Consider the following 51,337-nt stretch of genomic DNA (forward strand, 5'->3'; position numbering starts at 1 on the left):
AAAAAGCCATTTTAGATAAGCTGGAACAAAGGCTGGGTCTTGAAGAAAACGAACTGATCAAGGCAGAGAATGACAACAGTAAAAAGAATGAGCTTCAGGATGTTAAGAAGAACATCAGGCAGTACTCTTTAAATAGAGACTACAAAACGATAGAATTACTGCTTGATCATCACAAGCTATTAATTAATAGCTCTCGTGATGTTAACGATAAGGTGTTTTTTGCTATGATTGATGCCTCATTAGAATACCAGTTATATAATCGAAGTGACAAAGCCTTGGAGATATTGAATGGTATTTATCTCGATGATGTTGAAACTGAACTAGCTGTAGAGGTTTACAATGCTCGCGGAATCATATACTATAAAAGAGACGATTTTGAACAAGCAAGACAATCGTACAAAAAAGGAATAGATATCCTAGATGAATCAGTCAGCATTGAAATACGCGCTAAAATTACATTAAATTATGCATTAGCTTTAGAACAATTAGATAACAACAAGGAAGCTCTCTCATATGTGTCTGAGGGAATTGACATGTTAGTACAAAATAATTCTCTATACTCGTTAGGGGATTATCACCACACAAAAGGACATATTTTTTATAAATTAGGTAATCTAGAGGATTCAAAAGAGTGCTTTGAGCTCTCTTCCAGTATTTTCAGGCTTCAAAACAACAAAAAACTTTTATCTTTTTCTCAGCTGGCGCTGACGGAAATTAACAATAAACTATCGCAGAAATAAGGAGGATTTTCATGAAAAAACATAAAAAAGCTTTTGCATTAGTCTTAGCTGGTTTCATGGCTTTAACCTTTATTGTATCTCCACTAACTGTCCCAAGAATTCCACCTCTGCTTGAACGTGCAGCAGTAGAAGTAGAACATAACGTAGCGTAACTTTACCCTGTCATCTGAGAAAGATAAAAGCTTCTCGTTACGAATACGATTGAACTGCCAGCTAAGGTCCCTCTTGGCTGGTTTTTTTAAGGAGCATATTATTACAGTTTGCTGCATGATTATGATAATCTTACTATATCAAACAAAAGGAGTGGTATAGTTGGCAGACAGAAATAACGATCCGCATAGACGTGAAGAGAATCGACGCACCGGTCTCTTTGCCCTGTTTCTCATTGCCCTTGTCATAATTGTAGGAGTAATCGTCGTCATGTTCTTCATGGGAGATGGAGAAACCCCTACTGACACTGATACTGGTGATCAGACTGAAGAGCAGATTGATGATGGTGGCGATGATGCAGATCTGGACGTCGATATTGACATCGATGGCGATGACGGGACCGATGGCGAAACAGACACTGAAAACGATGCTGAATCAGGCGACGGGACAGAGACTGAAGAGGAAGAATAAGGTCCAGACTCCAGGAAGTGGGTATCCTGAATTTGTCTTTATAAAGAAGTAATTTTTATATTAAGGCACCTTTCTGCTATTAGCACGTCTATTCTGTGCTCAAGCAGACTGCGTGCTTTTTTCCTGCTCTTCTATAGCCAGCCTTTGAAAAGGGTTCTTGTCATTCTTTTATAGTTGAGAGATAATCGTACCACGCATACAGATATTTAATAAGCAGGACAGTCGATCTATTTAAAGAAAGGCAGGATCTCACATGAGTAAACAAGTCAAAACAAATGTCATCAGACAATTGGAACAGCAGAACATTGATTACAAAGAACACCACTACTTCGGCTCAGATGTCTCCAGTGGAACAGACGTTGCAAGAAAAATGGGCAATGATCCTGCAAAACAGTTCAAAACTCTAGTCACTCGAGGAAAATCTAATGAAGTCTATGTCTTTGTCATTCCAGTCAATGAAGAACTGGATCTGAAAAAAGCAGCACAATCTGTCGATGAAAAAAGCGTAAGCATGATCAAGGAGAAAGAACTTCTGCCTCTGACTGGTTATGTACACGGGGGATGCTCCCCCATCGGAATGAAAAAAACTTTCCAAACCGTCCTTCACTCCTCTGCAGAACAGTTTGAAACTATTATTTTCAGTGCTGGCAAGGTCGGCGTATCCGTTGAAATCAATGCCGAGGATTTGATGAGACTCATCGATGGTCATATCGCTAATGTTGTAAAGAGCTAGCTGGGTAAAAAATGCCGGATCAGAGACATTCAATCTCTTGATACCGGCATTCTTTATGCGCCCCATTATTTTATATATTCATTTATTTACATCATAGCTTTTTCAGCTTTCATCGCTGCTTTAGGGTGTTTCCACATAGCCTTCTCAGCCTTAAAAGCGGCTTTCGGATGCTTAACCATCGCTTTAGCCTTTTTCTTATGCATCATTTTTTTAGCTTTGTGCATGTTTTTCTTCTTGTAGCTTGAAGGAAGCAGAAGCGTAAAGATTGTCAGGAACAGGCCGATTATCGGCAGCCAGAAAAGCAGCGGGTGTTTTTTAGCTTTGACCATCCAGCTTCCTTTTCTATGCCAGCCGCTGTTAGTACCTCTTTCTTTCAACTCTTCCGCATTTCCATGAAGGGTACTCTCTTTGGGCGAACCGGCTTCTCTTGATTCATCATAGTTTGTCTTGTACACAGATTTCTCAAGGAAGTGATCAGTGAATCGAGGCATGATAGCTGCCATGAGACTAATCATTTTAGACTGTCCACCAACGAACATGTCTCGAGTCGGATTCTGAGCCACATGCAGAATAGCTTCAGCTACGCTCTCGGGTGGGTACATCATTGCATCATGAGACGGTGCTTTGTCAATATAACTTGCAGCATGGTCTCCATATGGCGTGTCGACGCGTGCAGGATGGATCTGGGATACAACGACAGGGATGTGATCTTTTTCAGCTTCCATGCGAAGCGCATCAGTCAGACTGTGCACAGCAAATTTGGAAGAAGAATAGGTTCCCTGAATAGGAAATGTGCGGTTACCTACTACACTGCCCAGGTTGATCAATGCACCTGCTGTTTCTTTGTCTTTAAAATGATTCAGTGCTGCCAGCGATCCATACAAGGTTCCCCAGTAGTTGACTTCAAAGAGCTGTCTGGCGTCTTCAATCGGAACATCTGTAATGTGTCCATAGATTGCCACGGCTGCGTTATTGACCCATGTGTCAAAGCCACCATACTCTTTTACTGTTTCCTCAGCGAGTCGATCGACATCTTCTTTTTTAGACACGTCAGTGACGACATAAACCACTTCGGTTCCCTGATTCTTCAATTCATCTGTCAGAGTTTTCAGTGCATCTTCTTCTGTTCCTGCAAGAACAAGCTTGGCCTCTTTTTCAGCTGCCATACGAGCTGTCACAAGTCCAATTCCGCTAGTTGCGCCTGTGATGACCATTACCTGATCATTTAGATTCTTCAGTTTCAGTGTCAGACTGTTCAACGGTTTAGTGTCAGTTACTTTTCTTTGTGTCATAAAATAATCCTCCTTATAGAATTCACGTTCTATGCATCTATTGTTAATTTTAAAGGATAGATGGTCGTATACCAACTGATACGGCTAGAAAAGGCGATTGGACCAGGCTTTTTTAATTATTCAGGTTCAGCTTCCCATTCAGACTTGAGCATACCGTATATAATCATATTGTGATAAGTATCGTCCAGGATTTCATTCTGTCTGCGCATGCCTTCCTGCACGAAGCCCAGTCTTTCAGGTATACTCCTGCTTCTCGTGTTTCCTTCAGCAGCCCAGACCTCAAGTTTATCCAGACCAACATAGTCGAATCCGTATTCCATCAACGCATTCACTGCTCGAGTCATGATGCCTTTCCCTTGAAAGTCAGGTCCCAGCCAGTAGCCGATCTCAGCACTCTTAACATCCCAGTTGAAGCCTTTCAAACCGACAGTACCCGCAATTTCCCCTTTGTAAATAATTAGATAATTCATAGCCTTCTGATCTGCGAATTGTTGAAGATTCCTTTTTGTGCCCTCTCTGATATCTTCCTCGCTGTTTACATTATGTATCCAGTTCATCCACACTTTCAAATGTTCTCTTGATGCTTCTATCAGGGCATACAGGTCTTCCGTGTCCTGATAATCTTTCAGTTTAAGACTCAACTCATCATCGATTTTATAATAAAACATAGCTCTCCCCTTTTTACTTTACTATCCTTTTCATAATAAGATACTATCGGTTCTTTTCATTATACTATACTGCTTGATCTAAAATGCATCAAATGATTTCCCCATATCTTGACCCGATTGATGTTAAATTTTTACTAGCATTTTAAAGCAGGTTTCAACAGCATATGGTACAACAGCGACAATTAGAATGAATACGTTCACATTTAATACGATGAGTCAGCCTATTTCTATATTATATATTATATTTAAAGGAGACCAGACAATGAGAGTATACAACCTTGTATTACTGAGCGGATTGAGCCTCGCCTTACTAGCTGCATGTGACAATACGGATAACGGGACAGAAGCGGAAAGTGCCTTTATAGATGAACAGGAAGAAGGGATTTACGATTCGAGCGGGAGTGGAGCAACTCATTATCTTAGAGAAGTAGAACGAGCTGATCCAACATGGGCTCGAATCTCCTATTCTTCCCGTTTCGCCAGCAACCTGGATCTGGAATATATAGCAGAACTGACTGATCCAGACGACCTCACCTTTATAATCGATGAGATGATAGAAGGGTCAAATCGCGAGCCAGGAATCGTTGCTATGTCTGCTCCTTTATATGGGCTGGAAATAGAGTACGTGGACGGTTCTACTGAAGCTTTTCACCTTTGGATCTCACCTGATGGGACACGAGGTACGGTAATGGATGCAGCTGAAACACATTATATCTATACCTTTTCTCCAGAAGTATCTGAGCAATTCCTGTCTTTTATTCCTGATGAAGATATTGTTGACTCGCCTGTCCAGGCTGATTGGATCGATGACAATGCTTTCGGCATGACAGAAGTTATTGTTCCATACTCCGGTCAGACGGTTGACCAGATGATCATGTATTCAGATTATATCGTCAAAGGCAGTTATGTCAGTGAAGAACCAGCTGATGTTCCCGAGTCCTGGGGAGATGAGAGCATAGCCTACTATTCATTCAAGGTGAACGAGATATTAAAAGGAGAGCTTGATTCCGAAGAGATTACCATTGGTTACCCGAGGTATTTTGTTCATTGGGTTTGGGATCCGGAAACTGGCGAAGAAATAGGGATGATCCCAATGGTCGACCCGACCAGGCCGCAACCTGCTCCTGAAGAAGAAATTATCATTTTTTTCAATGAAGGGTTTGAACCTGGTGAGTACTTGTATTTCTCTGATGAATCAATCGTTTTTGTCCAGAGTGACGACACTCTTGAAGGTGCCAGTCGGTACTACGATGAAACGTTCGACTCCACTCATACAGTCGAACGTTTTGAAGTAAACAATGACTGGGAAGTTGAGATCACTTTAGTCATTGAAAATGAAGATCTGCCATTGGATGATCCATACGCGGGGATGACACTAGATGAACTGAAGACGATGATTCCTTAATATCTAACTCTGATAGGAAGCTGATCTGTTAAAAAGCTGCAGATCAGCTTTTTTTATTTAAAAATCTGAAGGATTTTTTTCCTTTCAGCCCTAGAGGTGTTTTTTAGATGGTGATTGCCTCATAACTGACTTTTGTGGGGTATTCGTCTGATTATTTAGAGTGCAAATTCCTCATAAGTACAGGTTACACGGCATCCGTATCTTCTAATCATTACCCCATACCTGATATATCGTACTAATAAGGTATTCGCCAGTTCAGTCTTAACTTAGATGGTTCACCAATGAACCATAAAAGAGTTTATGGTTCATTCCCATTGTTTTTTTGACTGAGAATGTACCATATATTTTTATATAAACCATTCGTGTCTTCAATCGATCGCCTAATGGTTCATAAACTGACATATGGACTATTCGCCCAAACTTTCCGCCACGACTATCTTCACTCACTCAGTTCCAGCCTACTAAAAAAGCCGAACACTACTAATAACAGTGTCCGACCTCCTCTTATCGTTTCTTGTTCTTCAATTCAGAAGCAGCTAAATCATAATTCTTCCGATGATTCTCTTTCATTCCTTCAAAAAATTGATAACGGGCTCTGCACTCATCTTCCAGTTTCTCAAAATCTGTTGATAAGTGGCTTAAGTAGTAATCTGAAAAGTTCAAGCGGTCCATAATCTCTTCTTTAGAGTCAGTCACATTTCCATGTCCGGGCACATGGTAGCTGATGTCGTAATTATCCATGATCGATTGGGCTTTCTTCACTGTCCTCTTATAATCTTTGTAGCTACTATAGATGAATGGAAACTCGACATCAGAAAGATAGTCTCCTGATAAAAAGAAACAGTAGGGTTCAACTATCGTAAACAAGCCATCTTCCGTGTGGCCTGGGGCAAGATAAAATTTAAGCGTCACCTCACCCAGCTTCAATAGATCATTATCTGTCGTTATCAGACGGTCGACTGTTGGGTAGCAATGATTGTAGTCTCTTTCAATGTAATAGCTCCGATCGAATGCCTTCATCTCATCAACGATCTGGTCTTTTCGTTTATTATGATGAAAAGCTCTCGAGGCAATAACAAACGCATCCGGAAAAGCACCGGCACCTAACAGATGATCATAATCACTATGTGTATAAATGATATAAAGTTTTCTGTCGCCTAGGCGCTCATCGATATAACTTCTGATTTCCTTCACTTCTTCAGGAAGCCAGTTTGGATCAGTCATGATTATCGCCTGTTTTGTTTCTATGATCACTGTGGTCGTTTGAAATAATGTACTTTTGAATACCGTAAGATTTCCATTCTGAAAATGAAGCATTTCCACTCCTCCAATTGTCCATCATGATTATCTTAACTATATCACAATAGACCCTTCGCTGTTACTGTTCTTTGCTGAATGTGGTCCGTTTCATATCGCCCCACACCTTGCTTTTCTTTCTGTAAGTCAAAAATGCACTGAATCGCCACCAGGCAGTCAGTTGTCTGTACCCCACATTTTCAATAATGCTGTAAAGCATCAGCAGCAAGTATTCCTTAATTTCCGAATACTTTGAAAAATTGTACTCATCCAGAAGAATGGCACTCGATGAAAGAAAAATGCCATATAATACGGATACACCAAGGAAAAGCATAAAGAATTCAAAATTTATCAGACCCAGCCAGAAAGAAGCGACGAATGTCAGATAACCTAAGGTTTCTACTATTGCTCCGAGCATTTCAACAAAAAAGTAGTAAGGCATAGCCAGCATACCGACTATACCGTATTTTGGATTGAACATCATTTTCTTGTGTTTGATCATACTGTCCATAAGCCCAATGTGCCATCGTTTCCTCTGGCTTTTAAGAACTGCAGTATCTTCAGGTACCTGTGTCCAGCAGACCGGATCAGGAACAAAGACAATCTGATAGGCTTTCCCTTTATCGCGCATCATTCGGTGAATTTTCACAATCAGTTCCATATCTTCTCCGATCGTATCCTCCGTGTATCCTTCGGCATCAATAACCGTAGTCTTTTTAAAGACGCCAAAGGCCCCTGAGACGATGAGAAGAGCATTGAGACTACCTAATCCCAGACGTCCGAAGAGAAACGCTCTTAAGTATTCTACTGTCTGGAACCGTGCAAGATTACTTTTGGCCAATCTTACTTTTTCAATGAATCCTTTGTCCACGGTACAATCGTTGACCGGTCTGACGACACCGCCCGAAACAACGACAGTCGGATCTTCAACAAATGGTCGGATTACTTTGATGAGCGAATCTCTTTCAATAATGGAATCTGCATCAATCGAAGTAATGATCGGGTATTTTGACATATTGATACCTGCATTAAGAGCATCTGCCTTTCCTCCATTAGCTTTATCTACAACAACGATATTTTCAAATAAGGCGGACAGGTACAGTCCATTCACTTCTTTTGTCTTAATTTCCTTTCTATAGGGCATGTCCATTTTAACCATATCGAATTCCCTTATCAGCTGGCCAAGGGTATCATCTTTTGATCCGTCGTTTACTATAATGAGTTCAAATTCATTATATTCCAGACTCAAGAGGGCTTTAACATTATCAACAATCGTCTCCTCTTCATTGTAACTTGGCACAACGATTGACAAAGGAGGCGTATATGATGATCCGGCCATATCTGCATAGGACCAGTAACGTTTCTTTTTGCGGTCAATATACAACGCTCTGATGGCCACAATAAACAGAATGGCGTAGAACGTATTGATGCTGACCATATAGTATAGAACAAAATAATTGAATCTTATTATAAAAGCACTTAAAAATTCTGCAATAGCGTACATATAAGTCTCCTAACCTTGTCTTCTGCCTCTACTTGAGCAGCTGTCCCAATTGCCTTTTACAATGAACGGGACAGTGCGTCTTTATCCAGAACTGCACGAGCTGTTTCTCTGGCAAAAGTATCTTCCGAATCCAGCAGCCTGACAAGTGCTGTCCGTCCCATTTCATCATGGTGCAGAAGCGACTCAGCTGCGTTGCGTCGCACATGCCAGCTGGAGTCCTGCATATATTCAACAAGAACATCTACTGATTTTTCCGACGCTACTTTTCTCAAAAAACGTGCCAGAAAAGCCCTGACCTCCCAATAGTCATCTCTGACTGCAGAAAACACTGCCTTCAGAAATTCTTCGTCCTCTATGTGACCGATACTATAACTGGCCTTTAAAGCAGAAATTCTAAGTTCTTTATCTCCGTTTTGTAGCATTTCTCTGATCCACTCAACACTTTCGCTGTACTGTCTCTTTCCAGCTTCTTCAACAGCGATCGCTTTTAGTTCCTCATGACCAGTTTCAACAACTTCTTTAAGAACCCCACGAATGTCTCCTCTTATCCCCTCCAGCAGAGACAGAATCTGATTTCTCGTCAGGCTATCTGTTGATGTAACTGCATTAAGAATATCCTTAAGGTATGTGTCATCGGCCAGACTGATCAATGCCTTTGATGTGATGAACAGGAGGTCATGGTCACTTTTATTCAGTTGTTTTCTAATTACAGGAGTGAGTGACGTCAACTTGTATTCACCAGCCAGATATATTCCGATCTTCCTGTTCCACACGTTTCTGCTTTTAATTAGTTTCTCAATATCTTTTTCAAGGGCCTTCCCTTCTTCTAAATCCAGCACCTTTTTCAACCGATTTTGTTCAATATACATATTGTATTGAAGAAGAAGTGACCGAAAGACTTTCTTTTCAACTACCGTCTGTGGATTTATCGAAAGAGAATCATCCTGACCGGCAATAAATCGAACGAAGGCCTCTTCATATTCTTTTCTCACAGGTTCTTTTAAATGATTGAGTCGATTCATAATCATCTTCTTGATCAATACAAAAAGAAACAGAAGGACATTGACTGAAATCAGTACTGTCAGCAGTAGCCATACGATGGATGCTGTCATTTTGAGACCTCCTTTACGACGTCAGTAATTTCTTGATTTTATGTTCCAGAACATCCAGAGAAAAAGGCTTCTCAAAGAAGTCGTGTGCGCCTAATCTTAAACTCTCAAGAACAGATGATTCACTGTGTCTACCCGAAATCATCATAATTTTCGCCGTCCGGTTCAGCTCTTTTCCTTTAATTCGTTTAAGCACTTCTGTCCCCGTCACTTTGGGAAGCATGATATCAAGAAGGATCAGATCATACTCATTTGCCTCAAGTTTCAGCAAGGCTTCCTGTCCGTCTTTTGCGTGATCGACATCATAGCCGAGGTAGCCCAGTCTAGTCTGTATAATGCTGACCAGCAGCTGCTCATCATCAACAACGAGTATTCTGTTCTTTTCAAGTTCCTTCACTTCATTCTGCATGACCGTCAGGTTCTTCCCTTGTTCCTTGGCTGCATATAAGGCTTTATCGGCCTTTTCGAGCAGTGTAGTTTTCGTCTGTTCTTCTGAAGTATACTCAGCGACTCCTGCACTGAAAGATATTCTGATTGACTCCCCAGTCTGCTTGTCAGTCATATTCAAATCATTGACATCTTCCCTCAAATTCTCAATAATCTGTTTCGCCCGGTCCCCTTCACTTTCCGGTATAAGAAGAAGGAATTCGTCTCCTCCAAATCTGAATACAGATCCATCTGGTTCAACGTGCGCACGCATGACCTCAGAGAACTTTACAAGAACATCGTCACCTGCTAGATGCCCATATGTGTCGTTGATCCTTTTAAAATCGTCAAGATCCATAAATGCCACAGCAAATGGCAGTCTGTTCTCAAGAAACAAATTGCGGTACTTTTCGAATTCATCTAAAAAGTGCTTGCGGGTGTAAACACCTGTAAGTTCATCTCTGTTATTCCTGCTGGCATTCAGTTTACTCTTGCGTATCAGTCCATTGATTCGTGCTATCAGTTCATCTGAATCAATCGGTTTCTGCAGATAATAGTCTGCACCTTCTCTAAATGCTTCGCTTCTAAACTCTTTACTGCTGAGTCCGGTCATGAAGATAATTGGTAGCCGACTGTTGACCGCCATGATTTCCTTATAGATATCAAGTCCGGATTTTTCAGGCATCACCATATCGAGAATAGCCAAGTCGACTGACGAGACTTTAATATGTTCGAGCGCCTCGTCCGGTTTATCTGTAATTATCGCTTCGTAACCCTGACTAGTCAGAACCTGATCAAGATAATTGAGCAACGTCACGTCATCATCCAGTACGAGTACTTTTCCATTGAAGAGTGCACTCTCTTCTTCTTTTTCAGTACTCACAGCATACTCATTTCCTTCCATCAGGATCTGCTCGAGATGCATCTCTACTAAATGTAAAAGATGGCCGGTTCCTTTTACCAGTTTCTCCATCACATTCTGAAAATTGGTCTGATGGATCTCACGGTCAGTCATCAGTTCTTCAAGTTCTCCTGCAGTTTCCGATATTTCCATCAGCTGGATTGTGCCGGCCGTCCCTTTAACTCTGTGGAAAAACTGGTACAATGACTGGAAGTCGTTTTCGTGTCGGTTATTCAGAAACGCAATCAGATTACGGGAGATATGAGTGAGCTGTTCATTGTGTTCAATCAGAAACTTTCTCTGACTTTTCTTTATCATTTGTTCAAATTTTTCGTTATTCAAAATATCCCTCCTGTCTGGTTAGTCCCGACATGCTTTTCAGTTGATATGTCCAGACTGTTTCTCCCACAAATCAAGGACAATGACAGACAGATCATTAGGTGAGTATGGCTTGACAAGGTAGTCTGTCAGATTGAATGTGCCTGCTGTTTCTGCCGTCTTGTCCACTGCAGATGATACGATTATCGGCAAGTCTTTCGTCTTGTCATTTTCTCTGATTTCACTGATCAGATGCCATCCGGAAACACCATCTTCCAGAATGAGATCCATCACTATACCTATTAGAGGCTGCTGACTGGCAATAGAAACGATATTCTGACTGCTAAGATAATGGATTACTCGGAACCCATTGGCTTTTAACGTTTCAGACAACATGGAAGCGAAACTAATATCATCTTCTACGATAAGTACTGTTCCTTTTGTTTCAGTCTGCTGATCCATATGAGCACCCATGTCAAGGGTAGAATACTCTGGACTTAATGGAAGACTAATGTAGACGGTAGTCCCTTCATTTTCTTCAGACTCCAGTCTAATCGTCCCATCATGAGCCTCGATGATGCCTTTGCTTATGGCAAGGCCAAGACCTGTGCCTCCAATTTTTTTGCTGGCGCTATTGTCTATCCGCTTAAATTTCGTAAACATGTGAGGCAGCTCAGATGATGGAATACCAATACCGCTGTCTGTAATACTGATACTCAGTTCATTTCGTCTGTTTTCAAGTTTGATGGCTATCTTACCTCCATCTGGTGAGAACTTAACAGCATTACTGATCAGATTGGTCAGTACCTGAACCATCCGGTCGGGATCGGCCTGTATGGCAGTAATGTAAGCAGCATCCTGAAGGTAGATGGAATGACTGGTCTTATGTCTGAAACTCTCAATCACTTGCATGATCAGTTCACTCATGTTGACTTCTGTCTTCTCGTAATCCTGCTTACCTGATTCAATTCTCTGTATATCAAGGAAATCGTTGATCAGGTTAGTCAGTCTTTTCGCTTCTTTGTAAATAGTCTCAAGATAGCGTTTCTGCTTCTCCGGTTTGAGTTCTTTCATCATCAGCATCTCAGTAAATCCGAGAACGGACGAAAGAGGAGTTCTCAGCTCATGACTGACCGTACTGACCAGTTCAGATTTCATCCTGTCGATTTCAAATTCTTTTGTAATGTCACGGTACATAAAGATCGTTCCAGTCTTTTCACCGGCAGTCATGACGGGTGAAGCATAGATTTGTATCTGTCTTTCCTGTCCGTCCTCAATCTGACATCTTATCGAGCTCAGTCTTTTCTGTTCCGGCGCCATCGACTGATGGTAGAATGCTTTAAGTTCTTCAGGTTCATTGCTTCGGCTGGTAAACAGGCTGATCCAGTCGGATTCGTTAACAGATTCCTTGTCAAGCAGACCTTCTGCCCCAGTCAAACGGATAAGAGTATCATTAGCCTGTAGAAGCTCTCCATCTGAAGAGACAAGCTGCAGTCCTTCTCTGACATTCTGGACAATGCTCTCATTGAGACTACGTTCCTTAAGCACTGCTTCGTACATGGTGATTCTGCTCCATGCTACATTAAGCTGACTAGTCAAAACAGACAGTTCCTTGAGTTCTTCATCCTCAAATGGCTCTCCTTTTCTAGTCACTGCCAGTACCAGATCAAGGTCATCTGTTCCTCCAGATACGGAAATATACAGATCCCAGCAGTTGAAGTCAGTATCAGCAACGCCCTTTTCAGAACTTGACGCTTGACGCTTAATGATAAACAACTGTTCAGATTTGAGCCTTTCAGCCATTTCTCCATGACCATCTTCTGCCATGAACCTATCAATCAGGTCTGGTGTCATGTTGACTGATTGATAGTCCTTCTCCTTCAAACTGATCAGCAGGCCTTTATCAAATGTTACTGCGCCTCTGATATAGGCTAGTACCTGGTCCAGGAATTCCTGTCTGTCGACTGTTGCCGTCAGCTCTTCATTCAGCTGACTGTACCGTTCGATTTGCTCATTGGATTCCTGCATCTCTATCAGCATATGCTCCAGCTTGAGTTCATTTTCAATGTTATCAGAAATATCGATGCCAATAAGAATGTATCGGTAAGGTATACCTTTCGAATCAAGAAACGGTACGATTGTTGCATTGATCCAGTAGTATGACCCATCCTTCTTCTCGTTCTTCATTTTTCCAGTCCAGATTTTTCCTTTAGTGATTGTATGCCATAGATTTTTGAAGAACCCTTCGTTCTGCTGGTCTGTCTTAAGTATCCGAGTCGTGTTTCCTATCAGTTCATCTTCACCATATTGAGAAATTTTACAGAACAAGTCGTTCACACTGACGATCATGCCATTTTCATCTGTAATACACAAAAGTGCAGAGTCATTCAGTGCTTTATTGATTGCTTCAATCTCCACAACGTACTCCTGCATCTTCTGCTGACTGAATTCCAGTTCGTCCTGCTGAGCCAGCAGTTCTTCATTCTGACTAGTCAGTTCCTCTTCCTTTTCCTGAACTTCCAAAGCCAGTTCATTGAACGAGTCAGCCAGCATGTGCAGCTCTTTAAATCTATACTGGGACTTCATTAACCATTCTCTATTCTGTCTAAATCCTGATGTCGCATAGATAAAATCATTGATCGGCTGAGTTATATCATTCAGAAGTTTGCGTGTAATATAGACAACAGTCAGAAGGCTGATCAGACCTAAAATCACAAAGCCAGTAATGAACTGATTCGTCAAGTCGATGGCCTGTTCATACAAGGCATCTCTTTCATCCTGACTTTCCTGAAGATAGGTCTCTGTGAAGGATAAAAACTCATTAACTTGAGCATTCGCCCCGCTTCCAGCTAACTCTCTAAGTGATGCATAGTCATCGTCTTCAACATACCCGATTGCTTCAGGGAGAATCGACTGGGTATAAATATCATAGAACTCCGCCAACCCTTCTCCTAAAACCACTTCTTCCGCAGTCAATGGTAGAGACTGAAACCTATCGATACTTTCAGACAATTCATCGATGGTCTGATTCAACAGATTCAGTTCCTGCTCTTCTTGAAAAGCATAATACCCTCGTGCACGGAAAAAGACTTCGTTAAGATTTCCTTCAAGCTCTCCGATCACGTTATATTTTTTTGTGCTTTCTGCATATTGATTGTCTATCCGGTTCTGAGCTCTGTTCATTAAAAGAATGCCTACAGTGGTTATAAGATAGAGGATCAAAGCAAGAATCCCTGCCTGTCTGTAGATTTTCTGTTTTATCTTCAGCTGCTTTTCCCTATTGTCAGCCATTTAGCTGCTCCTCCACGACCGTGTACAGCTCCATAGGACTGAACGGTTTTTTCATAAAAATGTCTACTCCCGCTGAAGCCGCATTTTCCTGATCTTTTTCCTGGGTTTTTGCAGTCAGCATGATTATAGTTGTCTCATCAATTACGTCCTGATCCAGCCTCTGAAGCAACTCAATACCCGTCAGTTCAGGCATCATGTAATCCAGGACCAGAACATCGTAAACAGTATCTTTTATCATCTTTAATGCCTCTGTTCCATTCTCTGCTTCATCGATTTCACAGTATAGATCTTCCAGACTGTCCACAATCAGCATTCTCAATACAGCTTCATCATCTACTACCAACACTTTTTTCATACGTCATCTCCTGTCTTTCAAATAGTCCTGAAGTATATAATAGGACTGTTTCAGTCGCTCTCTGTATTCGGGGGCTTCCCAGTTCTCCCACGAGTACACAAGCGATTCGTTATCAGTGGGCAATTGCTGGATGATACTTTTATTTTTTACAGCCAATAGTTTTAATCCGATCCCATCAATCCATTCAGAACTTTCAAAACCATTAGTATAAAAATCGCCCATCACTTCTTTGTGACTGGGATCCTTAAAGTTAAGTAGCAGCCACGGAATTCTCACTTCATAAACGCCTCGTTCTTCGTCGTAGTAATAATCACTTAGTGAATCATAGTCAATATGTGATGGGTCTCCGATACCTTCTCTTAGCAAGCCAGTTTCATAGTAATCAAATGCTACCTCTTCTCCAGTCGATGGAATTGTCATCGGTTTAGACAAGACATAATGGACAGGGGTAAAGGCTCCACTGTTTCGTTCAGGTGCATCGTTACTTTCAAGATCGTTTCGTTCGACCCCATACTGGAAATAAAAGGGATCATAATAGCGGTCTATCCAGATTCTGCTCTGGTTTACCTGACTAAGCTCAATCATAAAATCTATACCTGTTTCAAACGAGGCAGATGAAAATCTGTCGATTGTCTGATTCCCCTGCTCAGGTATAGTATCCAGTAAAATTGCCAGGCTGTGTGCCGATGTCCATTTATCAGTATCCACTTCTGCTTTAAAATACAAATACGCTTCATCATGATCAACGCTTAATGTTCTGATTAGCCCCGACTCGTCCGTAAGCAAACTATCTGTGTCTGCCCACGTATCATCCGACCCATTCAATACGTGCTTGAATGTCTCGAATCCCAGTAAGCCAAATCGCTGCTCATTCGTCTGAACATTGGACCAGTATGGTCTCTGATCAGGGTTGTCGAGCTCCATGGTATTCCAGGTACGCTTGAACCATTCATCCTGCCAGGTGAAAACAAGTCCTCCTGCAGCGCCCTGTTCAAATAAATCATCAAATAGGCGGACGACTGTCTCTCCCTGTTCCTTTTCCGACATGAATCCCTGATTCCAGCCGAAAGGGTTTCTATGAGTCTGTCCCCTTGAAGCAGGGATACCGAACTCTGCAACGATGAGCGGCATTCTATGCGCAGTAATCAGATCGTTCAAGTAGCCGGCGTAGCTGTTTTCTTCTCCACGGTGATCAATAAAGGACAGGTACTCCGGATCGTGATTCAGAAAATCTGGATAGTAAGGGTACACATGATAGCTGGCAAAATAGCCGGCTTCCATTTCTTCTGTTTCGTAAATATGATTCGGATCCACACTAACCAGATCTTCCTCTACTGAGGGTTCTGACGGGTGATCAAGCAGATCCGTCGTCGGCCAGTTGGTAAAACTGACAGGCCTCATAGCCTGATAGGTCTGAGCTTCGTATGTGACCGTATAGTCCATCCGGGCAGCCAGCCATTTCTCAAATGGATTAGCTTCCTGAGTTTTGAAGTACTCTCCTTCAAATTCAGGCGTGTCTTCGTGATGATCATTCGTCTGCTCGACCATCCTCGGGTACCACTCTACACCTAAAATGTATCCGGCGACGTATGGTGAAATGTCATACGTAAAATTCCCTGATGCATGTCCTCGTCTTTCAGGAATTTCAGCCTGACCGTGAATCACATCCACGACATCTCTTATTTCAGCTTCAAATGTATCAATAATTTCAGGAGTATAAGCGTCCAGCTCTGTTTCCAGCTGCTCTTCTTCCACCCACACCCCATGCATGATGTAAATCGGTGTATCGCTGTTCTGATTATGCTGCCAGACAGCCTGGTAGAATTCGGGTGGGTGTATGGTATAGACTCGAATGACGTTGGCCCCCATGTCGTGAATCTGTCTGATCCATCGGGTGTACTCATCCAGGCTGATCGCCGCTTCTCCTGGCCAGGAACCAGGTCTGGCCATTCCCATATTGACGCCTGCAACATCCAGTATCTGCCAGTCGTCTTCTTTCAGAATTTCAAAGTCCTTTCCGTTAATGCGGGTAGTAACAGCAAGTTCGTTCGTTTCTGAGGCAATAACGTCTCCTGCTTCAGCATCAGTTTCTTCATTATCATTAGTGTATGTATCCTCTAGTATCTGACTGATCATTGGGAGATAGGCCCGATAGTAAAAGGCTTGGGTGCCTCTAAACTGAAGTCGGCTGATCAGTCTGTTCAATGCATCGAATCCCCTGTACTGGTAAACTGATGGTGTCTGTTCAAGATCCGCATAGTCACCAGCAAAATAGTAGCGTGGCGTTTCTATGCTTCCAGTTCGAGTCACCGCTGGCAGAATCTGATCGAATCCATATCCTTCCATCACTTCCACTCCTTTATCTGTCAGTCCAAGATCATATTCAGCAAGCACCTCTGCCTCTTCAGCAACTATGACATCAAACCAGTAGGCGTAAGTTGATATGAGGGTTTCATTAAAATAGTCGCGACCACTGTCAGTAAATCGGAACGTCACGCCTTCTCCTTCAAAATCCTCGCCAGCTGTCAGTACGATAACCTCATCTTCTTCACTGACGAATACGAGACCAGAATCCTTAAACGCCCATTCATTACCGGAGCGTGTTTCATAACTCGAGATGAGCCAGTCTGGAAGCTCATCCGTTTCAGTGGGATCTAGTTCTGTAAAGTACCTTCCGATCCATCCTGACCAGCTGATTCCAAGTAAAGATGTGAACTGCGTTCTGATTTCCGATTCTGTCGGGCTGGCGAAACTGTTAAATTCAGCTATCAGCGGTGTCTGAAGCTCCAGAACACGTCGTGAGATTTCCGATACGTCCTTCTGAGTCAACCCACCAGCTATCAGATCAGATCGTGACCCATCGACATGCCCGGTATTAAAGTCATTTTCATATACCCCGTATGTATCTGCAATATAAAGTAAGTCAGCCGGTTCATCCGCAGCACTTTCCAAATCCGTCAGACTGTAAGATCCATCATCTTGAGGGTGAAAGCCTATATAATCTTCGGATAAATCATAAGTATTTCCTTCACTAGTCAGATACTTGTAATGGTTCAGTGCCCATGTGATGCCGCTGTGTTCTCTGTAGCTCATATCAGGCACCGTTTTATCCACAATGAGTACATCCAGATGTTTTCCCGAGTCCACGTGCCAGAGCAGATACGGTAAAGCAGCTAATAGCACGGCAAGAAAAAGGAAAGAGTATAACAGTTTTCTTTTCATATATAAGTTCCCTTCATACTTCAGACCTTTCCTGCTGCTAAGATATGACGGTCGGGCTATCACTACGTTTTATACATCGGCACAGCTGTTCCAGTCTTAGAATAGTTTAAATTCGTAACGCTTTGGAGCAATTGTATCATATATACAGCACTATACTCGTATATTTATGTACATTATCTTACAGTTATTGACCTGATTTAACTATTTGAACCTCTTTGTATATTTTGAGTTAAAAATGTATAATAACAAGGCGCCTTTCTATATTATTTCTATCTACAAGATTATATTGAGAAAAAATTTATAGTTGGTATTAGTTTAACTTATATATTGCTCTTTAATTACGAAGTCATTCTTGACCTCCTGATCTGCCTGCAGACCTAATTAAGATGAAAAAAGACGGCTACCCTAAGGTCCGTCTTTTTTGCCTATTCAATTAGAACGCTACAGGAATGCTCTCGTCATCTTTCTTAAGTTTCAGTGTTACTTTTTGTGGCGTCAGTTTAAGAACCAGGATATTCGGATCGTCTTTCCCCTTATATGTGTCATCCATATAATCATTCCATGCCTGGTCAATAAGATCCTGATCCTGTGTCAGAGAAACGGTTGCTTCTATTTCAAGGTAATCCTTGTCGAATACGCCCTCTTCGTAGCCGATAAGTACGAAAGCATGATTGTTCGCTTCAATATCTTCTACTTTTTCAGTACGCTTATCCGTAACGGTATACAATACAAAATCATCACTTTTAAAGTCCATATAGCGTGCTACAGGTTTGTTTCCTGATACAGTCGCTAAAACGCCTACTTCATTCTTGTCCAAAATTTTCAATGCTTTTTCTTTTGCTTCTGTCATGTCTCACATCTCCTTCAAGGTTTGTTTATACTATGACAGGAATCAGGATGACAAGCAAAAAATCTGCCTGAACCCCTCTGTGGTCGAACGAGGTGTTCAGGCAGATTTTTATTATCCGTCTATATTTATCAACTGACTTTTTTCATAAAGTATTCAAGTACAGCAAAGTCATCAGTGAGTTCAGGATGGTGGGCCGTCACCAGCACATTGTTCTGTTCGGCCGCAACGATTCTTCCTTCCACTTCAGCAAGGACGGAGACGCCTGGTCCGACTTTCTCTATAAATGGGGCACGAATAAATACGGCTTCCACTGGTCGCTCGATCCCTTTAAAATCCAGCTTTGTTTCAAAACTGGCTACTTGTCTACCAAAGCCGTTGCGTTCAACTTCCATGTTTATGAAGCCCAGACGGAGATCCTGTGTTTGGTGACTGTCATCCGTGCTGCAGAGAATCAGTCCGGCACATGTACCAAAAATTGCATGTCCAGCTTGATGAAATTGTCTGAGTCTATCTTCCAGATGATGTTCGCGAATCAGACGCCCGATAGCTGTCGATTCGCCTCCAGGTATGATCAGTCCATCGATCATGTCAAAATCTTCTTCTTTCTTTACTGAAACAGCTTTGACTCCAATCTTTTCCAGCGCTCGAATGTGTTCTCGCACGGCCCCTTGAAGGTTCAGTACTCCAATCGTTTTAGTCATGGTTACCACCCACGGTCCTGCATGCGTTCGGATTCAGCCAAGTTACTGATTTCAATGCCGGTCATAGCTTCACCTAAGTCTTTGGAAAGTTCAGCCAGCAAGGTGTAGTCTTCATAATTTGTTGTTGCTCGAACAATCGAACGGGCGAATTTTTCTGGAGATTCAGACTTAAAGATTCCAGATCCCACAAACACGCCGTCAGCACCAAGGCTCATCATCAACGCCGCATCTGCTGGTGTAGCGACACCTCCAGCCGCAAAATTGACCACAGGCAGTTTTCCTAATTCTTTGACTTCTTTAACTAGGGTGTATGGTGCACCAATATCTCTGGCAAAGGTCATTAGTTCGTCATCTGACTTTGTCTGAAGGGTACGAATCTGACTGTTGACTTTACGCATGTGACGGACCGCCTCTACAATATTACCGGTTCCAGGCTCTCCTTTTGTTCTAAGCATGGACGCCCCTTCACCGATTCGCCTCAAGGCTTCACCGAGATCACGGCAGCCGCAGACGAACGGGACAACGTAGTCCGACTTCAGCAAATGAAATTCTTCATCTGCCGGTGTCAGCACTTCACTTTCGTCAATGTAATCCACACCCATGGCTTCAAGGATTCTAGCTTCAGAGATGTGTCCGATGCGGGCTTTGGCCATGACCGGTATACTGACAGCGTTCATAACTGCTTCTATAATTGTCGGATCAGCCATACGGGCGACTCCGCCTGCTTTTCGAATATCAGAAGGTACACGTTCCAAGGCCATGACCGCTACGGCACCAGCCGCTTCCGCAATCTTTGCCTGCTCAGCGTTGACCACATCCATGATCACCCCGCCCTTCTGCATTTCTGCCATTCCACGTTTGACTCGTTCAGTTCCAACTACTCGTTCGCTCATTTAAAGTCCTCCTGTATGCAATAGGTTTTTTACCATTGATAGTAGTATATTTTTTTTGGCTTCATATGAACACATCCAATTGGACTATATTTAACCCATCCAATTTATGCTATACTATTTTAAATAGGTAAAGGGGGATTCAAATGTGGGCACTGGATAGGACTGGCGATATGCCTTTGTATCAGAGCATCATGCAACTGATTGAACGTAAGATGAAGGAAGGTGTGCTGCTGCCCGGGGAACGTCTGCCTTCTGAACGAAAGCTGGCGGAATCCATGGGAGTCAATCGCTCAACCGTCATACGAGCTCTTGAGGAATTGACTGCTCAAGGTGTCCTTGTTCGTAGAAAAGGCAGTGGAACATTTATCAATGCGGATAAATGGAATCTTCAGACCAAGCCGCTTGTCAACTGGGGGGTATCTCCTGAGAATGATATTTTGAATAAACCGACTGCTTATGAAACTGCCGCAGCCAGTCGACGTGCTGATGGGTCTGGCTCTGTTCTCGATTTGTCAAAAGGCGTTCTGCCTCCAGATCTATTGCCTGATCTAGAGATTCCCAGTCTCCACTGGAGTGAGCTCGTCGAACAGGAAATCAGACAGTCGTCTTCTCATACAGGGATACATTCATTGAAGGAAAGCGTCCAGACGTATCTGAAGAAATCCTATCAGATGAGCGTTCCTTTAGAAGAAATCATGATCACTTCAGGCACACAGAATGCTCTTTTCCTGATTACTCAAGGTCTACTCAAACCAGGTGACGCTGTCGGAATCGAGGCTCCTTCCTACTTTTATTCACTCCGGCTCTTTCAGGCAGCGGGACTTCGAATCGTCCCCATTCAAATGGATGCAGAAGGCATGACGGTCAAAGGGCTTCAGGAAGCTTCACTGAAGTATCCTTTAAAAATGGTTTTTCTGAACCCGATTTTTCAGAATCCGACGGGTCTCGTCATGTCTCCACGACGAAAAGCTGAGATTCTTGATTACTGCCTGTTGAAACGTATCCCTGTAGTAGAAGATGACGCATACGGCACATTGAGTTTTGACCCTGATTTGGATAACCGTCCACTTAAAATGCTGGATCAGAATCAGCAGGTTATTTACCTCGGTACCTTGTCAAAACTTGCCGGACGTCACCTGCGAATTGGATGGATGGTAGGTCCTGAGGCTATATTGAAGAATTTGTCTTCAATCCGCGCTCAAATCGATTCAGATTTGAGTTTCCTTCCTCAGTTTATGGCGGATCACTTTTTACGTCATCAGATGGATCAGTATCAGGAAAAGATTATTCTTGAATTGCGTTTACGCAGTAGTGAAATGGAGAATTGGCTGAAAGAAACATACGGGGATAAGCTGATTTTTACACGAGCGAAAGGCGGGTTTCATTTGTATTGCCGCCTGAAAGATCCTGAACCTGGAGTGACCGATTCGTTTCTTACTAAGCTCTTGAACCAAGGGGTAATCGCCACAGAAGGGCGTCGATTCGGTAGCCAGACGGATGGCTTCCGACTAAGTTTTGTTAATTATCCAGTGGAAAAATCTGACTGATCAGATTTTTTCTTAATTTAGTTTGAAGTTTGGATGCGAATGTACCATAAATAAATATATGGTACATTCGTCTGTTCTTTTGATTGCCGAACGGTTCATAAATTTATTTATGGTACATTCACCACTTTTAATTCATCCGCAATAGACCATATATAGTTTTATGGTACATTCATCTGCCTGATTTATCATTCTATGCCTGCTTATACAGAAAAAAAGGTTATTTTGCCGAACATTCACTGCAAAACAACCTCTTTTTTAATTGTACAGAAGGATCAGTAAGATAATTAAAAGCGTCAGGAGTGCCGCAACAGGCATTCCCAGCTTAAACAAGGGTTTCTGGGTTTTGTGTCTGAACCGGTACATTGCTGTAAACGATCCGATACCTCCTCCTATGAAGGATGAGAGGATCAGGTGCTTTTCAGATATACGATATTTTCTCTTTTCCGCCCTCTGCTTATCTATATAGAATAACCCAAACGTGTATAAGTTGATCACAAATATAAAAGTCAATGTAATCATCTGGAAGTACGATAACTGCTGAAACATGGGTTCCTCCTAAAAGATTAGTCTTTTAAACTTTTTCAAGCCTACCGATTATCTTCTCATGATTTTGTCTCACTTTCAACAATTCGATTCATCAACGTTTTTGAAAATACTAAGATAACTGATTAGTACTCCGCTACTGATTCGTTTAATTTAACCAGAAAAATACGACTCGTCAAACTTTACAGACTTATCTTCCGTGTCCAACGTTGTTTCGATTCCGTAAGGCAACAGACACCTTGGGTAAGCATGCCCGAATGGCAGATTATACAGAATTGGAATGGTCTTGTCTTGCAAAATTTCTACAAGAACAGATTTATACTCCTCGTAGTGCACTTCGTTTTGAGGTTTTCCTACCAGAATACCATTAATGACTTCAAACAGTCCGTACTTTTTCAGGACGTTTAACATCTCTTTAAATTTATCCGGTGTCGGTCGTTCTTCACTTGTTTCGATAAAGAGAAGCGCGTTCTTCCATTCGTCAAGTGATGGGAAGACGTTAAATGTTTTAATGACATCAGCTTGCTCCTTGTAGCGCTCGCCTGTCAGACATTCAACTAAACTTTCGAGACAGCCTCCAAGCAGTTTTCCCGTGACATGGCCTTCTCCCTGAAGCACTTCAAACCCATTCTCTTCGACATGTGATTTACGGTCTTTTCCTAAGGCTCCTTCTGAAAAATCAATCCTCTCTTCGTACCACGTGTCGCTTTTTGGCACGCCGTCAAGTTCATGGCCTGCAAACAATCCCTTTACAATAGTTCTCGTGTAGGGGAGCAGTTCACTGCCCAATTCAGCGAAATCATTCAAGAAATTCGGTCCGTAAAAAGAAGTCATGCCTAAGCGATGAAACATCAGATGATTCACAGTGGTATCTGAGAAGCCGGTAAACAGTTTTGGTGAGGATTTGACATTTTCAATAAACTCATCGTCTTCCATCAGATAAGGAAGAAGGCGGTACGTATCGTCTCCACCGATTGCACAGATGATTCCTTTTATGGAGGTATCCCTGAACGCCTCTTTTAAATCCTCTGCTCTCCATTCAGGATATTTGTCCAGTGCATCCATCCCCTTGAGTGCATGAGGCATGAATACTGGAACAAGACCCAACTCTGTCAGACGATCAGATCCTAATTTTAACTGGTGCTCAGCAAATGATTCTCCTAGAATCCCACTAGATAAACTTACAACAGCGACCTTGTCTCCCATTTGCAATCCTTTAGGCTTTTTCATATTGCCCAGACTCCTTTACAATTTAATTAAAGAAAAGCCCTGCACAGACTAGCCGTGCAGAGATCTTTTATAGTTTAAACTGCTGATTATACAGATTGTAGTATGGCCCTGTATTCTTAATCAGCACATCATGTGTGCCTTCTTCGACAATGCTTCCGTTTTCAAGAACAATAATACGTTCTGCATTCTTTATAGTAGACAATCTGTGAGCGATAACTAAAGTGGTTCGTCCTTTTGCCAGCGTCTCCATTGATGCCTTGACGATGTACTCACTTTCATTATCAAGAGAACTCGTCGCTTCATCCAGAATAAGAATCGGCGGGTTTTTAAGAAAGACTCGGGCGATACTGATCCGCTGCTTCTGACCCCCGGAGAGTCTGACCCCGCGCTGGCCGACTTCTGAATCGTACCCATTTGGCAAAGCTAAAATAAAGTCGTGCGCATTGGCTTTTCTGGCCGCTTCAATCACTTCTTCTTCTGTTGCATCAGGTTTTCCGTAGCGGATGTTGTCTTTGATCGATCCTGAAAATAAATAGACATCCTGCTGGACAATGCCGATCTGCTCTCTTACAAATGGGAGAGACAGATGTCTGACGTCATGCCCATCAAGAGTGACACTACCATGGGTCACATCGTAAAACCGAGGAATCAGCTTGCTGATCGTTGATTTCCCGGCACCCGAAGCGCCAACTAAAGCAACGTATTCTCCAGGATTTATTTTCAATGTCAATTTTTCAAATACGGGCTGATCCGAGTGAGGATAAGTGAAGCCTACTTGTCTGAAAGATATGCTTCCTTCTAAGCTTGTCAAATCAGCTGGCTTATTCGGACTCTTAATGTCGGACTGAGTATGCATCAGTTCGCTGAAGCGCTGGAATCCCGTGAACGCATCCTGCATCATGGCACTGAATACAAGCATTCGTCTGATTGGCGCAACCAAAAAATCTATATAAAGCATGAAGGCCAGTAAATCAGCTAGATTCAAGGTTTCACCGATGATTAATGTCGCACCGTACAGCACGACAGCGATTGTAATAAACCGAATGAATCCTTCAACACCATTGTAAAGAGCCGTTTCGACTTTATACGTCTCTTTCCGGCTGTTTAAAAAGCGTTCGTTCTGCCTGCGAAACTTGTCGATTTCAAGTGTTTCATTAGTAAAAGACTGGACTTCCCGTACTCCGGACAAGCTGTCTTCTACCTGCGTGTGAATTTCTGCCATTTCCTTCTTGTTATCCATAAAGGTCTTGTTCATCTGCTTGTTGCAGAAATAAGTGAAGACAGCCATGAATGGAAGAAAAGCGACAATAACGAGTGTCAGTCTAGCATTGATGACCAGCAGAACAGTCACTGCCCCAATGAATCTGAGACCGAACAGAATCAGGTCCTCAATGCCATGATGGTACACTTCAGAAATTGAATAAAGATCATTGCCGATGCGACTCATCAGCTCCCCTGTCTTGACTTTATCAAAGTAGCTGAATGACAGGCGCTGAATGTGCTCGAAAAGATCGTTTCTCAAGTCTCGTTCCATCCGGGCACCCAGCATATGGCCTTTAAAGTCGAGCAGAAATGTAAAAATCTGCTGGAGAACAGCCAGACCAATCATCATGAGGCCGAACTGTATGACCTGGTCTTGAGCGTTCGTCAGATCGCCGGACAGCACATCTCCAGTAACGTGGCGGACAAGCAATGGAAAAATGAGTGCCAGTGCTGTGGACATGAAGGCATAAGTCAGTACAAAGCAGAGTTGCTTGAGGTAAGGTCTGTAATAAGAAACAAAATGTTTTATCGGAAAATTCATAAATGTGTTAATCCCTTTCAGTATGTGGTTTAGTGTTCACATACGAAGGGCGATGAGCCGTCTAGTTAAAACGTAGAAAGGTCCTCCCCTTCGTATCCTGCGGCGTTCATCTGAGTCTTTTGCATTGCGATCAATCCTCTCTTATGTAATGTTCTAATCATATCCTAATGAAATGAAACAGTCAATACAGTGTTAATAGGATATATTTTCATCATGCCTTAATCTAAAGAGACCGACTTTTCCCTTAAGCCGTTTTCTCCATTATTACCTTTTCCATTTCTTTATATGATGAGACTTCAAAATCGGGAATGATGTCTGATTTGTTCTTCAGATGTGAAGGGTTATACCAAATATTAGATAGACCGGCATTACGTGCACCTTGAATGTCGGATCTTAAAGAATCTCCAATCATGATGGTTTTCTGTGGGTCTACCTCTACGTTCTTTTCAAAGAGCCGATCAAAAAACTTTTTGTCTGGCTTAGCTACACCAATTTCTTCTGAAATAACAACATCATCGAATATTGATATCAGTCCAGTTCCTTTCAGCCTGTTCCACTGTGTGCCAGCCGTCCCGTTTGTTCCGGCTATGAGTCTATATTTTTGAGATTTCAATCGCTCAAGCATTTCTTTTGCCCCTTCAAGCACATGGAAATTTTCATTGAGATGACTACGATAATCCTGCTCAAGTCGTTGCCCGTCAGCCTCGAATTCGAAAACTTTGAATGTTTCAGAAAATCGGGTATTCAAGAGATCCTTGGATGACCCTCCATCTTCAATCTGTTTCCAGATTCCACTGTTCACTTTCTTAAATGTTAAGAGCCACTCTTCATAATCGATATGGTCCGGTGAATACGCTGAGAAAACTTTACTCAGTCCGGACTGCTCTCCCTTCTTGAAATCCAGTATCGTATCGTCTAAATCGAAAATTAGTGTATGTGTCATTTTAATCGTTGTTCTCCTTGCTATTTTATTTGTTATCTAAACCCTTGAGCTTATCGTTACTTATCTATATTTATCAGCCTGCCAGCTGTCCCACTAAGGTGAAATGGATTCAGACACTATTGAGCGCAGTTGCTCCCTGTCCTTATCAGGGACGGATTCAGTTAGTCGCGCAGCTGCGAGTATGGGCAGCCACTCCAGTACGGATGCTTTTTCAACTCCGCTTTTAGAACAGTATAAATCTAAGTACTTTTGCGCTATTTGTCTATCATAACTCAAATATAATAGATAACTTCTGCACGCATCCGCTTTGGGACTGCCGGCTGTCGCATCGACCCAATCTATGATCATACATCCTTTTTCAGTCTGAATAACATTGAAGAGGTGAAAATCACCATGGCAGAGTTGATTACCCATCGGCATATTCGACAGTTTATCCAGCAGATTTTTTCTGCACGTTTCTTCAATACCATTTGCTTCACCAATCTGTCTGGCTAACTTAACCTTCATATGTTCGATACCTTCTACCGAATAGCTCTGTACCCTTACCTGCTCTTTAACAGAAAGCAGAAGCAGATCCTCAATCTTATCTGGATTGCTCAGGAAGTCTTCTCCCAGTGTCTTGCCTTCGACGTAAGCCATACGAATCATCTGACGCCCATCGGTTCTGGTGACCTCTTTCACCTCAGGTACATTTCTTAGTAGAGAATAAGCTGTACGCTGTTTACGCGCTTCTTTTTCTGCTTCGGTATCAGGCAGAAAATCTTTGAACACTTTTATGATGTCTTCTCCTGATCGATACACATCCGCCGTATTGCCACTGGCGATCGGGCCTCCCACAATCATCTGCTCATCTCCTTATTCATTCGTTAATAGTGCCAGATATCTAATGCTCCTTATGGGCATTATTACATCATGGCGCTTTACTTCAATATCTGAAACTGATACTTTAATTATAGGCATACTTTTACATATTCAGCCAAACTTTTTCAAATAAATTCAAGAAGGAGTTTTATCAATGAGTGTCACTGTTAAACGCAGCACCCAGTCCTTCAGTTACCTCCTCAATATAGCAGTAAAAATGCAAGGGACGACAATTGATCGACTGGCACCAGGTGAATCTGTTACCTTTGAAGTAAATGATCCGGGAGATACGATCTCGCTCAAATCTTTTTTCAGTAGCCGGGACGTTCAGGTAGCCGACGGAGATACGATCGAACTCTTCAGAAATAACAAAGTGATGGCACTGAGAATTCTGTCTAGATTTCTCCTTGCGGCTGTCATACTAGTTACGGGGTTCAGACTGATTACTTCACTGACTGTCATGATTCCATTAGCAGCAGTCGCAATTATTCTGTCTTTTTATATAGATTTCTTCATTCCTGATTACTTAGTTGTTAAAACTAAGGGAGAAGAAAAGGACCATATGTGACTGTCCTGTATATTCGATCAGTCATTGAAGAAACAAGTAGGTTCAGGCATGGTTTTGCGGGGTAATTGCAGAATCATGTCTTTTTTGTTTACTATTTTAATCATGAATCTAATGGGAATGACCGCCAATGGGTCATATCTCGTACTTATGAACCATTAAGGTAGAACATAAGTCGACGAACGGTTCATAATCATTGTTATGGTCCATTCGAACTAACTTAAAAAGGACAAATGAACCATATCTTCTGGTTATGACCCATTCATCCCTATTTAACCGCCAAGTTTACTTTCCGCCGTTTTAACTTTGTAAAATGACTAGACAGAACCTTGTTTCAAGGTTCTTCCTTATATCCTACAGCCGACTATAGCTTCAGTACATAAGTTCGTTCCACGAAGGAGTCCTCTATATCGAACAAGTCAAGGTACTTTTTATCATACACCCAGTACCAGCCAGAGTCTGTCATGTATGGCATGTCCTTGCCATCAGGTGATTTTACAAGAATTCTTTTACCGACAGGATCCGGCTCAAAGGACCCGACTCGCTCATCATTATCTTTCAGCGTCCCTTTTACTCTAAAGCTTTCAGTTAGCAACTCTGCACCTATTTTTTTATACAGGGCGTTTGCAGACGGATCGTCCCGAGTGAAAATTGTTAGATAGTCTATTCCCTTTTCTCTTAATTCACTCACTACATCATTAATGAGGCTCTGAGCAATACCCATTTTCTGGTGATCAGGATGAACAGCTATGATATCCATGTATGATCCTTTATCTAAATGAGGAACATAATGGTCGTGCTGGCTGCGCTCATCGTCGTAAATGCCTACGTCCAGAATACCGATAACCTCATCCTCATTGTTTACCGCAATGCGTTCAATAGCTTCTGCATATCCTTCTTCTTCAGTATATGTATCCTTCTCAGCTTCGATCTGGTCTTTGAACTGACTGTACAGGTAGGATAATGCTTTGCATCTGATCCAGCTGTCTTCATACTTTGAATCGTACGGTTCAATCGTATAGTCTGTTTTCATTTGATTCTTCTCCCCGTTCATACTTCATTTCCCATTGCTAAGACCAGTACGGCCCTAGTCAGGATTTTATGTAATTCTGATTTATCTTCTGACTTATTCAGTATAACTGACCGAAATGTGTTTGACTATGTGAATCAGTAAAAGAAAAAAAACCCGCATAAACTAAAATAAACCAGTCAATGCAGGTCTATAAATTTACTATCTCATCAACGAGCCCCCGGATATGATGACAGCTTCTCCAACAATATTTTCGGCTGCGTCAGTCAGCAGGAAGAGGATTGTATTGGCTACATCCTCTGGGGTTGAAATGCGACCGGACGGCAAGCTTTCATTCTCGATCTTCAGCTGTTCTTCAAAGCTGCGTCCGTGTCTTTCCCCTTTGGATTTTATGCCGTCTCTACCCATTTTTGTATCGACGAATCCTGGACAGACTGCGTTCACACGAATATTATGCTCGATCGCTTCCAGTGCAAATGACTGGGTAAACCCGTTAAGGGCAAACTTGGAACCGACATAGGCCGTGCCACCGACTGTTCCTCTCAAACCTGATAATGAAGAAACGTTAACTATGGCCCCTTCTTTATTTTTCTTCATCGAATCATATAAGCGCTGGGTCAGCAGGATCGGCACAGTGAAATTCAAATGCATCACACGTTCCAGTTCTTCCTGAGTCAAGTCTTCAAGTACGCCTCCGCCTGTCATGCCGGCTGAATTAACCAGCAGAGAAACCGGACCAAACGAATTTTCCGCAGACTGCACCAGCTTTTCCCGATCTGATGCGTCTGCCAGATCTGCTACGACAATATTAATCTTAGCATCTGAGACATCTTTCAAAATCTCATCCTTCAGATCATTCAGAACGTCTTCTTTTCTGCCTGTGATCGTCACATCCGTACCCATAGCGGACAGACCTTTTGCAGTTTCATACCCAATCCCACCCGTCGCTCCGGTGACTAATGCATGCTTACCTTTAAAAACCTCTGTTGAAAAAATAGACATAACCATCCTCCTATAATTGTGAAGTCTCGTCATGTCTATCTTAACTGATTTGATTTAATTATATAAATATAAAGCATTTGGAAAACATGTTTCTAAGCCATTTCTTCTACAATACCTTTTTTCATTAGCACGGGCTGGACTTTTCTAATGAAATAGCCCATCAGTGGACCGAAGAACAGCATCCCGATAATCGTTCCTTCTCTGACCGGTGAACTTAATCCGAATGTGAAAGTGAGTGCAATAGAAGCGATGATAAATATAATATCTACGAGCTGTCTGATGGCTGCAAACTTCATCGGAACAGCTCTCGTCAAAGCCAGACAGAAACTTTCAATAGGAAAGGTCACCAGGTTCAGTACCATGACCATACTCACCGAAAAAGTTGCCAGGACCAGTGCCAGAAAATACGTCCCCAGTGATGCAATGTAAGTGTCAAACTGGAGCGAAGCGAACAAGGAATAATAGAAATAGTTGACCAGCATCCCGATCAGTATACTTAAGGGAATCTGGAGAAACCGGCTGAAGCCAAATTCTTTCTTCAAAATGATGAACTGACCTAGAACACAGAGCAGATTGAATACCATAGCGATCGTTCCAATACGAATCCCTGACAGGACGGACAGCGACTGAGTCATCGCATCAAAGGCTCCGACCCCGACCGATGCTCTAAGCATTAATGAGATTGCCAGTGCGACCGTTGCTGAAAAAAGTGATAGCAGTGCAAAGCGTTTATAATTGACCATTTAATTGTCATCTCCAAATCAATATATTAAAATTCTGGCTAGTGAGTGCCAGATAATTGAATATGTACAAACTTCAGTACTTTAATACTTAACCTAAATTATACGACAATCATAATGTTTTACAACTATATTCCTCTATTTGTTCTTTATTCATATTAACATCTACGGCTTATACCTGTTTAATTATCAGCTAGTATCTGATGTGAAAATATGGTATTCTACTATAAGCCAATTGAATAGACAGTTCGTGACCATCCTGTCGAAAAACAAAACTAGGGAACGGCAGCTGATAACTGCCTTATTTTAACGTCCTAGCTAACTGACTAGAGACGTTTTTTTGTTTTGCCGGACTTATCTGACCATTCAGATAGCCGCGGAACACATTTTAATTGGAGGTGATTGATATGAAAGAGACTGCACTTAAATCTAACCAAACACGTAAACTGACAATTTCTGCAATTATGATCGCTTTATATGTTGTCATTATGGCAACGACGTCCACCTTTTCTTTTGGGGCGTATCAGATCAGAATCGCAACCAGTCTTTATGCTCTTTCTTATTTTTTCCCTTTTCTTGTTTTTCCACTTGGTCTGGCTAACGCACTATCCAACTTCTTTTTCGGCGTACTGGGACCGATCGATGTACTAGGCGGATTCATTATTGGTATTTCAGTATCAGGGGCCATCGCACTGATCAGACGGTTCAACCTGCCACGCTGGCTAGTGGCTTTACCTATTATATTTATTATAGGTTTTGGTGTTCCTGCTTATCTGGCTATCCTTCTTGATGTTCCTTACTGGGTACTGGTAGTGAACTTGCTGATTGGTCAACTTATCCCAGGTATCGCAGGGGTTATATTAACACAAGCCCTAGAAAAACCACTTAAAAGTAGAAAGGTGATTTAATGACTGGACGAAATGAAAACGAACTGACGGGCCTCTCTCATTTAGGCAACCAGCAAGTCAGTTACAGTATGGACTATGCACCAGAAGTCCTTGAAAGTTTTGACAACAAACACCCGGATAACGACTATTTTGTTAAATTCAACTGTCCGGAATTTACCAGCCTCTGTCCGATTACCGGCCAGCCTGATTTTGCGACGATCTATATTTCCTACGTCCCGGGTGAAAAAATGGTAGAAAGTAAATCTCTCAAACTTTACTTGTTCAGCTTCAGAAATCATGGGGACTTCCATGAAGACTGCATGAATATCATCATGAAAGACCTGATCAAACTGATGGATCCGAAATACATCGAAGTTTGGGGTAAATTTACTCCTAGAGGCGGCATTTCGATCGACCCTTACTGCAATTACGGTAAGCCTGGTACACGCTGGGAAGACGTGGCATGGAACAGACTGGCTAACCATGATCTGTATCCAGAAACCATCGATAACAGATAGTTAACAGAGAAAAGACCTACTAACTAAGGCACTGATCAATCGATCGCTGTCACTTAGTGAGAAGGTCTTTTTTTATGACTGTCTTTACTTCCAGACACGCTCTTTAGCAAATATTTCCTGAACATAACCGATGATTGAAATCGGGCTCATCACGAGCTGGTAGAATAGAACGAATACGACAAATCCGAATCGATTGATTCGAATCTTCAGGTTGAGATCTTTAAATACGCGTCTCTGATAGACAAACAAGATATAATTCTGAAGCATGGCCAGAGGCAGGACGAGCAGCGTCATCGGCCCGATAATCCAGAAAATGCCAAACATTGCTAGTACTAGACCAGGAATCCATGCGAATGTGTATGCTGTATCCAGAAACGGCATGAACAGATTGATACTTGTAAGAAAGCGGATATACCGGATAGGCTGCTGCCATGGTTTTACGGCTTTCAGCCCTTCGACCATGCCTCTAGCCCAACGGCTTTTCTGCCTGTAGAAGTGTTTGAACTGAATAGGCACTTCAGTAAAGGCAACGGCTTTAGGTTCTCAGAGGATCATTTTTCTAATGTTTTTCCCTCCATAAAATCCAATCTAAAAAAGCCCGAAACTCCTAGCGCCGCATGCCTCTCGCAGTCAATCTCAAAAGAGAGATACTGATGCCCTAGCATTAGTGACATGCCAGGTCTTAAGTTATCAAACATATAAGTTGTCAAATCATTTAAGTGCTAATTTTTCTCGAGTGGTACTGTCTCAAAAACTGTTTCGAGTCTAAATTGGATGGTGTTTTTCATCTTTTGCGTCCTTTCCTCTTTAATAGATCGACTCTTGATTTCTTGTTAAAAACAGGAAATGCAGTATACTAATTATATACTAATTGAAGGAGCGGATACTATGTCAGAATACGATGTTCCAAAAGTTTGGGAATGGAATAAAGATGAAAAGAATCAGTTCGGGAATCAGCCGGTCGCAGGAAGTCGCTTTGAACAGACACTTCCCGTCGGAGAGGCACCCTTACAAGTTTACTCATTGGGCACACCTAACGGACAGAAAGTTGCGATCATGCTGGAAGAACTGAAAGATGCCGGTGCTCAAGGTGCCGATTATGACCTATACTTAATTAATATTGGTGAAGGTGATCAGTTCGGAAGTGACTTTGTCGCAATCAATCCCAATTCCAAAATACCAGCCATGATGGATTACTCTTTGGATAAGCCCCTGCGTGTGTTTGAGTCTGTCAATATCCTATTATATCTTGCGGAAAAATTCGGGCAGTTCATACCGGATGATCTGGCAGAAAAAACAGAACTGATGAACTGGCTGTTCTGGCAGACAGGAGCAGCACCTTATGTCGGCGGTGGATTCGGACATTTCTATCACTACGCGCCAACCAAGCAGGAGTATCCAATCAACCGCTTTACGATGGAAACGAAACGTCAGCTTGACTTGCTGGACAGACATTTGGCTGATAAGGATTATATCAATGGGGACACCTATTCCATTGCAGATATGGCAATTTGGCCTTGGTATGGCCGTCTGGTCCAGGGCAAACTGTATGGTAATGCAGCAGAATTCCTGAAAGCAGATGACTACACTCACTTGAAAGAATGGGCAGACCGCATTGGCGAAAGACCAGCAGTCAAACGTGCGCTTGATTTGGATTACAAAGCTATTAAATAATATCTCAGATAAATAGAACCCCTCGAGCAGACGACTTTATGGTCAAGTCTGCTCGAGGGGTTTTTGAAGATTCTTCTTAAAGATTTTATCTTATCCGATGGACTCTCTCCTTTTTCATGTATTAATTAGTATAAGCGCGATGATGGTCATGGCAATCGCCAGCTGATTCTTGGCTGCAATCTTTTCTTTGTAAATAAGTAAGCCACCCAAATTAATCAGGACAATGCTTCCCGCACTGTACATTGGAAAGGCCACTGATGTGTTTACAGTTTCCAGAGACATGATCAAGAAGTAGGAAGAAAATAAATTAGGAATGCCGACCGCAAAGCCAATGAGAATGTCTCGGTATGTTGCTTTCCCTTTAATACGTAGAGTATAGGTCACACTGATGATAAAAGCGACGAAAAATACTGAAAAGAGAAATACGTCCTTGTACTCATTCAAGGCATACTGCTGGTATATTTTGTTAGAGAATTCTGCCATGCCTCCAAATACAAATAGGAGTAGTAAAGCCGGCTTAAAGTCAAGTGTCTTGATGGAGCGCTTTGATAAATTGACCACAACGATTGCGACGAGTGACAGCAGAATCCCGATCCACTGAACAGCAGTAGGAAATTCTCTCCAAATAATAATCGAGAAAATCATAGGAATCAGTATGCCCAGTTTTGCTATCGTACCGGATATCCCCACGCCATTATCCTTTACGCTCTTCTGATAATAGACAAAAGACAAGAAAAAGAATACTCCTGCCAAACTCCCTACAAGTATCCCCCATATTACACTTGCATAAGGAGAAAAAAGACTCGGTTCATTGCCTGACAGTATGTACAGCTCATTAATGAAGGAACCTTCCCTGTCCACATCAGATAAGAGTCTCTGGTACATGATCATGATCAGACTCGTGACACTGGCAAAAAAGTAATTGGCACTTGTAATAACGTATCTGTTCGTAAACGTGTTTTCAGTGTATTTGAATATAAGTGCAATAGCTGCACTGCATATAATTGCTAAGGATAAATAACCCATAGTTCCCCCTGTGACTCTTTTTTTCAATTAATAATAGTTCAATGCTATTTTTAAGTATAACACTTAAGGAATCTTCCTTATCAGAACTTTTTTCAAGAAGCAGACAATAAATATTAGTCATTGGTATAGCTTTATAATGAGAAAAAGATTATTATCAAGTCATGGAAAGATATCCGACAATGTTTGTAAAATTTGAAAAGAAGGTGTTTAATGAAAACCGAGTTTAGATATACTCTATGGATATTGTTTAATCTGATTTTAGCTTTTGGTTACATATTTTTGTTTCTCCGTTATGACAATGCTTTTTCGGATATGCTGCTGTTCTATCTTTTGCTTCACCCACTATTCAGTTTAATTATCAGTATATATGCTTTCAAAAAGATCAAGACTGAGAACAGGTCTTTTAAACCTGCTGGAAAACTATTCATTATCAGTTTGTTAGTGATCAGTTCATATGTAAACTACTCCTACTTTTTCTCTGACAAGATGGGGACAATGACGACGACATACAGCATTATAGACAAGTCAACTGATCAGGATAGTAATCAGACTACAGTATTCGATAGGTCATTTAATACTGAATTGACTTTTACACTCGATAAGGAAGTGTTTGATGAGATTGAGGCACATCCGGATATAGAATACTTGATCAGTTACAGATATGCAGAAGTAGGAGAACAGGTGAACACTACCTTAGTGAGATTAACTCTTCATCCCGTCGATAACAGTTAAATACGGGCCTTTACTGGAAACATAATTTATATACTTAAGCCGAGCACACGATTATAGTTTAAATGTGCCCGGCTTATTAATTTTCATACTAATGTCTGAAAAGATGAAATTGAGTATCCATTTACTATTTCATTAACATAAGCTGTATCCCTCGAGTGAGAATATATAACATCAAGGCAGCAAAGAAAACGAGTCTGATAGTAACATTATTAAATAATACGAGTAGTATAATAGTAGTCAATACTGCTAGAAGGAATTCAGAACTATATTTTATGAACTGAATAGCCATCTCACTTGCATGCGGCTCTTCGCTAAACTGCCATCTTTTCCCCAACATGAAACTTTCTTGAGGATATAGATACGAGAATACCAGCAAAACGTATACAGGAATCAATAAAATTATTGAGATTATATTCTCAGCCAAATGATCACTCCCTATGTATGACATGTCATATTGTAAGCTTAGCATAAAGGGGTTGAGTTGTTCCAAAAAGAAGGTCTATAACAGTCTGACTGATCGGTTCATATTTCCATCTTATCAGCTTATGTAAATAAACATGTTTTTCAATCATGCTAAGCCTACCTATCTTATATTTCTAGAAACTAACTTCGATTCATTTACCATTGCACAACATTAATGAAGTTAATTACATTTAGCATGAGGGCTCAAAATTAGTGAAGTTTCTTTTCGACCCACTTTACTATTATATATTCATCATCAAAAATAGTATTACTGCGATGGTCAGGATTATAGATCTATACTGTATAACCTTTTTTTGATTTTACCCTCAGCAGTAATTGCAATACAATCATATTATAAGTCTTCATTTTAGATATTCTTTTTTCCAATTTCATTATTATAGTATCAGATCCTAAAAATGAATACTGTTAATCTACTCTTTGTCGCAAAAAAGAAACGAAGATTTATGATCTTCGTTTCTTTTAAAATTTTTATCCTACTGACCCTTCCATCTCATAAGAAATCAGACGGTTAAGCTCAACGGCGTATTCCATTGGGAGTTCTTTGGTAAATGGTTCAACGAATCCCATCACGATCATTTCAGTCGCGGTTTCTTCGTCGAGTCCTCTACTCATCAGGTAGTAGAGTTGTTCTTCAGATATTTTAGATACTTTCGCTTCGTGCTCGAGGGCCACGTTTGAGTTGTGGATCTCGTTGAAAGGAATCGTATCTGATTTAGATAAGTCATCCATCAGGATCGTGTCACATTCGATGTGCGAAATAGATCCACCGGAATTTTTACCGAATGTTACTTGTCCACGGTAGTTTACTGTTCCACCATCTTTAGCGATGGACTTGGATACGATCGAGCTGGATGTGTTTGGTGCATTGTGGATCATTTTAGCACCAGTATCCTGAACCTGACCTTCTCCTGCCATAGCAATGGACATCGTTGTTCCACGCGCGCCGCGTCCGTTCAGGTGGATTGATGGGTATTTCATGGTCGTTTTCGCACCAAGGTTTCCATCGATCCATTCAACTGTCGCACCTTCTGCAGCGTGAGCACGTTTTGTTACCAAGTTATATACGTTATCTGACCAGTTCTGAATTGTCGTGTAACGGCAGTACGCATCTTTTTTAACGATGATTTCTACAACCGCTGCGTGAAGCGAGCTGGTTGAGAATGTCGGTGCTGTACATCCTTCGACGTAGTGGACGCTTGCCCCTTCGTCGACAACGATCAGGGTACGTTCAAACTGACCCATCATTTCGTTGTTAATACGGAAGTACATCTGCAGTGGCACGTCACACTTAACGCCTTTAGGCACGTAGATGAATGTTCCACCAGACCAGACTGAAGAGTTCAGTGCAGCCAGTTTGTTATCTGTTGGAGGAACCACTGTCCCAAAGTGCTCTTTAAAGATTTCAGGATATTCTTTCAAAGCTGTATCTGTGTCTGTAAAGACGATGCCCAGCTTCTCGAATTCCTCTTTCATGTTGTGGTAAACCACTTCTGATTCATATTGTGCACCAGATCCGGCAAGGAATTGACGTTCCGCTTCCGGAACTCCTAGGCGGTCAAAAGTTTCTTTGATTTTATCCGGTACATCGTCCCAGCTGCGTGCAGGGGCTTCACTTGCTTTACGGTAGTACGTATAGTTGTCGAAATCGACATCTGACAAGTCTGCTCCCCATTCAGGCATTGGACGGGATTTGTAGTGGTCGTATGATTTCAGACGGTAGTCGAGCATCCATTCCGGCTCGTTTTTACGAGAAGAAATGTCACGGATAATATCTTCGTTCAACCCTTTACCCGTATCGTAGACGGCGTCGACCCCTTCGTCGTGAAATCCGTATTTATATTCTGTTTTCTCAGGTACTTGAGACATGAATATTCCCCTTCCTTACTTATAGAAAAGCAGGTAAAGCTGTTTTGACACCCTTGAAAAATAGGGAAAGAAGCCTGAATGAGCATACTGCGCAATTGCCCGGAGACTTTTCGCTTTAGCGAATTAGTCGAATGGTATGCGTCAGCTGGCGTTTCTTTCATCTTTTTTCATGCGGTGTCAGGCTTTAACTGCTAGCCAGTAATCATGTATATCTCTGCAGTCAGTTCATTCTATTCGGGAATCGTCCAGAATAGAGTCAGTCGTGCGTCAGTTGACCGTCAACGCCTGTGCCGTCTGAGCCAAGTGCTTTTTCCAGAGCTTTCCAGGACAGTGTTGCGCATTTGATCCGGGCAGGGAATTTTGATACACCTGCAAGCATCATCGCGTCACCGAGTTCCTGTTCGTGTTCAGGCTTGTTGCCTTGGACGACTTCTGAAAATTCGTTCACCAGCGTCAGGGCTTCGTCAACGGATTTATTTAAGATGGCATCGGTCATCATGCTGGCACTGGCCATTGAAATGGTACAGCCGCTTCCGTCAAACCGTACATCAGTTATTTTATCTTCTTCGACTGTCAGCTGCACTTGGATCACGTCTCCACATGTCGGGTTTTTCAGCTCGATCTGTGTGGTCGCTTTATCCAGTACACCTCGGCGTCTTGGGTGCTGAGAGTGATCAAGGATCACTGCCCGGTATAATTGATCTAATTTAGTCAAGGCCATGTATGAAAAACTCCTTCGTGGCTTTCAATGCGTCAACGAATTTGTCTGCATCAGCAACCGTGTTATACAAGTAGAAACTTGCACGGGCCGTGGCTGGCTGATTCAAATAGTTCATCAAAGGCTGTGCACAGTGGTGACCGGCTCTGACAGCTACACCTTCCATGTCCATTGCTGTCGCAACGTCATGTGGGTGAACCCCATCGATATTGAATGCGATCACGCCTGTCCGGTCCGAGGCTTTCTTCGGTCCGAATAAGGTCAGTCCTTCGATTTCTTCCAGCTTCGGCATCAGGTACGCCACCAGATTTTGTTCATGGTCCATTATCTCACGCATGCCGATGTTTTCCAAGTAGTCAATAGCTGCGCCCAGTCCGATCGCTCCGGCGATGTTCGGGGTTCCTGCTTCAAACTTCCATGGCAGTTCTTTCCATGTGCTGTCCTGCAGTTCCACGAAATCGATCATCTCTCCGCCAAACTCCAGAGGCTCCATTTTCTCAAGCCATTTTCGTTTGCCGTAAAGCACGCCGATACCGGTCGGTGCCATCATTTTGTGACCGCTGAATGCGTAGAAATCTGCATCCAGTGCCTGAACATCTACGGGCATATGCGGCACTGCCTGAGCACCGTCGACAACCATCACGCCACCTTTGTCATGCACGTAGTCAGTCAGTTCCCTGATCGGGTTGACGACGCCCAGCACATTTGACACATGAACAAGAGAAACGATTTTAGTCTGTTCTGTGATCTTTTCTCTTGCATCGTCCATGTCCAGCTTACCGTCATCCGTCAGCTCGATGTATTTAAGTTTAGCGCCTTTACGCTTAGCCAGCTGCTGCCAGGGGATGATGTTCGAGTGATGTTCCATGAAGGAAATCACGATTTCATCCCCTTCTTCAATAATCAGATCGCCAAGACTTCTGGCAACCCAGTTCAGACTGGTCGTTGTCCCTCTTGTAAACAAGACTTCAGCCGTGCTTGGGGCATTGATGAAGCGGCGGACTTTTTCTCTGGCTCCCTCATATTGAGTGGTCGCTCGTTCCGCCAGGGTATGCACCCCTCTGTGCACATTCGCATTCGAGGTGTGGTAATAGGTTTCAAGAGCTTTCAGGACGGCTTCAGGTTTCTGTGTGGTCGCGGCATTATCCAAATAAACAAGTGGCTCATCGTTGACGTGCTGCTGAAGGATCTTGAAGTCCTCCCGCAGATGTTCGTAAGGCACGGTCATCTAGATGTCAACTTCCTTTCAATGGTATCAACCAGTTCGTCACGGATGCTTCTCAGTGGAATAGCTGAAATTACTTTTCCAAGGAATCCGCGGATAACCAGTCGTTCTGCTTCTGATTTCTCGATTCCTCTGCTCATCAGGTAGTACATTTCTTCAGGATCCACGCGTCCTACACTGGCTGCGTGTCCTGCTGTTACTTCATTTTCGTCAATCAGTAGAATCGGGTTCGCATCTCCGCGGGCTTTGTCAGACAGCATCAGTACACGTGATTCCTGCTGAGCATCTGCTCCTTTAGCCCCTTTAATGATGTGGCCGATCCCGTTGAATGTCAGTGTAGCTCGGTCCATGATAACACCATGCTGGAAGATGTTTCCTTCCGTATGGTTACCATAGTTGACAACGTTTGAGTCGATGACTTGCGTCTGACGTCCGCTGCTGATTCCGACAGCTTTCAAATCACTTGATGACCCTTCTCCGACAAGGTCGACATCAAAGTCACAGACAACATTTCCGTTGTTCATGACCCCAATCGCCCAGTCGATCGTAGAATCTCTGAATGTGTATCCTTTACGGTTGAAATACACTGTAGAGTTCTCACCCAGCTGGTCAACTGCACTGAATTTGACTTGTGCGCCGGCTTTAGTGACGACTTCTACCACGATGTTTGCGGCATTTTTTGTGTCGCCTTTTGTCAGGTATTTCTCCACATAGTTGAAGTTTGAATTCGTGTCGGCATAAATCAATACGTGCTTGATGAACGAATCTTCAACTAAACTGTTCTGAATGAAGACTGCTTCAAGCGGGTCTTCGATTTCAACGTTTTTAGGCACGTACAGGAATAGACCTGAATTCATGAACGCTGCGTGGAATGCAGTGATTTTATTCGTATCAGGTTTAACTGCTTTAGACATGTAGGCTTCCTTGACCAGGTCAGGGTGCTCTATAAGTGCCGTATGCATGTCAGTGAAGATGACCCCTTTATCCTTCAATGACTGAGGAAGGGTTTCGATCACTGTGTCGTTTCCTGTCTGAATCACACGGGCAGCATCTGCCTTGTCTTCGATGAATTCAAATGGATCGATAGCTTTTGGTGCCGGTGCGCCAGTCAGGTTCGGGACCTGCCACAGTGGCCAGCGGTTATATCTTAAACGCTCGATGACGGGCGGATCAAGATCTTCGATTTTTTCCAGCGCGTCCAGGCGCATCTGAAGCATCCACTCCGGTTCCTGCAGTGCTGTGGAGAAGGCTTGTAATGCGTCTTTATAACTCACGTAGTCTTTAGTCTTTGTTTCCATAAGTCATGGCCTCCTCAAAAATTAGTCTTCTTCAATTTCAAAGTCTAATCCTAATTCTTCCATTAGACCTTTGTATCCTTCTGCTTCAAGTTTCTTAGCGAGTTCAGCTCCACCTGTCTTAACAACACGTCCATCCATCATGATGTGGACGATGTCTGGGGTGATGTAGTTCAGTAGACGCTGATAGTGCGTGATGATCAGTGAGCCGAAGCCTTCACCGCGCATGGCGTTAACTCCTTTGGAAACGACTTGCAAAGCATCGATATCCAGTCCTGAGTCGATTTCGTCCAGAATAGCGAAAGTCGGTTCGATCATTAACAGCTGCAGGATTTCGTTACGCTTCTTCTCTCCGCCTGAGAATCCTTCATTTAAATAACGTTCAGCCATTTCTTCCGGCATATCCAGAACAGCCATTTTTTCATCCAGTTTGTTGATGAAGTCCATGACGTTCATCTTATCGTCTTCGTCTCTTCTCGAGTTGATTGCTGCACGCATGAATTCTGCATTAGTGATTCCAGCAATTTCACTTGGGTATTGTACAGCAAGGAACAGACCGGCACGTGCGCGCTCGTCAACTTCCATGTCCAGAACGTTCTCTCCGTCCAGAAGTACTTCTCCTTCTGTTACTTCGTAGCTTGGGTGTCCCATGATTGCAGCAGAAAGGGTAGATTTCCCTGTTCCGTTAGGTCCCATGATTGCGTGGATTTCACCTGTCTGCATTTTCAGGTTCACGCCTTTAAGAATTTGTTTGTCCTCGATGGATACATGTAGGTTCTTGATCTCTAATACGGCCATTATGTACCTTCCTTTTCTACTTGTATTTTTTTGAGCAAAAAAGTCTGTAAAAGCAGAATCCTGCCTGAAAAAACTTTCTTACTTACAATGTCTAATTTTAGTCTAATTGAGAATCAGAATCAAGGTTTCTTTAAGGTGAATATCAGCAGAACCTGATTTTTCATTGATTTAACAAGGTTTCCAGATTATAAAAATTATCATCTGCGAATAAATAAAATCATCAGGAAACATACGTCCTGATGATTTTATCATTTATAATAGGGATTCCAGCAGCCAGGCAAGAGGTCTCATAGCTGGTATGAGTATTCTCTGCCACCAGACAGGTGTCTCCCCCTCTGTTTTTTCTCCAGGTATCTCTGACCCATCCTGATCGAACCGGACACTCTTCTTCAGATAACTTTCTTCCACTTCGTCCAGAATTTGTCGTGCCAGTTCTTCACTGTCCAGAACGATCATGGTCTCAGTACTGAGCCAGGTACTTCTGGCGTCAAAATTAAATGCGCCGACTGCACTGATGCGTTCATCGACGACCATCGTCTTCATATGAAGAGAGGCTTCTTTCGGTTGGTACTCATAGTAGTCAAGAAATGAATCGATAAAGTACTGCCGCCTGTTTTCCGTCCCGCTTTGAGCTACCATATTTGAATTGGTCGACTTACCATTGGTCAAAATAATGCCTTCGTCTACTGTCAGGTCTGTTTCTTCTATATGTCTGCGCATACGTGTGTCAGGTATCGTCCAAGGTGACTGAATGAACAGATTCTCTTCGGCTTGTTCCGCTAAAGTCAGCATATCGCTCCATATGTAAGGCTGCTTGAAGTTTCGTTCAATGCTGTTGAATGTAAGAAAGCCACTGTCTATTTCTACTGACCGATTCTCCCAGTCACTTACTTCGCTTACATTGCTGCGTTCTGCACGTTCCGTTTGATGTTCATCGTAAAATGCTCTAAGCGCTTCAGTCTGTTCTTCCGCTCTATTCTGTTCCCATCCAAACAAGGTCCTGTTGTTCTGTGTGATCGCATATTCGCTGTCAAAAAGATCAGTATAGTAGGCTCTCATGTCTGATATCAGACTGTCTTCCTGCTGATCCGGATTCATAAGCAGGACATCCCGGTCATAAGAATACCCGACATCTTCCCCGCTACGCTCATAGTACAGATCCCCTACATTACGGCCACCGATAATGGCATAATCATTATCGACAACTAACAGCTTGTCATGTAGACGGTTATTCAGCCGCCATGGTGCGATGGCTACCGAATAAATGGGTTCGTACAGTTTCAGTTCGATATTCGGATGCAGATTGAAGGCTCTGAGAACATCCCGGTCGTCTCCTCTGACCCCGTGGAAAATACCATCCAGCAGATACCTGACTTCCACCCCTCTGTCAGCGGCTGCCAGGATATAGGCATAAAAAAGCTCGACACTTTTGCCGTCTTCCATATAAAAATAGGATACGTCGATCGATTCTTCTGCCTGTTCGATGATATCCATACGTGCCCCGAAGGCTTCCAGACCGTATTCCAGCAAAGTCACGCGCTCCGAGGTGTCTTTAAATTCAAGATCCCGGTCCACCACTTCCGGCGGAGTCCTCAATGCTGTTAATATAAGTGCTGTAAATAAAAAATATAGCAGATATGCCCCGATAATTCCTCCAATAATCTTCGCGGCTTTCCTGATCTGTTCTTTCTCCATCTCAATTCCCCACATTCTAAGTCACTATCAGTACTATTCTACAGTAAATTCCGTAAAATAACACCTGATACTTCTTCTTAGAGTAATGAATCGAACAGATCAGTCAGGGGTCTTAGTGCGTCTATGATGAGCTGCTTCAACATTTGTGTGCCGTCAGTTCCATCTGGTAACGGATCTTCTGATTCAGCCGGATGAATGTGGGAGTCATATCGCTCTTCATTCATCCGGCTGATTTCTTCGGCCAGAGACGGGCTCCTGACGACCAGCATAGATTCTGTGTGAAGGTAAGTACTTCTGGCATCGATATTGAACGAACCGACGCCCACCCATTCATGATCCTTTACAAAAGATTTCATATGCAGTGAACGGTCCGATTTCTGAAATTCAAGGAGGTTCAGTCCGCTTTCGATCAGTTCATCCCGGTGGTTTCTATACCCACTGTGAGCGATGATATTGGGTGTGGCCCGCAGTCCATTCGTCAGAATAGTAACGGTCTCTGTCTTAATTGCGTGCATGCCAGCTGTCTCTGACATAAATGCATCTGGGATGACGTAAGGACTTTGAATCAGGATCGATTCCTCCGTTTCAGATAGGACAGTAAGAAGGGTGTGCCAGACTGCGGGCTCCTTATTCAGACGCTCAAGTCCATTATGTACGAAATAGCCTGAATCGATTGCATGAGATTTGTTGCGCCAGTAATCCTCTGTCATAAGAGTGAGGCTGTCATTGTGATACTGCTCTGCTCGCTCACGCAAGGCCTCTGATGTTCTTCTGACCCGCCAGTCAGATGTCAATGTTGGAACAGGATCTTGTCTTCTCGTTACATAAGGCATAGACCAGAGCTCATCAAAATAATGGGACATGTCCGATATCAGTTCATTGGCTGACACGTCCTGACCTATGATCAGCAGCTCTCTGTCGTAAGATACTGTATCAGCGGATTCATTGAAATACTTATCTCCTACATTTCGTCCACCGATCAGTCCCACCTTTCCATCTGCAATCATCAGTTTGTCATGCATCCGATTATTCCATGTCCAGGGTCTCAAAGGATTTAGAGTGTCATACATGCCGACTTCAATGTTCGGATGACTGAGAAATACGTCATATATCTGTCTATCCAGGAGCCTCATACCATGAAAAATGCCATCAAGCAGCAGACGGACCTCGACTCCTCTGTCAGCTGCCTCAAGAATGAGAGAGTAAAACAGATCAACCGTCTCTCCCCCCTGCATTGCAAAGGTAGAAATATCCAGGGTCTCATCTGCTTCTGTAATCAGTTCGCGCCTGATCTGCCAGGCTTCCTCTCCCGTTTCGACCAAGGCGACCCGCTCATCCGTCGAAACAGGTTGAGGAAGCTCAGACACATTGGGGACTGCCGAGAAATAAACGCCTCCTGTTACACCCGCTACGGCATATACAATGTATATAACTACTCCACCAGCTATCCACTTTTTCTTAGCTTTTTTCAGCTTGTCTTTCATTTTTATCTGCACCGTCCACAAACGTACTCTATTATCCTTTCATCGTACGCTTTATGTTCGAGAAAGAGGTGACTTGTATTGGAATTTTGTATGAACTTATTTATCCAGTGAACGATTGTTATAAAAAAGGACTGTATATGGAGCGATACCCAGTACAGTCCTGCGAATTGAATAAGTTCTGACTTAGTTTTTAAGTTTTTCAGCAATGATGGCTGCTGCCTTTTTAGGCATCACACGATACATCCGGTCCATCATTTTTGCATCATTGCCCACCATTACTCTATATGCGTTCGACTCAATTGCATCGATCATTATTTTCGCTGCATCGTCGGCGAGAGTCAGTTTATATTCTTTCCCACTTGTATCGGTCGTCGCTTTACGCTCAACTTTTGAGTTCTGCATAATGTTTGTCTTAATGGCCCCCGGGAAAGCGATCGTTACACCAACATTTGTATCAGTAAGTTCTGAATGCAGACCTTCAGTCATCAATTTGACGGCTGCTTTTGATGCCCCGTAAATCGACTGTCCAGGTACAGGAAGAAAGCCGCCCATACTTGCTACATTCAGTATATGTGCTTCCGGCCGTTTAAGCAGCTCCGGAAGAAAACTTTTCACCATGTACAATGTGCCGTAGAAATTGACATTCATGACCTGTTCGATTTTATCGTAGCCTAAATCATTGACGTCAATAAAGGGCTGGATGATTCCTGCATTGTTTATAATGCCGTCGACCGTCCCATGAAATTCTTTTACCTCATCCACCAGTTTTTCAATGGCTTCTCTTTCAGTAATATTCACGACATGTGTTGAGATCTTTTCCTTTGATTCCGGTGCCAGTCTGGCTGTCTCCAGTACTGCTTCCTTGTTGATATCGACCGCTGCTACTCTTGCTCCTCGCTTGGCAAGCTCAAGCACAAGCTCCCTGCCCATCCCTGACCCTCCGCCTGTCACGACGATTGTTTTTCCGTTTACCTTCATAACGTATCCTCCTTGTTTTGTATTCGCTTTCATTATACAGCATAAACAAAAGGAATTGTAGAATCTGTTCAACATTTCACTTTGGATCCACAATTCTTTTTGTCTAGTCGCCTATTTTTTTAACTGTTGTACTGCTTCTCTTACTGAAACAGCTCGTGTGATGGACGACACGACCGCCACCCCATCGACTCCTGTTGCCCAGACGTCTCTAGCATTTGAAGGGTTGATGCCGCCAATTGCCACAGCAGGAAGGTGATCTCTTCCAGTCATCGCGTCCTTGATACCTTTCAGCCCGATTACGCCTTCATGGTCCTGCTTGGATAATGGCGTGAAAGCCGGACCGATCCCCGCATAATCCAGTCCACTGATTGTCTCTGCTTCTCTGAATTGTGAGACATTATTGGTAGACAAGCCTATGATAAATCGGTCTCCCCATTTTGAAATCAGATCCTGAATCGGATAATCCCCCTGACCGACATGGATCCCGTCAGCCTCCAGCTTGAGGGCAAGCTCGACATCATCATTGACTATGAATGGTACATCATACTGTCTGCACAGAAGCTGGCAGACCTGTGCCATTTTTACCCGAGCAGCAGGGTCAGTTTCCAGGCTGTCTTTTCCTTTTTCTCTGAACTGAAAACAAGTTATACCTGCCTGAAGAGCTTCCTCAAGGGTATGGACGAGCGACTTTTCTTTGCAGTCCTGTGTGCCGGCAATAAAATAAATTTCCAGCATAGCTTTAATATCTCGTGTCATTCGTGTTCCTTTCTATATGCCCAGTGATTCGTCGGTCCATGTCCATGTCCGATACTCAGGTGACTCCTGATTGCAGCCTGGATAAATTTCTTAGCTGTTCGTACGGACTCTTCCACTGAATGCCCTTTTCCTAACTCTGCAGCAATGCAGGCAGCAAAGGTACAGCCAGTTCCGTGGGTTTCTTTCGTATCGATGCGTTCTGAACGCAGCCATATCTGTTCACCGTTTTCAAGCATCAGCAGATCATCTGCATGAGACGCGTCCACTGCATGTCCACCTTTTATGACAATATTTCTACAGCCAGTTTCCTGCAATCGTTCGGCTGCCTTGACCATATCTTCTTTTGAAGAAATAGACATGTCAGCCAGTGCTTCTGCTTCAGGAATATTAGGTGTGATCACCATAGCGAGAGGAGCCAGGATTTCCCGCATGACTGAGACAGCACTCTTTTCCATTAATGGGTGCCCCCCTTTAGCAATCATCACAGGATCAATGACCAGAGGAATAGACGCCACTTCTTTATATACTTCAGCTACTGCTTTCATATACTCCCCATTGACCAGCATTCCTGTCTTGATCGCAGCGACATTAAAATCAGACAGGACCGACGTCCACTGCTGCTTGACCATTTCGATCGGTACAGGGTGAACGCCCTGTACCCCAGTCGTATTTTGAGCTGTGATAGCCGTTATCACTGACATGCCGAAAACGTCGCGTTCCTGAAAAGTTTTCAAGTCCGCTTGTATGCCTGCGCCTCCGCCACTGTCACTTCCTGCAATAGTCAGCACTTGTGGTGTTTTACTTTTACTCATTGGATTATCCTTTCTATTCGTGCGTGTTTAGTCAGATCATCATCACTGAGACTATGGAGCACATCGATCAGTGCCGCCCTAAAACTTCCCGGCCCATTGATGCCCGAGTCCGCCGCCCATTCTCCAGCTATCCCGAAAGCGGCATGAGCAAGTACAACTCGACTGAGCATGTCAGATCCATCTACTACTCCAAGGAAAGCCCCGATGATTCCGCTCATCATGCAGCCACTTCCAGTGATCATTGCCATCAGCTGATCGCCATTCGAAACAGCAAATACTCTTGTGCCATCTGTGACAATATCCGTCTTTCCGGATACAGCTACAATACAGTGTCTTTTCTCAGCCAGTCTGACCGCAACATCTATAGGGGAGTTAGCTCCATCTTTGGAGTCCACTCCTTTTGACTGCCAGCTGACACCGACTAGAGACGCAATTTCTGATGCATTGCCTCGAATCACCGTCATGTCAACATTTTCAAAAAGCTTTTGAGCTGATTTTTTTCTAAAGGTCGTTGCTCCGACACCAACAGGATCCAGAATTACCGGTTTGCCTTGAGCGTTTGCCTGTCGTCCGGCCAGAATCATGCTTTCCAGTGAATCAGAGGTCAGTGTACCCATATTGATGACGAGGGCCTCGGCCATACCCGTTACTTCTTCGACCTCTTCTTTTGCAATTGCCATAATGGGTGACGCACCAATGGCCAGCAGCACATTGGCAACATCATTAGCGACAACCTGATTAGTGATCGTGTGTACCAGCGGATTCTGGTCTTTAATGTGTAAAATAGCATGATCAGAATTCATTTTGAACCTCCCTGATTGTGTTATGTAGACAAAAAATCTTCCACCAGGTACGTGGAAGATTTTAGTATAGTCAAGCATTCGTCTGTCTCCTGCTTGAAACATACATCTCCCTTCGCTAGCATTACCTAGATCAGGTCATGGGTCAGGTCTTACCTTTCTCAGCCTTTAAGCTCCCCTGATGATATCAGACTTCATTACTATCAGTTTATCATAGTTTCGGTGAACAGACTAGGAAACACCCATCTAAGCCAGCTTCTGACTTTTTTAAACACACTCATAAAAAAGAGAGCACAGATCCTGTCTGTACTCTCTAACTTATTATCCGTGGTATTCGCCTTTTGTGGCAATGTTGTCCTTATTTATTTCGTTGATAATGACAGTCACGGCTTCTTTGGGTGCCCCCGTATGGGTCTCAACTGCCTTTACAACGTCTCTGACCAGCCCTTCTTTCTGTTCCTTAGAACGGCCTTCAATCATTTCTACATGTACGATCGGCATCTCATCTGCCTCCTTTCGTTTGTTTAATGCGCATCACGATCCAGCAAGGTTTCAGCTTATTCAGCAAAAGCATCTGTATTAAGCGAGTTGAACACTGAATCATCAATGTCTGTTACCAGAAGCAGCCAGTTATCCTCTTTGTCCGATGAGTTCAGTAAGTCAGGCTCATCTTCAACTTCAACGTGGACTTCCATTACTGTCAGGTCAAAAGGTATGGTCAGCTCAGTCACTGCTTTAGCCCCTTCAGCATTGAGAATGGCATCTCCTGCTTTCAGATTCCCAGGTTCTGTACTGATTTCCACGAACATGACTTCTCCTAGATCGTCCTGGCCCTTTTCGGATAGACCAATGCGATAATCTGAAGGCGATAGTTTCTCGATCCATAACCCGTTTGAATGATATTTAATTGACATCTTTCTGCTCTCCTTTACCCCATACTCGTTCATATTCGTCAATTTTGAAGCCGGATGTGTATGTGTCTCCTTCAACGGCAAATGGCCGTTTGACTACCATCCCGTTTGACGAGAGCCACACTGCTGCTTCTTCTATAGACATTTCTGGAAGTTTTTCTTTGAGGTTCTGTTCTCTGTATACATTTCCGCTCGTATTGAAAAATGATTTAATCGAGCGATCAGTGTCTGACAGGATTGTTACCCAGCTTTCTTTTGAAGGAGTCTCATCCAGCAGACTGATTTCCTGATAGGATACTGACTGCTCATCCAACCAGTTTTTAGCTTTCCTGCACGTTGAACAACGTGGGTGACAATAAAATTTCATAACGTCCCTCCTATTTATCTTTTTCAATTATAGACCACTTGAGAAAAAAAATAAATGGGAGGGTTCCAGTGGTGAATGAGTGTGCTGATGTTCCTTCTCTTTCAAAAGTAACTATCAATAACACTACATCCACACAAACTGCATGTTCCAGCTCGTCTTTACCATAAAAAAGGAAGGATCATTGTAAGATCCTCCCCCATCGAGCAGTCCAGAATTATTTAAGTGTCCAGATCCTTTCCCTGTTCTTCTCTTTCTTCTAATTCTTCTTCTTTAAGTTTATTAACTTTGAACAGCTGACGTTTCATGATGACCGTTTCTGCTTCACTTGGGTAACCAGAATAGTTGGAAGATTTCAGCTGTTTCTCGTTCCGTTTTTTTGCTTCATATTCAGGTACAGACATATGATTTTTCCATTCGAATATAATGGCATTCAGTAAGGCGCCGAGAAGAATCACTATACTCGTGAAATACAGGAACAGCATCAAAGCCAGAAATCCACCGAATGTCGCATTAGTCAGGGCATCATCACTGGCCATATTCAAGTATATCGAGAATCCTTGGGTCAGAAGCATCCATCCGATTGTCGCGAACAACGCTCCCTGATAGGAATACTTGAATGACAAATGGTGGTTTGGTACAAACCGGTAAACGATCAGCAGTACGGCAAAGAGGATAACCAGAAGGATTACCCATCTTAAAAGCAGGAACTCCTGAATGAATGGAATATCGAAGCCGATAACATTCTGAACGAATTCAAGAATCTGTTCACCGAATACGAAGATAAATAATGCCAGTCCAACGATCAGTAGTATACCGATCATGACAAAGAGTGATAGGATTCTCCCAACAATAAAATTTTTCTGCTGTACTGATCCATATACATCATCCAGTACTCGTCTCAGTATCGTGATCACTTTACTAGCCGACCAGATTGCGGTCAGAAGTCCAAATGAAATGAATCCGCCACTCGCACTTTCCAGATAGCCTTCAAGTATCGGCTCGATGATATTAAAGATATCTTGTGGAATAAAATCAGCTACTAGAGCCAACATCTCATTCGTGTCCAGTGGCAACAACGGGATAATATTTGCAATGACTAGTAAAAGCGGGAACAGAGAAAGAAGAACAAAGTAGGCCATTTCTGCTCCACTCTGATTGACTGTAGCTCTTTCCCAGTTTGACTGAAAGATTTTGATCAGACGCAGCAGCTTGTCTTTGTGCGGAATCTTATCTTCCAGTTTCTCTATTTTCTGCACAGGCTCACATCCTTACTATAAAGATTTCTTTTTATCATCTTACCATAGGATAGAATAAAATCCCTATTCATAAGCTTTAAAGCAGATTCCATGTCGACATGAATAGAAGAGATTGATAAACCGCCCATATTACCTCTCGAGTTTAGTTTCGTATTCCTTCAATCAAGAACTTAGTTTAGTTCATCAGAGAAATAAGATCTGAAATGCATTTTGACAAGACTAGAATGTAGTTCACTATTATTTTTGATGTGTGAACTACACCCATTATCTAACTGATTTAGTTCGCTTGACGAATCAGGTTGCGAACTTCATTATTGAGTGTACAAAATGCAGTTCGCTGACAATCTCAGGGCTGAACTGCATTCTCTTAGAATCGAGTAGGAGGTAAATAATTAATTTATTTACCGTCCTCTCACACCACCGTACGTACGGTTCCGTATACGGCGGTTCAATATCTTGAGTAAGC

47 protein-coding genes, 1 pseudogene and 1 riboswitch (1 of these 49 running past the window's edge) are annotated in these 51,337 nt (G+C 42.7%); of the genes and pseudogenes, 11 read left to right on the forward strand and 37 right to left on the reverse strand.

From position 1 onward, the window contains the following. The 4 genes from BMX79_RS08780 to ybaK form a co-directional block, all read left to right on the forward strand. Positions 1 to 740 carry the 3' portion of a helix-turn-helix domain-containing protein gene (locus tag BMX79_RS08780; RefSeq protein ID WP_091481703.1) on the forward strand. 130 nt of this gene lie to the left of the window's left edge, so 740 of the gene's 870 nt are visible here — the last part of the coding sequence; its start codon lies beyond the left edge, outside the window; it ends in the stop codon at positions 738 to 740. Positions 741 to 751: 11 nt separating this feature from the next. Beyond that, complete coding sequence (locus tag BMX79_RS12530; protein WP_170231011.1) at positions 752 to 892, forward strand: hypothetical protein; 141 nt, start codon at positions 752 to 754, stop codon at positions 890 to 892. Between the two features lie 160 nt (positions 893 to 1,052). Continuing rightward, positions 1,053 to 1,361, forward strand: coding sequence for a hypothetical protein (locus tag BMX79_RS08785; RefSeq protein WP_091481706.1), 309 nt, complete (start codon positions 1,053 to 1,055; stop codon positions 1,359 to 1,361). Positions 1,362 to 1,614: 253 nt separating this feature from the next. Continuing rightward, complete coding sequence (gene ybaK / locus BMX79_RS08790; RefSeq protein ID WP_091481709.1) at positions 1,615 to 2,094, forward strand: Cys-tRNA(Pro) deacylase; 480 nt, start codon at positions 1,615 to 1,617, stop codon at positions 2,092 to 2,094. A gap of 86 nt (positions 2,095 to 2,180) precedes the next feature. On the opposite strand, the gene BMX79_RS08795 is transcribed toward ybaK, so the two are convergent. Together BMX79_RS08795 and BMX79_RS08800 are read right to left on the reverse strand one after the other, a co-directional pair. After that, positions 2,181 to 3,386 (reverse strand): SDR family oxidoreductase, encoded by a 1,206-nt coding sequence (locus BMX79_RS08795; protein ID WP_091481711.1) that lies wholly within the window; start codon positions 3,384 to 3,386, stop codon positions 2,181 to 2,183. 116 nt (positions 3,387 to 3,502) lie between these two features. Next, a complete protein-coding gene (locus tag BMX79_RS08800; protein WP_091481714.1) occupies positions 3,503 to 4,054 on the reverse strand; it encodes a GNAT family N-acetyltransferase in 552 nt (183 codons plus the stop codon). Between the two features lie 262 nt (positions 4,055 to 4,316). Here BMX79_RS08800 and BMX79_RS08805 point away from each other — a divergent pair, with 262 nt between their 5' ends. After that, positions 4,317 to 5,459, forward strand: a complete 1,143-nt coding sequence (locus BMX79_RS08805) for a YhfM domain-containing protein (RefSeq protein WP_091481717.1) — start codon at positions 4,317 to 4,319, stop codon at positions 5,457 to 5,459. Positions 5,460 to 5,963: 504 nt separating this feature from the next. On the opposite strand, the gene BMX79_RS08810 is transcribed toward BMX79_RS08805, so the two are convergent. The 10 genes from BMX79_RS08810 to pdxS form a co-directional block, all read right to left on the reverse strand. Further along, positions 5,964 to 6,776 carry an MBL fold metallo-hydrolase gene (locus tag BMX79_RS08810; RefSeq protein WP_091481719.1) on the reverse strand — a complete coding sequence of 271 codons (813 nt, stop codon included), beginning with the start codon at positions 6,774 to 6,776 and terminating at the stop codon, positions 5,964 to 5,966. 61 nt (positions 6,777 to 6,837) lie between these two features. Then, positions 6,838 to 8,259 (reverse strand): glycosyltransferase family 2 protein, encoded by a 1,422-nt coding sequence (locus BMX79_RS08815; protein ID WP_091481722.1) that lies wholly within the window; start codon positions 8,257 to 8,259, stop codon positions 6,838 to 6,840. 56 nt (positions 8,260 to 8,315) lie between these two features. Further along, positions 8,316 to 9,371, reverse strand: coding sequence for a HEAT repeat domain-containing protein (locus tag BMX79_RS08820; RefSeq protein WP_091481725.1), 1,056 nt, complete (start codon positions 9,369 to 9,371; stop codon positions 8,316 to 8,318). A gap of 13 nt (positions 9,372 to 9,384) precedes the next feature. After that, positions 9,385 to 11,037: a response regulator gene (locus tag BMX79_RS08825; protein ID WP_091481727.1), complete on the reverse strand. Its 1,653-nt coding sequence runs from the start codon at positions 11,035 to 11,037 to the stop codon at positions 9,385 to 9,387. Positions 11,038 to 11,073: 36 nt separating this feature from the next. Then, a complete protein-coding gene (locus BMX79_RS08830) occupies positions 11,074 to 14,304 on the reverse strand; it encodes an ATP-binding protein (RefSeq protein ID WP_091481730.1) in 3,231 nt (1,076 codons plus the stop codon). Continuing rightward, positions 14,297 to 14,659 carry a response regulator transcription factor gene (locus BMX79_RS08835; RefSeq protein WP_091481731.1) on the reverse strand — a complete coding sequence of 121 codons (363 nt, stop codon included), beginning with the start codon at positions 14,657 to 14,659 and terminating at the stop codon, positions 14,297 to 14,299. Before BMX79_RS08835 ends, BMX79_RS08830 begins: the two co-directional genes overlap by 8 nt. Positions 14,660 to 14,662: 3 nt before the next feature. Further along, entirely contained in the window at positions 14,663 to 17,881 is a 3,219-nt protein-coding gene (locus tag BMX79_RS08840; RefSeq protein WP_091481734.1) for a hypothetical protein, read from the reverse strand. Between the two features lie 433 nt (positions 17,882 to 18,314). Further along, on the reverse strand, positions 18,315 to 18,731 hold the full coding sequence (locus BMX79_RS08845) for a pyridoxamine 5'-phosphate oxidase family protein (protein ID WP_091481736.1): 417 nt from the start codon (positions 18,729 to 18,731) through the stop codon (positions 18,315 to 18,317). A gap of 128 nt (positions 18,732 to 18,859) precedes the next feature. Continuing rightward, complete coding sequence (gene pdxT, locus BMX79_RS08850; RefSeq protein ID WP_091481739.1) at positions 18,860 to 19,432, reverse strand: pyridoxal 5'-phosphate synthase glutaminase subunit PdxT; 573 nt, start codon at positions 19,430 to 19,432, stop codon at positions 18,860 to 18,862. A 2-nt stretch (positions 19,433 to 19,434) separates the two neighbouring features. Next, positions 19,435 to 20,325 carry a pyridoxal 5'-phosphate synthase lyase subunit PdxS gene (pdxS, locus tag BMX79_RS08855; RefSeq protein ID WP_091481742.1) on the reverse strand — a complete coding sequence of 297 codons (891 nt, stop codon included), beginning with the start codon at positions 20,323 to 20,325 and terminating at the stop codon, positions 19,435 to 19,437. 143 nt (positions 20,326 to 20,468) lie between these two features. Here pdxS and BMX79_RS08860 point away from each other — a divergent pair, with 143 nt between their 5' ends. Continuing rightward, the gene (locus BMX79_RS08860; protein WP_091481744.1) at positions 20,469 to 21,872 is read left to right on the forward strand and encodes an aminotransferase-like domain-containing protein; all 1,404 of its coding nucleotides are present in this window, start codon (positions 20,469 to 20,471) and stop codon (positions 21,870 to 21,872) included. Between the two features lie 255 nt (positions 21,873 to 22,127). On the opposite strand, the gene BMX79_RS08865 is transcribed toward BMX79_RS08860, so the two are convergent. The 5 genes from BMX79_RS08865 to BMX79_RS08885 all read right to left on the reverse strand — a co-directional run bounded on the left by BMX79_RS08865 (position 22,128) and on the right by BMX79_RS08885 (position 27,235). Beyond that, positions 22,128 to 22,418, reverse strand: coding sequence for a DUF1294 domain-containing protein (locus BMX79_RS08865; protein WP_091481747.1), 291 nt, complete (start codon positions 22,416 to 22,418; stop codon positions 22,128 to 22,130). 150 nt (positions 22,419 to 22,568) lie between these two features. Next, entirely contained in the window at positions 22,569 to 23,645 is a 1,077-nt protein-coding gene (locus BMX79_RS08870; RefSeq protein ID WP_091481750.1) for a S66 family peptidase, read from the reverse strand. A gap of 67 nt (positions 23,646 to 23,712) precedes the next feature. Then, positions 23,713 to 25,449, reverse strand: a complete 1,737-nt coding sequence (locus BMX79_RS08875) for an ABC transporter ATP-binding protein (protein ID WP_091481752.1) — start codon at positions 25,447 to 25,449, stop codon at positions 23,713 to 23,715. Between the two features lie 244 nt (positions 25,450 to 25,693). Beyond that, on the reverse strand, positions 25,694 to 26,392 hold the full coding sequence (locus BMX79_RS08880; protein ID WP_091481755.1) for a YjjG family noncanonical pyrimidine nucleotidase: 699 nt from the start codon (positions 26,390 to 26,392) through the stop codon (positions 25,694 to 25,696). 93 nt (positions 26,393 to 26,485) lie between these two features. Next, positions 26,486 to 27,235, reverse strand: a complete 750-nt coding sequence (locus BMX79_RS08885) for a phosphotransferase family protein (RefSeq protein ID WP_091481757.1) — start codon at positions 27,233 to 27,235, stop codon at positions 26,486 to 26,488. A 172-nt stretch (positions 27,236 to 27,407) separates the two neighbouring features. On the opposite strand from BMX79_RS08885, the gene BMX79_RS08890 reads away from it, so the two are divergent. Continuing rightward, positions 27,408 to 27,821 carry a hypothetical protein gene (locus tag BMX79_RS08890; RefSeq protein ID WP_091481760.1) on the forward strand — a complete coding sequence of 138 codons (414 nt, stop codon included), beginning with the start codon at positions 27,408 to 27,410 and terminating at the stop codon, positions 27,819 to 27,821. 361 nt (positions 27,822 to 28,182) lie between these two features. Here BMX79_RS08890 and BMX79_RS08895 read toward each other — a convergent pair whose 3' ends face one another. The 3 genes from BMX79_RS08895 to BMX79_RS08905 all read right to left on the reverse strand — a co-directional run bounded on the left by BMX79_RS08895 (position 28,183) and on the right by BMX79_RS08905 (position 30,593). Next, the gene (locus BMX79_RS08895) at positions 28,183 to 28,851 is read right to left on the reverse strand and encodes a GNAT family N-acetyltransferase (RefSeq protein WP_170231012.1); all 669 of its coding nucleotides are present in this window, start codon (positions 28,849 to 28,851) and stop codon (positions 28,183 to 28,185) included. Positions 28,852 to 29,049: 198 nt separating this feature from the next. Next, positions 29,050 to 29,850 carry an SDR family NAD(P)-dependent oxidoreductase gene (locus BMX79_RS08900; protein ID WP_091481766.1) on the reverse strand — a complete coding sequence of 267 codons (801 nt, stop codon included), beginning with the start codon at positions 29,848 to 29,850 and terminating at the stop codon, positions 29,050 to 29,052. A 92-nt stretch (positions 29,851 to 29,942) separates the two neighbouring features. Further along, positions 29,943 to 30,593 carry a YczE/YyaS/YitT family protein gene (locus BMX79_RS08905; RefSeq protein ID WP_091481769.1) on the reverse strand — a complete coding sequence of 217 codons (651 nt, stop codon included), beginning with the start codon at positions 30,591 to 30,593 and terminating at the stop codon, positions 29,943 to 29,945. Between the two features lie 404 nt (positions 30,594 to 30,997). Between BMX79_RS08905 and BMX79_RS08910 the strand changes: the two genes are divergently transcribed. Both BMX79_RS08910 and queF read left to right on the forward strand, forming a co-directional pair. Continuing rightward, positions 30,998 to 31,498 (forward strand): QueT transporter family protein, encoded by a 501-nt coding sequence (locus BMX79_RS08910; protein ID WP_091481771.1) that lies wholly within the window; start codon positions 30,998 to 31,000, stop codon positions 31,496 to 31,498. Further along, the gene (gene queF, locus BMX79_RS08915) at positions 31,498 to 31,995 is read left to right on the forward strand and encodes a preQ(1) synthase (protein WP_091481774.1); all 498 of its coding nucleotides are present in this window, start codon (positions 31,498 to 31,500) and stop codon (positions 31,993 to 31,995) included. The genes BMX79_RS08910 and queF overlap by 1 nt, the downstream gene beginning before the upstream one ends. Before the next feature lie 84 nt (positions 31,996 to 32,079). On the opposite strand, the pseudogene BMX79_RS08920 reads toward queF, so the two are convergent. Then, positions 32,080 to 32,517 (reverse strand): annotated as a pseudogene (locus tag BMX79_RS08920) (hypothetical protein); the annotation flags it as partial. A 366-nt stretch (positions 32,518 to 32,883) separates the two neighbouring features. On the opposite strand from BMX79_RS08920, the gene yghU reads away from it, so the two are divergent. Then, the gene (yghU, locus tag BMX79_RS08925) at positions 32,884 to 33,669 is read left to right on the forward strand and encodes a glutathione-dependent disulfide-bond oxidoreductase (RefSeq protein WP_091481780.1); all 786 of its coding nucleotides are present in this window, start codon (positions 32,884 to 32,886) and stop codon (positions 33,667 to 33,669) included. Between the two features lie 114 nt (positions 33,670 to 33,783). Here yghU and BMX79_RS08930 read toward each other — a convergent pair whose 3' ends face one another. Next, positions 33,784 to 34,695 carry a hypothetical protein gene (locus tag BMX79_RS08930; protein ID WP_091481782.1) on the reverse strand — a complete coding sequence of 304 codons (912 nt, stop codon included), beginning with the start codon at positions 34,693 to 34,695 and terminating at the stop codon, positions 33,784 to 33,786. A gap of 210 nt (positions 34,696 to 34,905) precedes the next feature. Here BMX79_RS08930 and BMX79_RS08935 point away from each other — a divergent pair, with 210 nt between their 5' ends. Then, positions 34,906 to 35,427 (forward strand): hypothetical protein, encoded by a 522-nt coding sequence (locus BMX79_RS08935; protein ID WP_091481785.1) that lies wholly within the window; start codon positions 34,906 to 34,908, stop codon positions 35,425 to 35,427. Positions 35,428 to 36,378: 951 nt separating this feature from the next. Here BMX79_RS08935 and sufB read toward each other — a convergent pair. From sufB to BMX79_RS09015, 15 genes are all read right to left on the reverse strand, one after another. After that, positions 36,379 to 37,776, reverse strand: coding sequence for a Fe-S cluster assembly protein SufB (sufB, locus tag BMX79_RS08945; protein ID WP_091481790.1), 1,398 nt, complete (start codon positions 37,774 to 37,776; stop codon positions 36,379 to 36,381). A 256-nt stretch (positions 37,777 to 38,032) separates the two neighbouring features. After that, positions 38,033 to 38,497: a Fe-S cluster assembly sulfur transfer protein SufU gene (sufU, locus tag BMX79_RS08950; RefSeq protein ID WP_091481793.1), complete on the reverse strand. Its 465-nt coding sequence runs from the start codon at positions 38,495 to 38,497 to the stop codon at positions 38,033 to 38,035. Beyond that, positions 38,484 to 39,722 (reverse strand): cysteine desulfurase, encoded by a 1,239-nt coding sequence (locus tag BMX79_RS08955; RefSeq protein ID WP_091481795.1) that lies wholly within the window; start codon positions 39,720 to 39,722, stop codon positions 38,484 to 38,486. Before BMX79_RS08955 ends, sufU begins: the two co-directional genes overlap by 14 nt. Beyond that, complete coding sequence (sufD, locus tag BMX79_RS08960) at positions 39,719 to 41,017, reverse strand: Fe-S cluster assembly protein SufD (protein ID WP_091481798.1); 1,299 nt, start codon at positions 41,015 to 41,017, stop codon at positions 39,719 to 39,721. Before sufD ends, BMX79_RS08955 begins: the two co-directional genes overlap by 4 nt. A gap of 21 nt (positions 41,018 to 41,038) precedes the next feature. After that, complete coding sequence (sufC, locus tag BMX79_RS08965) at positions 41,039 to 41,812, reverse strand: Fe-S cluster assembly ATPase SufC (protein WP_091481800.1); 774 nt, start codon at positions 41,810 to 41,812, stop codon at positions 41,039 to 41,041. 252 nt (positions 41,813 to 42,064) lie between these two features. Then, the gene (locus BMX79_RS08970) at positions 42,065 to 43,507 is read right to left on the reverse strand and encodes a phospholipase D-like domain-containing protein (RefSeq protein WP_170231013.1); all 1,443 of its coding nucleotides are present in this window, start codon (positions 43,505 to 43,507) and stop codon (positions 42,065 to 42,067) included. A 77-nt stretch (positions 43,508 to 43,584) separates the two neighbouring features. Then, positions 43,585 to 44,991 carry a phospholipase D-like domain-containing protein gene (locus BMX79_RS08975; protein WP_143059429.1) on the reverse strand — a complete coding sequence of 469 codons (1,407 nt, stop codon included), beginning with the start codon at positions 44,989 to 44,991 and terminating at the stop codon, positions 43,585 to 43,587. Between the two features lie 183 nt (positions 44,992 to 45,174). Then, complete coding sequence (locus BMX79_RS08980) at positions 45,175 to 45,969, reverse strand: SDR family NAD(P)-dependent oxidoreductase (protein ID WP_091481808.1); 795 nt, start codon at positions 45,967 to 45,969, stop codon at positions 45,175 to 45,177. 111 nt (positions 45,970 to 46,080) lie between these two features. Then, positions 46,081 to 46,725, reverse strand: coding sequence for a thiamine phosphate synthase (gene thiE / locus BMX79_RS08985; protein ID WP_218025377.1), 645 nt, complete (start codon positions 46,723 to 46,725; stop codon positions 46,081 to 46,083). Continuing rightward, positions 46,722 to 47,537, reverse strand: coding sequence for a bifunctional hydroxymethylpyrimidine kinase/phosphomethylpyrimidine kinase (gene thiD / locus BMX79_RS08990; RefSeq protein ID WP_091481811.1), 816 nt, complete (start codon positions 47,535 to 47,537; stop codon positions 46,722 to 46,724). The genes thiE and thiD overlap by 4 nt, the downstream gene beginning before the upstream one ends. Continuing rightward, positions 47,534 to 48,340: a hydroxyethylthiazole kinase gene (gene thiM / locus BMX79_RS08995; RefSeq protein WP_170231015.1), complete on the reverse strand. Its 807-nt coding sequence runs from the start codon at positions 48,338 to 48,340 to the stop codon at positions 47,534 to 47,536. Before thiM ends, thiD begins: the two co-directional genes overlap by 4 nt. A 90-nt stretch (positions 48,341 to 48,430) precedes the next feature. Next, a riboswitch (TPP riboswitch) is annotated at positions 48,431 to 48,527 on the reverse strand. A gap of 131 nt (positions 48,528 to 48,658) precedes the next feature. After that, positions 48,659 to 48,838, reverse strand: a complete 180-nt coding sequence (thmT, locus tag BMX79_RS09000) for a 2-hydroxymuconate tautomerase (RefSeq protein WP_091481816.1) — start codon at positions 48,836 to 48,838, stop codon at positions 48,659 to 48,661. A gap of 56 nt (positions 48,839 to 48,894) precedes the next feature. After that, the gene (locus tag BMX79_RS09005) at positions 48,895 to 49,251 is read right to left on the reverse strand and encodes a glycine cleavage system H family protein (RefSeq protein WP_091481818.1); all 357 of its coding nucleotides are present in this window, start codon (positions 49,249 to 49,251) and stop codon (positions 48,895 to 48,897) included. Next, positions 49,241 to 49,615 (reverse strand): arsenate reductase family protein, encoded by a 375-nt coding sequence (locus BMX79_RS09010; protein WP_091481821.1) that lies wholly within the window; start codon positions 49,613 to 49,615, stop codon positions 49,241 to 49,243. Before BMX79_RS09010 ends, BMX79_RS09005 begins: the two co-directional genes overlap by 11 nt. A gap of 218 nt (positions 49,616 to 49,833) precedes the next feature. Then, positions 49,834 to 50,871, reverse strand: coding sequence for a YihY/virulence factor BrkB family protein (locus BMX79_RS09015; RefSeq protein ID WP_091481823.1), 1,038 nt, complete (start codon positions 50,869 to 50,871; stop codon positions 49,834 to 49,836). Between the last annotated feature and the right edge of the window lie 466 nt (positions 50,872 to 51,337).

Source organism: Alkalibacterium pelagium (assembly GCF_900109325.1).
In the GTDB taxonomy this organism is placed as follows: Bacteria; Bacillota; Bacilli; order Lactobacillales; family Carnobacteriaceae_A; genus Alkalibacterium; species Alkalibacterium pelagium.

Bases quoted from the DNA above. Each gene is read 5' to 3' on its own strand.
- BMX79_RS08890 (WP_091481760.1), top strand. From the start codon at position 27,408: ATGAGTGTCACTGTTAAACGCAGCACCCAGTCCTTCAGTTACCTCCTC.
- sufD (WP_091481798.1), bottom strand. From the start codon at position 41,017: ATGGAAACAAAGACTAAAGACTACGTGAGTTATAAAGACGCATTACAA.
- BMX79_RS08930 (WP_091481782.1), bottom strand. From the start codon at position 34,695: ATGGGTTATTTATCCTTAGCAATTATATGCAGTGCAGCTATTGCACTT.
- BMX79_RS08880 (WP_091481755.1), bottom strand. From the start codon at position 26,392: ATGACACATACACTAATTTTCGATTTAGACGATACGATACTGGATTTC.
- pdxT (WP_091481739.1), bottom strand. From the start codon at position 19,432: ATGACTAAAACGATTGGAGTACTGAACCTTCAAGGGGCCGTGCGAGAA.
- BMX79_RS08870 (WP_091481750.1), bottom strand. From the start codon at position 23,645: ATGAAAAAGCCTAAAGGATTGCAAATGGGAGACAAGGTCGCTGTTGTA.
- BMX79_RS08900 (WP_091481766.1), bottom strand. From the start codon at position 29,850: ATGTCTATTTTTTCAACAGAGGTTTTTAAAGGTAAGCATGCATTAGTC.
- BMX79_RS08935 (WP_091481785.1), top strand. From the start codon at position 34,906: ATGAAAACCGAGTTTAGATATACTCTATGGATATTGTTTAATCTGATT.
- BMX79_RS08820 (WP_091481725.1), bottom strand. From the start codon at position 9,371: ATGACAGCATCCATCGTATGGCTACTGCTGACAGTACTGATTTCAGTC.
- BMX79_RS08800 (WP_091481714.1), bottom strand. From the start codon at position 4,054: ATGTTTTATTATAAAATCGATGATGAGTTGAGTCTTAAACTGAAAGAT.
- BMX79_RS08830 (WP_091481730.1), bottom strand. From the start codon at position 14,304: ATGGCTGACAATAGGGAAAAGCAGCTGAAGATAAAACAGAAAATCTAC.
- thiM (WP_170231015.1), bottom strand. From the start codon at position 48,340: ATGAATTCTGATCATGCTATTTTACACATTAAAGACCAGAATCCGCTG.
- sufB (WP_091481790.1), bottom strand. From the start codon at position 37,776: ATGTCTCAAGTACCTGAGAAAACAGAATATAAATACGGATTTCACGAC.
- BMX79_RS08795 (WP_091481711.1), bottom strand. From the start codon at position 3,386: ATGACACAAAGAAAAGTAACTGACACTAAACCGTTGAACAGTCTGACA.
- BMX79_RS08975 (WP_143059429.1), bottom strand. From the start codon at position 44,991: ATGAAAGACAAGCTGAAAAAAGCTAAGAAAAAGTGGATAGCTGGTGGA.
- BMX79_RS08895 (WP_170231012.1), bottom strand. From the start codon at position 28,851: ATGAAAACAGACTATACGATTGAACCGTACGATTCAAAGTATGAAGAC.
- thiE (WP_218025377.1), bottom strand. From the start codon at position 46,725: ATGACACGAGATATTAAAGCTATGCTGGAAATTTATTTTATTGCCGGC.
- BMX79_RS09010 (WP_091481821.1), bottom strand. From the start codon at position 49,615: ATGAAATTTTATTGTCACCCACGTTGTTCAACGTGCAGGAAAGCTAAA.
- BMX79_RS08885 (WP_091481757.1), bottom strand. From the start codon at position 27,235: ATGATTGTGGGAGGCCCGATCGCCAGTGGCAATACGGCGGATGTGTAT.
- ybaK (WP_091481709.1), top strand. From the start codon at position 1,615: ATGAGTAAACAAGTCAAAACAAATGTCATCAGACAATTGGAACAGCAG.
- sufC (WP_091481800.1), bottom strand. From the start codon at position 41,812: ATGGCCGTATTAGAGATCAAGAACCTACATGTATCCATCGAGGACAAA.
- BMX79_RS08905 (WP_091481769.1), bottom strand. From the start codon at position 30,593: ATGGTCAATTATAAACGCTTTGCACTGCTATCACTTTTTTCAGCAACG.
- BMX79_RS08805 (WP_091481717.1), top strand. From the start codon at position 4,317: ATGAGAGTATACAACCTTGTATTACTGAGCGGATTGAGCCTCGCCTTA.
- yghU (WP_091481780.1), top strand. From the start codon at position 32,884: ATGTCAGAATACGATGTTCCAAAAGTTTGGGAATGGAATAAAGATGAA.
- BMX79_RS08970 (WP_170231013.1), bottom strand. From the start codon at position 43,507: ATGGAGAAAGAACAGATCAGGAAAGCCGCGAAGATTATTGGAGGAATT.
- thiD (WP_091481811.1), bottom strand. From the start codon at position 47,537: ATGAGTAAAAGTAAAACACCACAAGTGCTGACTATTGCAGGAAGTGAC.
- BMX79_RS08875 (WP_091481752.1), bottom strand. From the start codon at position 25,449: ATGAATTTTCCGATAAAACATTTTGTTTCTTATTACAGACCTTACCTC.
- BMX79_RS08840 (WP_091481734.1), bottom strand. From the start codon at position 17,881: ATGAAAAGAAAACTGTTATACTCTTTCCTTTTTCTTGCCGTGCTATTA.
- BMX79_RS08955 (WP_091481795.1), bottom strand. From the start codon at position 39,722: ATGACCGTGCCTTACGAACATCTGCGGGAGGACTTCAAGATCCTTCAG.
- BMX79_RS08815 (WP_091481722.1), bottom strand. From the start codon at position 8,259: ATGTACGCTATTGCAGAATTTTTAAGTGCTTTTATAATAAGATTCAAT.
- sufU (WP_091481793.1), bottom strand. From the start codon at position 38,497: ATGGCCTTGACTAAATTAGATCAATTATACCGGGCAGTGATCCTTGAT.
- BMX79_RS08910 (WP_091481771.1), top strand. From the start codon at position 30,998: ATGAAAGAGACTGCACTTAAATCTAACCAAACACGTAAACTGACAATT.
- BMX79_RS08810 (WP_091481719.1), bottom strand. From the start codon at position 6,776: ATGCTTCATTTTCAGAATGGAAATCTTACGGTATTCAAAAGTACATTA.
- queF (WP_091481774.1), top strand. From the start codon at position 31,498: ATGACTGGACGAAATGAAAACGAACTGACGGGCCTCTCTCATTTAGGC.
- BMX79_RS08865 (WP_091481747.1), bottom strand. From the start codon at position 22,418: ATGTTTCAGCAGTTATCGTACTTCCAGATGATTACATTGACTTTTATA.
- pdxS (WP_091481742.1), bottom strand. From the start codon at position 20,325: ATGAGCGAACGAGTAGTTGGAACTGAACGAGTCAAACGTGGAATGGCA.
- BMX79_RS12530 (WP_170231011.1), top strand. From the start codon at position 752: ATGAAAAAACATAAAAAAGCTTTTGCATTAGTCTTAGCTGGTTTCATG.
- BMX79_RS08835 (WP_091481731.1), bottom strand. From the start codon at position 14,659: ATGAAAAAAGTGTTGGTAGTAGATGATGAAGCTGTATTGAGAATGCTG.
- BMX79_RS09005 (WP_091481818.1), bottom strand. From the start codon at position 49,251: ATGTCAATTAAATATCATTCAAACGGGTTATGGATCGAGAAACTATCG.
- BMX79_RS08980 (WP_091481808.1), bottom strand. From the start codon at position 45,969: ATGAAGGTAAACGGAAAAACAATCGTCGTGACAGGCGGAGGGTCAGGG.
- BMX79_RS08845 (WP_091481736.1), bottom strand. From the start codon at position 18,731: ATGACAGAAGCAAAAGAAAAAGCATTGAAAATTTTGGACAAGAATGAA.
- BMX79_RS08860 (WP_091481744.1), top strand. From the start codon at position 20,469: ATGTGGGCACTGGATAGGACTGGCGATATGCCTTTGTATCAGAGCATC.
- thmT (WP_091481816.1), bottom strand. From the start codon at position 48,838: ATGCCGATCGTACATGTAGAAATGATTGAAGGCCGTTCTAAGGAACAG.